A 56715-nucleotide genomic window follows, 5' to 3' on the forward strand; every position below is an offset into this window, starting at 1 on the left:
ACGACGTCGCCACCGCGCAGCAGCGTGCCGAGGCGTCGACCGGCATCCTGGGTGAGTTCGACCGTGGGCCAGCTGAGCTCACGCTCCACGGCTCGACTCCCCTCGACGCCCGGCACTCTTCGCCCTCTCGCGCGGCGCCTTGCCGCGCGACCGCACGAGCGCCTCCGCCTCCTGCTCGAGCCGCCGCACCCGGCGCGCCTTGGCGACGTCGGTGACGACCCGGCGCACCCGCGGCTGGGAGGCGGTGTCGATGTCCTCGGCCTCGGCCCGGGTCGCCCGCTCGATGAGCTGCAGCAGGTGCTGGTTCAGCAGCTCGGGGTGCTCGAGCATGATGACGTGGCCGGCGTCGTTGACGACGATGTGCTCGGCGCCGGGGATGGCCTCGACGATGAGGTCGCTGTGCGCCGGCGGCGTGAGGATGTCCTGCCGGCCGTTGAAGACGAGCACCATGGCGTGCCGAAACTGCGCCAGCACCGGCCGCTTGTCGTAGCCGTCGAACGTCTTGAGGAATCCGTTGATGACGTCGAGCGGGGTGCCGAGCAGGATGTCGGCGGTGTAGCGCACGACCGACCGCGGCACCGGCGAGGCGAAGGAGTTCTGCTCGACGAGGAACAGCTCGACGTCCCGGGCGGCCCGGCGGATGTCGGCGAAGATCTGCGGGCGGGTGCTGAGCGGCGTGAGCACGGCGGGGCCGAAGCGGTTGAGCAGCGTGCGGGCCACCGTGGCGATGCGGCCGCCGTTGGCGAGGGTGAGCCCGCCGGGGCTCGTGCCGACGAAGGCGACGCCGGTGACCCGGTCGCGCAGCAGCTCGGGGTACTGCTCCCCCAGCGCGATGACCGTCATTCCGCCCATCGAGTGCCCGACGAGCACGAGGTCACCGTCGGGGGCGTGGGCCTGCAGGACGGCATCGAGGTCCTGGCCGAGCCGGTCGATGACGTAGCTCGACACGTCGCCGCGGGCCGACCGACCGTGGCCGCGTTGGTCCCACGTGACGACCCGGTAGCCGGCGTCGGCGAGGGCCCGGCGCTGGTAGGTCCAGCAGCGCAGGCTGAGGCAGTAGCCGTGCGTGAGCACGACGGTCGGCAGCGCCTCGCGGCGCCCGTCGGCGGTCGTGCGCTCGGCGGCGGCCGCGGCCGCGGCCTCGGTGGGCAGGTCGATCTCGACGTGCAGGGCGACACCGTCGTCGGTGAGCACGACGTGCTCCTCGTCGGGCACGACGTCGACGAGGTCGGCCGTCTCGAGGGCGGCGACGGCCGCCCGGTGCTTGCCGGCGCGGTCCGCCGCGATGCCGGCGGCGGCCGCCGCGGCGACACCGACGGCTCCGGCCGCGACGGCGACGACGGGGTTGCGCACCCAGGAGGGGCTCACGGGGCGGGCACCTCTCCGGCCGGCGACCCGGCATCCGACCCGGCGTCCGAGCCCGCATGCGAACCGATGACCACCCGGGGGACGCGCGGACCGATGCGGGTGACGATCTCGTAGCTGATGGTGCCGGTGGCGTCGGCCCACTGCTGGGCGGTCGGCTCGCCGGGGGCGCCGCCGAAGAGGGTGACGACGTCGCCGGCCCGCGCGGTGCTGTCGGGCCCGAGGTCGACGACGAACTGGTCCATGCAGACGCGCCCGGCGACCGTCGTGCGGTGGTCGCCGACGAGGACCGGCCCGACGTTGGTGGCGTTGCGGGGCACCCCGTCGCCGTAGCCCGCGGGCACGAGCCCGACGACGGTGTCGCCGGGGGTGACGTAGGCGTGGCCGTAGCTGACGCCCTGACCGGCCGGCAGCCCCTTGACGAGGGCGAGGCGCGCCCGCAGCGTCATCACGGGGCGCAGGCCGAAGTCGTCGTCGACCTGCGGCACCGGCGAGAGGCCGTAGAGGGCCAGGCCCGGGCGCACGAGGTCGGCGTGCGCCGCGGGGTGCACGAGCGTGGCCGCGGAGTTGGCCAGGTGGCGCACCTCCGGGCGGCAGCCCTCGCGCTCGGCCTCGGCGGCGGCCTCGAAGAACCGCTCCTGCTGGGCGAGCACCGTCGGGTGGTCGGGGGCGTCGGCGAAGGCGAAGTGGGTCCAGACGCCGACGACGCGCACGACGCCCTCGGCCTCGAGGGGACGGGCGTGGCGCACGAGCGCCGTCCAGTCCTGCCCGTAGGCGCCGCCGCGGCCGAGACCGCTGTCGACCTTGAGGTGCACGCGGGCCGTACGGCCCTCCGCGCGGGCGGCGGCCGCGATCTCGTCGAGCGCCCACGGCGCCGACGCCGACAGGTCGACGTCGCGGCGCACCGCCCCGGCGAAGTCGCTGCCCGGCACCGACAGCCACGACAGCACCGGAGCCGTGAGGCCGGCGTCGCGCAGCGCGACCGCCTCGGCCAGCTGGGCCACGCCGAGCCACGCTGCCCCGGCGGCGACGGCGGTGCGCGCCACCGGCACGAGGCCGTGGCCGTAGGCGTCGGCCTTGACCACGGCCATGAGGTCGGCGCCCGGCGCCCGGTCACGCAGCACGCCGACGTTGTGGGCGAGGGCGTCGAGGTCGACCTCCGCCCACGCCGGCAGCACTGGCCCGACGGCGGTCGTGGGGCTCATCGGTCACCCGCGCGGGTGAGCAGGTCGCGCACGGTGGTCCGGATGCCGTGGGCCACCGCGAGCGCCCTCAGCGGGCCCCCGCCGCTGGCGCGGTCGGCGCTCACCCCGTGCACGAGCGCACCGAGCGAGGCGGCGTCGCGCGGGGTGAGGCCGGCTGCGAGCAGGGTGCCGACGACGCCGGCGAGCACGTCGCCCGCCCCGGCGGTGGCGAGCCACGGCGGGGCGTCGGCCTGGCTGCGCACGGCGGGGGCCGCAGTCGCGTCGGTCGCGTCGGTCGCGTCGGTCGCTTCGGTCTCGTCGTACGTCGGGGTGGGGTCGACGACGAGCGTCGTCGCGCCCTTGAGCAGCACCGTCGCCCCCGTCAGGTCGGCGGCTCGGCGGGCGTGGCGCAGCGGGTCGGCCCGGACGTCGTCGGCGCTCGGGCCGTCGGAGTCCTTGTCCCCCGCCAGGCGGGCGAGAAGCCGGGCCAGCTCGCCCGCGTGGGGGGTGAGCACGGTCGGGGCGGTGCGCGGCAGCGCCTCGGCCTCGAGCAGGTCGAGGCCGCCGGCGTCGAGCACGAGCGGGACGTCGGAGTCGACGGCAACGCGGGCGACCGCGAGCTGGCGCTGCGCGTCGTCACCCTCGGCGGTCGTGTCGAGGCCCGGACCGACGAGCCACGCCTGCACCCGCCCGTCACCCACGACGGCCTCGGGTACCGCGAGTCGCACGAGCCCGGTCGGCGTCGGGGTGCCGACGTAGCGGACCATGCCGACGCCGGCCTCGACGGCCGCGGTGGTGCAGAGCACCGCCGCGCCGGTGTACGACTCGCCGCCGGCGACGACGCCGAGCACGCCCCGGGAGTACTTGTCGTCGCTCGGCCCGGGTACCGGCCACAGCTCGGGCACGTCGTCCCACGTCAGTCGCTCGACCGCCGCCTCGTCGTCGGGGAACTCGACGCCGATGTCGACGACGGTGAGTCGCCCGGTGGCCGCCTCGCCGGCCGGCAGCAGGTGCGCCGGCTTCGGCGTGCCCATCGTCACCGTCTCGTCGGCCCACACCGAGTCGTCGTCGCCGTGCTCGCCGGCGGGGTCGAGACCGCTCGCGAGGTCGACGGCCAGCACCCAGGCGTCGTCGTCGACGGCGTCGAGCAGCGCGGACGCCGGAGCCCGCAGCCCCGGCCGGCCACCGATGCCGACGATGCCGTCGAGCACGAGGTCGGCCTCGGCGACGAGGCGCTCGGCGGCTGTCGGGTCGTCGGTCGCGACGGTCACGTCGACCCCCGCCGTCCGGGCCTCCTCGAGCGCGACGTCGTGCACGCCGTCGAGGCCGTCGGAGGCGAGCACGACTGCGGCACAGGCGAACCCGGCATCGCTGAGCAATGCGGCGGCGAGCAGCGCGTCTCCCCCGTTGTCGCCGCTGCCGACGAGGGCGACGACGCTCGTGCCGTCGCGCTCGTCGAGGCGGGCGGCCGCGACCTCGGCCAGTCCCTCGGCGGCGCGGCGCATGAGCTCGCCCTCGGGCAGGTCGCGGCGGGCGGCGTCCTCGGCCCGGCGGACGGACTCCACGGAGTGGGCGCGGATCATCGGCGGTGGCTCATCCTTCGGCGATGACGACGGCCGAGGCGACCCCGGCGTCGTGGGAGAGGGAGACGTGGAAGCTGTCGACCCCGAGGTCGTTGGCGCGGGCGAGCACCGTGCCGCCGATCTCGAGGGAGGGTCGGCCGGTGTCGTCGGTGACGACGCACGCGTCGGTCCAGTGCAGCCCGGCGGGTGCGCCGAGCGACTTGGCCAGGGCCTCCTTGGCGGCGAACCGCGCTGCGAGAGAGGCGATCCCGAGACCACGCTCGGTCTCGGTGAACAGCCGCTCCCGCAGGGCCGGCGTCCGTGCGAGCGTCTGGCCGAACCGTTCGATGTCGACGACGTCGATGCCGACGCCGACGATCATGCGAGCCCGCCCACCGGCATCCGGGCCCTCACGGCGCCACGGCTCGCACCGGGCGACGCCCGGCCACCGCGCGGGTCACTCGACCGTGACCGACTTGGCGAGGTTGCGCGGCTGGTCGACGTCGAGGCCCTTGGCCGTCGAGAGCCAGAGCGCGAACACCTGGAGCGGGACGACGGTGAGCAGCGGCGCGAGCAGCGGGGCGGTGGCGGGCACCCGGATGACCTCGTCGGCGAAGGGCTCGACGGCCTCGTCACCCTCCTCGGCGATGACGAGGGTGCGGGCACCGCGCGCGCGGATCTCCTGGATGTTGCTGACGACCTTGCCGTGCAGGCCGTGCTCGCTCGTCGGCGACGGCACGACGACGAACACCGGCTGGCCCGGCTCGATGAGGGCGATCGGCCCGTGCTTCAGCTCGCCGGCGGCGAAGCCCTCGGCGTGGATGTACGCCAGCTCCTTGAGCTTGAGGGCACCCTCGAGGGCGACGGGGTAGCCGACGTGGCGGCCGAGGAAGAGCACCGAGCGGCTGTCGGCCATGAAGCCGGCGATCTCCTTGACGCGGTCCATCTGGCCGAGCAGCGTCTCGATCTTCTCGGGCACCTGGCCGAGCTCCTTCATCACCGACTGGGCGTCGTCGGCGTAGGAGCCACCACGCAGCTGCGCGAGGTAGAGACCGAGCACGTAGCAGCACGTGATCTGGGCGAGGAACGCCTTCGTCGAGGCGACCGCGATCTCGGGGCCGGCGTGCGTGTAGAGCACGGCGTCGGACTCGCGCGGGATCGTCGAGCCGTGGGTGTTGCAGATGGAGATCGTCATGGCGCCGATGTCGCGGGCGTGCTTGACGGCCATGAGGGTGTCCATCGTCTCGCCCGACTGGCTGATCGACACGACGAGGGTCCGCTCGCTGACGATCGGGTCGCAGTAGCGGAACTCGTGGGCGAGGGCGACCTCGACGGGGATGCGGGTCCAGTGCTCGATCGCGTACTTGGCCACCATGCCGGCGTAGGCGGCGGTGCCGCACGCGACGACGATGATGCGGTCGACGGCCTTGAGCTGCTCCTCGGAGATGTTCATCTCGTCGAGCACGAGCCGGCCGGACTCGTCGGTGCGCCCGAGGAGGGTATCGGCGACGGCGTGCGGCTGGTCGTGGATCTCCTTCTCCATGAACGTCGCGTAGCCGCCCTTCTCGGCGGCGGCGGCATCCCACGTCACCTCGTAGGCCTTGCCCTCGGCGGGGGTGCCGTCGAAGTTCGTCACCGTGGCGCCGTCGGGCGTGATGGTGACGATCTGGTCCTGGTCGAGCTCGAGGGCGTTGCGGGTGTACCCGATGAAGGCGGCGACGTCGCTGCCCAGGTAGTTGGCGTCGTCACCGAGGCCGACGACGAGCGGGCTGTTGCGGCGGGCACCGACGACGACGCCGGGCTGGTCGGCGTGCACCGCGAGCAGGGTGAAGGCCCCCTCGAGGTCGGCGACGACGGCGCGCATGGCCTCGGTGAGGTCACCGTGGGTCGTGTACGCCTTGGCGACGAGGTGGGCGACGACCTCGGTGTCGGTCTCGCTCGTGAACTGCACGCCCTCGGCCAGCAGGGCGCGCTTGAGCGAGTGGAAGTTCTCGATGATCCCGTTGTGGATGAGGGCGAGCTTGCCGTCGTCGCCGCCACGGTGGGGGTGCGCGTTCTCGTCGGTGGGGCCGCCGTGGGTGGCCCAGCGGGTGTGGCCGATGCCCGTCGACGACGGCGGCAGCGCGTGGGCGTCGATGTCGGCCCGGAGGTTCACGAGCTTGCCCGACTTCTTGCGGGTCTCGACGTGGTCGCCGTCGATGAGTGCGACCCCGGCGGAGTCGTACCCGCGGTACTCGAGGCGGGCCAGGCCCTCCATGACGACGTCGAGCGCCGTCCCGTCCACGGTCCGACCGACGTACCCCACGATTCCGCACATGGCGCACAGCCTACGGGCTGGGCGCACGCCCCTCCGACACCTGCGACACGGGGTCCGACACAATGGCGGAGTGTCGAACACAGCAGCGCCGCCGGGGGTGACGGGCGCCACGTCGGTCCCCTCGCCGTACGTCGAGCTCGACCGGGCCGCCTGGTCCCGGCTGCGCCGCAACCAGCCGCTGGCGCTCGACGAGAACGACCTGGCCCGCCTCTCCGGGCTCGGTGACCGCATCGACCTGCGCGAGGTCGAGGAGGTCTACCTCCCCCTCTCGCGGCTGCTCAACTTCTACGTCGGGGCGACCCGGCAGCTGCACTCGGTGGCCACCGACTTCCTCGGCGAACGGCCGGCCATGACGCCGTTCGTCATCGGCGTGGCGGGGTCGGTCGCGGTCGGCAAGTCGACGACCGCCCGCATCCTGCGCGAGATGCTCGCCCGCTGGCCCGACACCCCCCGCGTCGAGCTCGTGACGACGGACGGCTTCCTGCTGCCCAACGCCGAGCTCGAGCGCCGCGGCCTCATGCGCCGCAAGGGCTTCCCGGAGTCGTACGACCGGCGGGCGCTGCTGCGCTTCGTCACGGAGGTGAAGTCGGGCAAGGCCGAGGTGAGCGCCCCGGTGTACTCGCACCTCACCTACGACATCGTGCCCGACGAGCGCATCGTCGTGCGCCAGCCCGACGTCCTCATCGTCGAGGGCCTCAACGTGCTCCAGGCGCCGCAGGTGCACCCCGTGCGCGGGGCCGGGCTGGCGGTGAGCGACTTCTTCGACTTCTCGGTCTACGTCGACGCCTGGGTCGACGACGTGCGCAACTGGTACGTCGACCGGTTCCTGCGGCTGCGCCAGACGGCGTTCGCCGACCCCGACAGCTACTTCCACCGGTACGCGGCGCTCAGTGACGAGGAGGCCGCCGAGACGGCGAACCGCATCTGGCGCGAGATCAACGGGCCCAACCTCGTCGAGAACATCCTGCCGACACGGTCGCGGGCGACGCTCGTGCTGTCGAAGGGCGAGAACCACGAGGTCCGCAGGGTCCGGCTCCGCAAGATCTGACGGCGCACGGTTCGCGCCACGGCCCGATCCCGGACACGCGTTTGCGGCAGGCTCCGTCCGGAACCCCGCCACGGCCCGATCTCGGACACCCGGGATGCCGGAACCGTGTCCGTAACCGCGCCACGGCCCGCTCTCGGACACCCGGGATGCCGGAACCGCGCCACGGCCCGTTTTCGGACACGCGTACGCCGGACCCGTGTCCCCACCCGCGCCACGGCCCGATTTCGGACACCCGGACGCTCCAACCTTGTCCATAACCGCGCCACGGCTGGAAAAGGAGCGGGGTTTCGGGGGGTTCGGCCTTCCCAACGCCCGCCACGGCTGGAAAACGAGCACGCCCTGCGGGTCCCACCGTCCGAACGCCCGCCACGGCTGGAAAAATGAGCACGCCCTGACGGGTCCGGCTGTCCTAAATCGCGCCACGGCTCGAAAAGGGGCGAATGCCGAGGACGATCAGCCCGGATGCCGGCCGGTGCCCGGGTCAGGGGCCGGTCAGTACCAGTGCGGGCTGCGGGCCTGCCACTGGCTCCACGCGTTGCACGGCGAGCCGTAGCTCATGTCGATGTACCAGAGTCCCCACTTGATCTGGGTGACCGGGTTGGTGCGGTAGTCGGCGCCGAACTGGGCCATCTTGCGGGCCGGGAGCGACTGCGGGATGCCGTAGGCGCCCGAGCTGCTGTTCTCGGCCGACCAGCGCCAGTCGCTCTCGCCGTTCCAGAGGTTGACGAGGCAGCCGAACTGGGCGTCGCTCGTCCATCCGTGCTCGGCCATGAGCTGGCGCGCGACCGCCTGCGGGTCGCTGCGGGCGTCGGCCACGGCCGCAGCCTGCTTCGCCTCCGTGGCGGCCTGGGCCTTGCGCGCCGCCTCGAGGGCTGCCTGCTGCCGGGCTTCCTGCGCCTTCTTGGCAGCCGCCGCCTTGTCCGCCGCGGCCTTCTTGGCCGCTGCGGCCGCGGCCTGCTTCGCCTTGGCGTCGGCCGCGGCCTTGTCCGCCGCGGCGTCGGCGGTGCTCGTCCCCAAGGGGGTACGGGCGTCGCTGCGCGAGACCGCCATGCCGAGCCGGTAGCTCGTGTCGACCACGGAGGTCGCGGCCGCGACGGGCGTGGTCGGGGTGTCGTCGCCGGCACGCGCGGCACCGGTGGCGGCGACGAGGCCGACGCCGATCGCGGCCAACGCGCCGACCGCGGTCAGCGGCACCATGACGCCTCGGCGAGGGAGGCGGTCGACGGCGCTGCGCCGACGGGCCGCCGGCGCGGCCGGCTGGGTCGACACCGGCATCCCCTCGTCGTCCGTCGAGGACGCGGAGGGCGCGGACAACGCCGACGGTGCGGACGTGGTCGCGGTGACCTGGTGCCGGGCAGAACGGTGCCGGCCTTCGTAGCGTGCCATGGAGAGTGCGGGCGCCTTTCTCGGTGGGCTCAGGCGGCAGCCGGCGGACGTCGTGGACGACGTCTCGTCGATGCCTGGCCCTCGGGGCCGCCCCTGTCATCGAGTCCGGTGATGCTGCCGCTGAAAGATAACGATTCGAACACCACGGTGACATCCGGCCCCGCGGAGAAGCAAATCGCGCCTCCCCGCGGGGCCGCGCCGGTCGCTGCGACCGGGCGCCGGCTCAGGCCTCCAGGCCCTCGAGCAGATCGGTGACGAGCGCGGCGATGGGGCTGCGCTCCGACCGGGTGAGGGTGACGTGCGCGAAGAGCGGGTGGCCCTTGAGCTTCTCGATGACCGCGGCCACCCCGTCGTGCCGACCGACGCGGAGGTTGTCGCGCTGGGCGACGTCGTGGGTGAGCACGACCTTGCTGTTCTGGCCGATGCGCGACAGCACGGTGAGCAGGACGTTGCGCTCGAGGCTCTGGGCCTCGTCGACGATGACGAAGGCGTCGTGCAGCGAGCGGCCACGGATGTGCGTGAGCGGCAGCACCTCGAGCAGGCCGCGGTCCATGACCTCCTCGACGACCTCGGTCGAGACGAGCGCGCTCAGGGTGTCGAAGACCGCCTGGCCCCAGGGGTTCATCTTCTCGGCCTCGGTGCCGGGCAGGTAGCCGAGCTCCTGCCCGCCGACCGCGAAGAGCGGGCGGAAGACGATGACCTTGCGCTGCACCCGCCGCTCCATGACCGACTCGAGCCCGGCGCACAGCGCGAGCGCCGACTTGCCCGTGCCGGCGCGGCCGCCGAGGCTGACGATGCCGACGTCGGGGTCGAGCAGCAGGTCGAGGGCGATGCGCTGCTCGGCGCTGCGGCCGTGCAGCCCGAAGGCGTCCCGGTCACCGCGCACGAGGCGGATCTGCTTGTCGGCCCCGACCCGACCCAGGCCACTGCCGCGGGGCGAGAGCAGCACGAGGCCCGTGTGGCAGGGCAGCTCGGCCGCCGCGGCGTGCTCGATGCGGCCGCGGTCGTAGAGCTGGTCGAGCTCGTCGGTGCTCACCTCGAGCTCGTGGATGCCGGTCCACCCGGTGTCGACGCCCTGCTCGGCGCGGTACTCCTCGGCCTCCAGGCCGCAGGCCGACGCCTTGACCCGCATCGGGAGGTCCTTCGAGACGATGGTCACGTCGTGCCCCTCGTCGGCGAGGTTGCGCGCCACGGCGAGGATGCGGGTGTCGTTGTCGCCGAGCCGGAACCCGGGCGGCAGCGCGGACGGGTCGGTGTGGTTGAGCTCGACCCGCAGGCTGCCGCCGACGGTGCCGACCTCGACCGGCCGGTCGAGGCGCCCGGCGCTGATGCGCAGGTCGTCGAGCAGTCGCAGCGCCTGACGCGCGAAGAACCCCAGCTCGGGGTGGTGCCGTTTGGCCTCGAGCTCGGTCACGACCACCACCGGCAGCACGACCTCGTGCTCGGCGAAACGGACCATGGCCTTGGGGTCGGACAGCAGCACCGACGTGTCGATGACGTACGTCTTGCGGCCGGGGACACCGGCCGGGGCGACGTCGCGCTCGGTCGTGGTCGTCGACGAGGTGGCAGAGGTCTTCGAAGCCATGTCCCACTCCTACGGCGCGCGACGAGCGCGCGCCTGGTCGCTTCCGAGGTGCCGGGCGGCCACCGGAGGGTGGCACGGAGCCCGACCCTCCGTCCGAAGCGATCGCTCCATCGGTGGGCCTCCTGGGAGTGCCGGACGGGTGTCCTGCACTGCTCCGACCGTACGTCCGACCACCGACACTCACGGCCGACACGACGACGTGTCATGAGAGTTCACGTCCCCGTAACGCGTCGGCGAAGGGCCATCGCGCCGGATGCCGGTCACTCCCGTCACACCCGCCCCGGCACCCTCGTACGTCCCGCCCGTCACGAGCCGTCACCGCCCGTCAACGGCGACGACGACGGCGTCGACCCGACGGCGGTCAGGCCCCGTGGCGGCGGTGCCGGCCGGCGTAGGCGCGCAGGGCCCGGAGGAAGTCGACGTGGCGGAAGTCGGGCCAGTACGCCTCGCAGAAATAGAACTCGGAGGTCGCGCTCTGCCAGAGCAGGAACCCGCCGAGCCGCTGCTCCCCCGACGTGCGGATGACGAGGTCGGGGTCGGGCTGGCCCTTGGTGTAGAGGTGCTCGGCGATGTCCTCGACCGTGAGCTCGGCGGCGATCTGCTCGAGCGGGAGGCCCGCGGCGCCACGCGCGAGCAGGAGGTCGCGCACGGCATCCGCGATCTCCCGGCGACCGCCGTAGGCCACGGCGCAGTTGACGACCATGCCCGTGACGTCCGCGGTGAGCTCGGCCGACTCCTTGAGCGAGGCGGCGGTCTCCGGCGGGAGCAGGGCGGTCGCGCCCGCGATGCGCACGTGCCAGCGCCCGGTGCGGGCGAGGTCGGCGACGGCGTTCTCGATGATGCCCAGCAGCGGGGTCAGCTCGGCCGACGCACGGCCCAGGTTGTCGGTCGAGAGCAGCCAGAGAGTGACGTACTCGACGCCCGCCTCCTCGCACCACTCGAGCAGGGAGACGATCTTGTCGGCGCCCGCCTGGTGGCCCGACGCCGTGCCCGCCCCGCGGGCGCGGGCCCACCGGCGGTTGCCGTCGAGCATGACGGCGACGTGCCTCGGCAGTGCCTCCTGCGGCAGCCCCTTGAGGACCCGGCGCTCGTACGCGCCGTAGACCACATCGCGCCACCCCACGGGGCCTCCTCGCCGTCGGTCGACGCCCGGTGCGGCCGGGCAGGACAGCTCAAACCGTACCCCCCGGGTGTGCCGCGACGGCCCCGGCCACCGTGTGGTCAGAGTGTCGTACGGTGCAGGAGGGGTGGGGGTGACGGGTGCGGCGCGCGACAGCCCCGCACGCCCTCGCCGACCCGCCCGCGTCCACGGCCGGCGAACCTACGGTTCCGTAACCTACGGTGTCGTAGGTTAGACTCGGCCCATGAGCGAACGCACCGACCGACCTGCACCGAGCGCCGGCTCCACCTCCGGCATCGTCGCCGCGGTCAAGCCCCGCCTACGGGGCTGGCTGCACCTCGTCATGTTCCCGCTCGCGCTGCTCGGTGGCCTCGTGCTTGTCGTCGTGTCCGACCCGGGCACCGTCCGCACGGCCTCGATCGTCTTCACGGTGAGCGCCGCCCTGCTGTTCGGCGTCTCGGCGGTCTACCACCGCGGCACGTGGGGCCCGCGGATGGCCGCCCTGCTCAAGCGCTTCGACCACTCGAACATCTACCTCATCATCGCGGGCACGTACACGCCGTTCGCGGTGACGCTGCTGCCCGGTGACCAGGCCCGCCTGCTGCTCACCGTCATCTGGGGCGGCGCCATCGCCGGCGTGCTCTTCCGCATCTTCTGGGTCGGGGCGCCGCGCTGGCTCTACACCGCGCTCTACATCGCCCTCGGCTGGGCCGCGATCTTCTACGTCGTGCCGTTCTGGCAGTCGGGCGGGCCGCTCATCGGCTCCCTCATCGGCCTCGGCGGGCTGCTCTACACCGCCGGCGGCATCGTCTACGGCATCAAGCGGCCCAACCCGTGGCCGCGCTGGTTCGGCTTCCACGAGGTGTTCCACGCCTTCACCCTCGGCGGCTTCATCACCCACTTCATCGCCGTCACCCTCGCCGTGATCGGCTACCAGGCCGCGACCTGAGCCGACGCGACCTGGCCGGATGCAGACGTCCGCGTGCCCTGTGGGCACGCGGACGTCGCGTTTGCGGGGTAGGCCGAGTCGGCAGAACGGCCGGATCAGGCGCGCGGGCCGGTCCCGTCGGCGGTCCCGTCGGCCTCGCCGTCAGCCGACCCCGGCGCCCGACCAGGGGTCGCGTCCTGGTCCACCCGCGAGTCGTCGCCGGTCTCGGATGCCGGCCGCCCGGCATCCGTCGTCGTCTGGCCGTCCGTGCGGGTGGGCAGGCTGCGGGTGGGCGTCGTGCCCGCCCGGTCGCGCTCACGGTAGGCCATGCGGCGCAGCCGGCCGTTCATGTTGCGCACGAGCAGCCACAGCGCGAGCGCCATGACGAAGAAGGCCACGAAGCCGCCGAAGCCGGGGCCGATCGGGAGGTTGCCGCCGTCGCCCATCAGTCGCCCTCCACCCGTGCCGCGGGTCGGCGGTCGGCCGGGACCGTGACGCCGTCGTCGCTGTCGGTGTCGTGGGTGGCGTCGCTGTCGGTGTCGTCGAGCTCGCGCGCCTCCTCGACCGCGTCGTCGACGGCCTCCTCGATGGCGTCCTCGCTCGGCTCGTCGGACAGCTCGCCGACCCGGCCGTCGTGCACGAGCTCGTGGTCGCGACGGACGGCGCGAGCGTCAGCGGCCTCGACGCTCTCGAGCCCGGCGAAGAGGTCGTCCTCGTCGTCGGGGACGGGGACGTACGACACCGCGAGCTCGAACTCCTCGACGCCCCACACCCGCTGCTGCAGCTCCATCGGCACCTTGAACCAGAACCCGTCGGGGTCGACCTGGGTGGCGTGCGCGCGGAGGGCGCGGTCGCGGGTCTCGAAGTACTCGCCGCACGGGACCGGCGTGACGCGTCCGCCCTGTCGGCGGGGCTGCCAGTTCGCGAGCCAGTCTGTGTAGGGGCTCTCGAGCCCCTCGTCGAGCATCGCCTGGTGCAGGGCGACGAGGCGGTCCTTCGTCCAGCCGCCGTTGTAGTAGATCTTCAGCGGCTGCCAGGGCTCGCCCGCGTGCGGGTAGCGCTCGGGGTCGCCGGCCGCCTCGAAGGCCGCCATCGAGACGGTGTGACACATGACGTGGTCGGGGTGGGGGTAGCCACCCTTCTCGTCGTAGGTCGTCATGACGTGCGGGCGGAACTCGCGGATCACGCGCACGAGGGCCTCGGTCGTGACCTCGAGGTCCTCGAGGGCGAAGCACCCCTCGGGCAGCGGCGGCAGCGGGTCACCCTCGGGCAGACCGGAGTCGACGAAGCCGAGCCACGTGTGCTCGCAGCCGAGCACCTGCTGGGCCGCCTTCATCTCGTCACGCCGCACCTGCGTCAGGTCGCGCAGGATGTGGGCGTCGTTCTTCAGCTTCTCGTTGAGGATGTCACCGCGCTCGCCGCCCGTGCACGACACGACACGCACCGTCGCGCCCGCCGCCACGTACTTCGCCGTCGTCGCGGCGCCCTTGCTCGACTCGTCGTCGGGGTGCGCGTGCACCGCCATCAGCCTCATGCCCTGAACCACGTCGTGCTGCTCGTCTCTGGTCGTCGGTCGCGGCGCCGTCGGCGCCGCTCGTCGTGCGGTCCGGTCGTACCCGCCCCGGCCCGGCTGGGCCGGCCACCCGGTCCGGGAGCCGGGCCGTCCGTGGGGGACACTGGACCCCTCCCATCCTCTCACCACCACCAGCCACCACCGTCACCGACGAAGGACCCGCCGTGCCCCTCCCCCGCCCCGCCCCCGGCACCGCCAAGTGGTGGGTCGTCGGCGCCGTCGGCATCGCCCTCGGGGTGGCCATGTCGATCTACTGGGGGCTCCATGCGACGGTGGGTCTGCCCACCTGGCAGACGGTCAGCTACAAGGTGGTCGACGACCGCAGCGTCCGGGTCGACTTCGAGGTGACCAACCCCGGCGGCACAGCGCTGACGTGCACGGTTCAGGCGCTGGCGCAGGACTTCTCGACCGTCGGCACCGTGCGCGTGGCCGTCCCGGCGTCAGGGAACGAGCGTTCGGAGCACCGGGTCACGCTGCGCACGACCTCGCGCGCGGTCACCGGCGAGGTCAGGACCTGCGAGTAGCCCGCTTGCTACACTGGTCGCTTCATCAGGGCCGCGACCGGGCGGTCACGCAGTCCGCCCTCGGGGCGGGTGACACCGGTCGGGCTCTTTCTGTGTAGGACCGACGTCGACACCCGGCGCCCCCGCGACCGTGCGTGGGCGCCGGATCGCAATAGGAGTGACCGTGACCGAGACCGCTGCTGGCTTCCTGACCCAGGAGGCCCACGACCGCCTCAAGGCAGAGCTCGACCAGCTGACCGGCGAGGGTCGCCTCGAGATCGCCCGCAAGATCGAGGAGGCCCGCGAGGAGGGCGACCTCAAGGAGAACGGCGGCTACCACGCCGCTCGCGAGGAGCAGGGCAAGATGGAGGCCCGCATCCGCCAGATCACCGAGCTGCTCCAGACCGCCACGGTGGGCGAGACGCCGGCCGACGACGGCATCGTCGAGCCCGGCATGCTCGTCACCGTCGAGATGTTCGGCGACGAGGAGACCTTCCTGCTCGGCAACCGCGAGATCGCCGACGGCTCCGACCTTCAGGTGTTCTCGGAGAAGTCCGCCATGGGCGCGGCCATCAACGGCAAGAGCGTCGGCGAGACCACGAGCTACGAGGCCCCCAACGGCAAGACGATCGACGTCAAGGTCCTCGCCGCCAAGCCGTACTCGGCCTGAGACCCGGCCGCCCGGGCTGACCGGGCCCCCGCGCACGACCCGACGGGCCGGCATCCTGCACCGCGCAGGATGCCGGCCCGCTCGCTATCGTCGAGAGGCCACTTCCCGACACCCCTCCAACCGTCGAGAGGCCACTTGTCGACAGCGTCAGCGGGCGCGGCGGCGCCGAGGCCGCTCGAACTGGGGCGGGGCGAAGAACTGTGGCTGGGCTGCCGTCAGGTCGAGCGCGGCGGGGTCGAGGCCGAGGTGGTGCGCCAGCTCGCCCAGCTTCTCCTGACGACCCTCGGGGGTGAACACGTGGTCGGACTCGAGCTCGACCACCGTCCAGCCGTCGTCGCGCAGACCCGCGAACCGGATCTCGTCGGCCGCCCGGTCCGCGTCGCTGGAGTGGGACTCGACCCCTTGAGCCTGGCGCGTCTCCATCGGTGACGCCGACCGGGTGCGCACGAACTGCAGCGCGAACGTGAGCGTGACCTTCCCCCGCGGCCGCACCCGCCGGGTCTCGAGCCCCCGGTGGCCCACGACGGCCCGACGCCGCGATGGCGGTACGGGTGCGGAAGACGGGGCCCAGATCGAGCGGGGGCGCGGGTGAGGACGACATGCGTCGACGGTGGGACGCGCCCGACGTCGGGGGAAGCCGCCGAGGTCTGGCTGGGGACGCGTACGAGAGGCGAACCGGGGGTGTGCACAGCGGCGACGAGCCCGGTCGGGAAGTGGCCACTCGACGGAGTCAGCCTCGTCGGGACGCGGCCACTCGACGGGGTCAGCCGTGGATGTCGAGGGCCTCGCGCAGGTCGGCGATGAGGTCGTCGACGTCCTCGATGCCGACCGAGAGGCGGATGAGGTCGTCGGGGACCTCGAGCTCGGTGCCGGCCACCGAGCTGTGGGTCATCCGCGCGGGGTGCTCGATGAGCGACTCGACGCCACCGAGCGACTCCCCCAAGGTCCAGACGCGCACGGCGGCGCACGCCTTGACCGCGGCGTCCTCGCCCCGCTTCATCCGGAAGCTGACCATGCCGCCGAAGCGCTTCATCTGACGTGCGGCGACGTCGTGGTTGGGGTGTTCGGGCAGGCCCGGGTAGAGCACCTGGCTGACGCCGTCGTGCCCGGTGAGGAAGTCGACGACCTTCTCGGCGTTGTCGCAGTGACGGTCCATGCGCACCGACAGCGTGCGGGCGCCGCGCAGCACGAGCCACGAGTCGAACGGGCCGGCCACGCCGCCGATCGAGTTCTGGTTGAAGGCGATCCGCTCCTCGGCGTCCTCGAACCCCGGCACCTCGACCCGCTTGGCGGTGACGACCGCGCCGCCGACGACGTCGCTGTGCCCGCCGAGGTACTTCGTCGTCGACTGCGTCACGATGTCGGCGCCGAGGGCGAGCGGGTTCTGCAGGTACGGGGTGGCGAAGGTGTTGTCGACGACGAGCACCGCCCCGGCCGCGTGCGCGACCTCGGCGAGCGCCTCGATGTCGGCGACGTTGAGCAGCGGGTTGGTCGGCGTCTCGACCCAGACGATCTTCGTGCTGCCCGGGCGGATGGCGGCGCGCACCGACTCGACGTCACCGACGCGGGCGATGGTGTGCTCGATGCCCTGCGGACGCGCGACCTTGTTGAAGTAGCGGTAGGTGCCGCCGTAGGCGTCGCTCGGCACGACGACGTGGTCGCCGGGCACGAGCAGCGAGCGCGCGATGGTGTCCTGGCCGGCGAGCCCGGAGGCGAAGGCGAAACCGCGACCGCCGCCCTCCAAGGCCGCCAGGCACTCCTCGAGCGCCGTGCGCGTCGGGTTCGCCGAGCGGCTGTACTCGTAGCCGCCCCGGAAGCCGCCGATGCCGTCCTGCTTGTACGTCGAGACCTGGTAGATCGGCGGCACGACCGCACCCGTCGTGGCGTCGGCCTCCTGTCCGGCGTGGATGGCGCGGGTCGAGAAGCCGAGTTCGTCAGACATGTGGCCAGCCTAACGACGCCCCGCCGCCCGCCACGAGCCCGCCTCACCCCCGCGGGCGGGCCCGACGACGTGGTGGACCACGGGCCGAGGCGAGGATGCCGGGTCGCCTGCTCGGTGTGCCCGTCAGGTGATGCCGTGGTCGCGGGCCCACAGCGCCGCGCTCGTGCGGTCGCCCACGCCGATGTGACGGAAGACGTTGCCGAGGTGCACCTTGACGGTTCGCTCCGTGATGCCGAGGGCGCGCCCGATCTGCTTGTTGGCCATGCCGGTCGCGACGAGGGCGAGTACCTGACGCTCGCGCGGGCTGAGGGCCGGCCCACCGTCGCCTCCCCCCGTCGACGGCAGCAGCACCCGGGCCACCCGTGGGTCGATGGGGGCGTGCCCGGCGGCGGCCGCCCGGACCGCGACGACGACGTCGCGCGGCTCGCTGTCCTTGAGCAGGTAGCCGACGGCGCCGGCCTCGAGCGCCGCGGCGACCCGGTTGCTCTCGGCGAAGGAGGTGAGCACGACGACGGCTGCCCGATGGCCCGTCGACCTCAGCGACCGGGTGGCCTCGATCCCGTCGACGACGGGCATCGAGAGGTCCATGAGCACGACGTCTGGAGCGGTCCGTGCGACCACGGCCTCGACCTCCGATCCGTCGGCGGCCTCGCCGACGACCTCCAGGTCGGCCTCGGCGTCGATCACCGCCCGCAGCCCCGCACGCACGAGGCGGTGGTCGTCGACGAGCACGACGCGCACCGGCGCGCTCACGACGCCGACCCCGGCAGTGCGAGCCGCCAGCGGGTGCCGTCGCCCGGCCGCGTCGCGAGCTGCAGCAGCGCCCCCGCGTCGCCCGCGAGGTCGGCCATGACGTGGGTACCGATGTGACCCGACCCGCTCCCGGGGGCGGCCGGGTCAAAGCCGCGGCCGTCGTCGGCGACGTCGAGCACGACGGGTCGACCGGGCGGCGCGTCGGGCTCGAGGTGCAGCGACACCACCACCGTCTCGGCGCCGGCGTGCTTGACGACGTTGCGCAGCGCCTCTCGCGTGACACGGTGCACGACCTGCTGCCGCTCGGGGCTGAGGGCCGTGGCGGCGTCGTGGTCGACGTCGAGCCGCACCCGGATGCCGTGGTGGCCGAGGGGGCGGGTGAGGTCGGCGAGCGAGGCGGCGAGGCCGGCGTCGGCGAGCCGGGCCGGGTAGAGCTCGACGAGGAGAGTACGGAGGCTGGCGACACTGGATCGCACTGTGCCTGCGGCAGATCCGACGTCGTCGGCCAGCTCGGTGCGACCGTCCGCACGCAGGGCGGCCGCGGCGCCGGACACGGCGAGCGAGCTGCCGACGAGGTCCTGCACCGGACCGTCGTGAAGGTCGGCGGCGATGCGGCGGCGCTCGGTCTCCGAGGCGTCGACGGCCCGCTGCAGCAGGGCCTCACGCTGTCGCTGGGCCGCCCCGAGACGGTCGAGCAGGCGCAGCACGACGGGGGCCATGAGCACGAGCAGCAGGAGCAGGCTCGTCGCCAGCACACCCGCGAGCCCACGCCACAGGCCGTCGGCCCGTTGCTGCACCGGCCCGTAGTCGCCGTAGACCTCGAAGAGCAGCTCGGAGCCGTTCGGGGTCCAGACGGGGCGGTACACCTCGAGCAGCTTGCCGCCGTAGCGTTCGAACTCGTTCTCCGAGCTCGAGAGGTCGCTCACCTCGGCGCGCGTCTGCGGGTCGGCCAGGGCGGCGAGCTGGTCGTCGCCGAGCTCGAAACGCTGCCCGACGAGACGGCTCTCGTCGGCGTAGACGACGGTGCCGTCGGGGGCCCACAGCTTGACGCGCACGATGCCGTTCGGCAGCACCGACTCGCGCACGACCCGGTCGAGGGCGGCGCGCGCGGCCGGGTCACCGGTCAGCAGCGAGTCGCGCACGGCGGGCTGCACGACGGCGGTGGCGAGCAGGTTCGTCGTGTTGGCCACGTCGTTGACGGCCTCCCGCTCGGCGAGCCGGCTGGCGGCGAAGGAGGAGCCGACGACGACGAGGACGAACACGCCGAGCGCGGCCAGGCCGAGCTGCAGCAGGGTTCGCCGGCGACCGGGCAACGCCTTGAGGGGCTCGGCCCCGTGACCGTCGGCGACCGTGACCCACGGGACGCCGCCGACCACGGGCACCGGGACCGTGTCGTCCTCGGTGCCCGTGGTCGGGGCTGGTCGTGGTGTCAGTGGTCGTCCCGTCCGGAGTGGCCGGACCCGGAGTGGCCGGACCCGGAGTGGCCGGACCCCGAGTGTCCGGACCCTGAGTCGTCGGACCCCGAGCGACCCGAGCCGGAGCGCCCCGACCGCGAGTCGTCGGAGCCCGAGTCGTCTGACCCGGAACGACCCGAGCCCGAGTGCCCGGAGCCCGAGTCGTCCGAGCCCGAGCGGTCGGTGCGTCGCCCACCGTGGTCGTCACCGGCATCCGTACTGGGGAGCGACGTCACCGAGGTCACCGAGGTCACCGACGGGGCGGGCGTCCGCGTCGCGACGGGGGTGGCGGTGGTTGCCGTGCCCACGACCTGCGCCGAGGCGGGCACCCGGGCCGGGACGCTCTGCGAGAACGAGGCGTTGCCGAGCAGGCCGAGGGCGGCCGGCACGAAGGCGGCTGCCGCGGCGACGGCGAGAGCGAGGCGTGTCATCGAGCCCATCCTTGTCCGGTGTCGGGTGTCGCGCAGGTCAGCCCGCGTAGGTGACCGAGCCGCGGCACGTCTCACCCGTGGAGACGTTCGTCGCGACCGCCCGGATCACGTCCTGGCCGGCCCGGTTCGCGATGACGCGCTCGACGTCGAACGAGCCGCTCGGCGCCGTCGTGACGCGCGTGCCGGTGAAGACGGTCGTGCCGTTGTCGCTGAGGGTCACCCGCCAGCTCTGCCCGACGCGGTTGCTGTCGACCTCGAGCTCGACCTCGACGCGGCGGTCCTCGTCCTTGGCCTTGAGCTTCCACGCCGCGCCGGACGAGCAGGTGCCGGAGGCGCGCACCTCGGTGTCGTGGCCGCCGGATGCCGACGCGGCCGGGGCGAGCGCCACCCCGCCGGCGACGACGAGGGCGGCGCCGAGGGCCGCCAGAGGGCGGGCGGCGCGTCGGGCCGCGCGGGTGCTGCGGGTGCTGCGGGTGCTGCGGGTGGTGGCGTTCATGGTGGTCCTCCTCGTCGTCCGGCGAGCGCCGGGTGGGCAGCGGATCCGCTGTGCCCTCAGGGTGCGGTGAACGCGTGGGCAGCCGCCATCGGGCGATGGTCCTAGTACCTCCCCGGACGAGCCCCCCGGTGTCCGGTTCGCCCGCTCCACCTGCCTACCCTCGAGCATGGACGCGCACCTGCAGGCCCCGCCGGAGAACCGACGACGCAGGCGCGTCACGCCGTCCGGGGAAGCGGCGCCGTCCCGTCGCGAGCGGCTGCGCCTGTGGCTGCACGTCGAGCCCGCACGCGCCGGACTCGTGCTCGCCTGGGCCGCGTTCACCGTCACCTTCGTCGTCGCGCGCGTCGTCACCGGCCTGATCAAGCTCGGCGACGGCGACACCGGCGACCTCGAGATCGGCGGGGTGCACCTGCACCACTACCTCTGGGGGCTGGTGCTGCTCGTGGTCGTCGCCGTCATGGGCCTCGTCGACCGCAGCGCCCGCACCCGGGGGTGGATGGGTCTGGTGCTCGGCGTCGGTCTCGCCCTCGTCGTCGACGAGATCGCCCTGCTCGTCACGCTCGAGGACGTCTACTGGGAGACCCCCGGCTGGGCCAGCGTGGGCGTCGCCGTCTCGATCATCGGCGTGGCCGGCACGACGCTCGCCCTCACCCGGGGCCGACGCGGCGGAGCCGAGAGCCCCTCAGCGACCTGACGCGGCCGCCCCCAGCAGCGAGCCGCGGCGGCGGGCGTCGAGGGGCGACGGACGACGGTCGAGGCGGGCGTCGAGCAGCCGTGCCGCGGCCTCGGCGCGGCCCGAGCTGACGAGGGCGAAGAGCAGCGTCTCCTCGACCACCTCCCGCTGGGCGGCCGACCCCCCGACCCGCACGAGCTGCGGCTGGAGGTCACCGAGCACGAGCGCCGCCGTGTCCCAGTCACCCTCGCCCGCCGCGAGGAGGCCGTCGCACACCGTCGCGACGACGGTGCGCACGGTCGGGTCGGAGGCCGAGGCGCAGTGCCGACGCAGGGCGGCGAGCCGCCCCAGGTCACCGGCGGCGGCCAGGGCGAGCGCGGAGTGGAGGGCGACGAACGGGGTCTCCGGCCGGTCGACGAGACCCGGCCCCGCGGCATCCAGCACGCTCTGGACGGGCGGGGGCGCGGACTCCCCGACGAAGGCCGACCCGCCCGTGGCGGCGTCCCAGTCGGAGGTCGTGATGCGCCAGCGCCACAGCAGCGACGCCGAGTCGACGAGGGCGCGCACCCCGGTGACCGTGGGCGGCGCCAGCTGGCTGTAGTAGCGCCGGCGCACCGCCTCCGTGTCGCCGGTGGCGAGCTCGTGCAGGGCAGCGTGCCACGAGAAGTGCGCCCGGTGCGACGCCTCCCGGCCGCTCTCGGCCACCCAGTGGTCGAGCCAGACACGACCCGCCTCGTGCCGACCGGTCTCGTACAGGACGTGGGTCTGGGCGTGCACGGCGTGACCCGACGACGGCTCGCAGAAGAGGGCGCTCTCGGCGAGCAGGCCGGCCTCCTCGAAACGGCCCTGGTCCTGCCGCGTGAAGGCGAGCAGCGAGATGTACCACCAGTGGTCGCCGTAGGCCGGGGCGAGTCCGTCGACGAGGTCCCACGCCTCCTGCTGGATGTCGGTGACCCCGGAGAAGGCGATGGTCGGCACCGCCGCGGACACCGCGAGGACGTCACGCGGATGCCGGGCGATGTGGTTCATCAGCGCCCGTGCGCCCTCGTGGCGGGTGTCGTCGACCCGGCGGCCGACGACGTCGACGAGGCTGCGTTCACGGTCGTCACCGCGGCGCAGCACCGCCCGCCGCGCGGCCTGCAGCGACGCGTCGACGTCGGTGTCGGCCCCCGCCTCGTGCCCGAGCATGGCGAGCGCCGCGTGGGCGAGGGCGAAGTCGGGGTCGAGGGCCGCCGCCTCGCGCAGCAGCTCCTCCCCGCCCGACTGCAGACGCATGACGCGCTCCAGCCCGGCGTTGTACCGGGTGGCGGCCTCGGCCGTCGTCGACAGTGGCAGGCCGAGGGGGTCGCGCGGCCGGGCCACAGGGTGCTGGCCGCTCACGAGCCGGCCGTCCTCGAGCCGGCGGGGCTGGGGCGCGACGGCGTCGAGCACCGCGACGGCGACGGCCACGGCCTGGCTGCGGATCTCGGGCACGGCCGTCGACTCCCACAGCTCGCCGCGGCGCAGCGCCCCGAGCGTCCACACCGGGGCGTCGGCGCGGCCGGTCGAGTCGAGCAGGCGAGCGTCGCGGGTTCGCAGGCCCATCCCGGCGGTGGCGGTGCGCGCCAGGGCCACCCCGCCCCGCGGGGTCAGCAGGTCGTCGAGCAGCGGGTCTGCGAGCCGGGTCACGTCGAGGGCCGGCCCCGTGCAGTTGACCACCCAGCCCGCCTCGACGGAGCTCCCGTCGTCGAGCGTGACCCGCAGGCCGCCGGTCGGCAGCGGCTCGGCGTCGGTCACCCGGCCCGTGCGCTGCTCGAGACGACCGGCGTCGGCGAGCCCGCGCAGCACGGCCGCCGAGCTCGGCGGCATCCGGTGGCGGTGACGGTTCCAGCGGCCGGCGTCATGGGCGAGGAACGCGGCGCGGTCGGCCTCCGACAGGCGCTGCCACAGCTCGCTGACGCGGAAGCGCAGGCCGTCCATCGCCGGGCGCCAGTCACCCGTGGAGCCCGACACCCGCCCGACGTACCTCTCGACGTGGCGGCGCAGCTCGTCGAGGGTGCCGCCCCAGTCGTCGACGTCGGGGATGGCGGCGAGCTGCTGTTCCTCGGCGTGCACCGCCGGCAGCTCACCCGTGCGCGAGACCGCGACGACGCGTCGGTCGTCGCGCGTGCCGCCCCGGGTCAACGAGAGCACGACGTCGACCATCGTCAGGCCGGCACCCACGACGAGCACGTCGGCGGGGCCGCGGCGGTCGCGGCGCACGACGTCGAGGGCGCCGGGCGCCCAGGGGTCGGGGACGAAGAAGGGCGAGGCGAGCAGCTCGTCGACGGCCCAGTCGTGTCCGGCGGCCGGCAGCCCGGTCGCGACGACGACGCCGTCGGCGGGCAGCTCGTGACCGTCGGCCAGCTGGACCGTCAGGGCGGCACCGGACCGCCGCAGCCCGGTGGCGCGGGTGCGCACGTGCCGCAGCGAGGCGGTCGCCCCGGCGAGCTCGAACGACTCGCGCACCACCTGTTCGAGGTAGCGACCGAACTGGCGCCGTGGCGCGAACGCCGTTGCCTCCGTGGGCGACCCGTGGTCCTGACGGGCACGCCAGGCGACGAAGTGGCCGGGGTCGGCGGGCAGGGCCGTCATGCCGGATGCCGGCACGTTGAGCAGGTGCTCGTCGTCGGTCGTGCCGAACGCGGTGCCGCGGGCCAGCGTGTCGGCGGGGTCGACGACGACGACGTCGACGGCGCTCCCCCGCTGGTGCGACGTGCGGGCGAGGTGCAGGGCGACGAGGCTGCCCGCCGCTCCCCCACCCACGACGACGACGGTCGGCCGGCCGGACCCGTGCAGCATAATTCATTCCCCCCGAGTATGGATTCGGGCACACCCTGCCACAGCCGGGCCCCGCACGGGACGCTACCGCGCGGTCGGGGTGGCGGGTCGCTGCCCCGACGCCCCGGGCGACCTCAGTCGAGCGGGTCGAGGATGCGGTGCAGGAACTGGCGGGCCCGGTCGGTCGAGGGGTCGGTCAACACCTGGGCCGGCGTCCCGCGCTCGACGACCACCCCGCCGTCCATGAAGAGCACCTGGTCGGCCACCTGCTGGGCGAAGCGGATCTCGTGGGTGACGACGACCATGGTCCACCCCTGGGCGGCGAGGTCCTTCATGACCGACAGCACCTCACCGACGAGCTCGGGGTCGAGGGCCGAGGTGGGCTCGTCGAAGAGCATGAGCTTGGGTCGCACCGCGAGCGCGCGGGCGATGCCGACACGCTGCTGCTGACCGCCCGACAGCTGGTAGGGGTAGGCGTCGGCCTTCTCGGCGAGGCCGACGAGGCGCAGCAGTTCGCGCGCCTCGGTCGCGGCCTGCGCCTGGTCGCGGCCGGAGGCGAGCACCGGCCCGGAGGTGACGTTCTGCAGCACCGTCAGGTGCGGGAACAGGTGGTGCGACTGGAACACCATCCCGCTCTGCGCCCGGAGCGCCGCCACCTGCTTCTTCGTCACGGGGGCCCGCCCGAAGTCGACCTCGACGTCACCGATGCGGACGACGCCGGCATCCGGCACGTCGAGGGCGTTGAGCGAGCGCAGCACCGTCGTCTTGCCCGACCCCGACGGGCCGACGACGACGGTGACGCTGCCGGGGGCGACCTCGAAGTCGATCGAGCGCAGCACGTGGTTGTCGCCGAACGACTTGGCGAGGCCTCTGACGGTGACGAGCGGGCCGCTCTGCGGCGCAACGGGATCGGGGCTGACGGGCGTGGTGCTCATGCGGCGACGTACCTGTTCTCTCGGCGTTCGAGGCGGGCCTGGCCGAACGACAGCACGAGGCACACCACCCAGTAGTAGACCGCGGCGACGCCGTAGAGGGCGAAGAACTGGTACGTGGGGGCGGCCGCCTCCTGCGCCACCCGGAGCAGCTCCGTCACCTGGATGGTCGAGGCGAGCGAGGTGTCCTTGACGAGGGAGATGAGGGTGTTGGACAGCGGGGGCACCGCGGTGCGTGCGGCCTGCGGCAGCACGACGCGGCGCAGCGTCGTCGCGTATCCCATGCCGACGGTCGAGGCCGCCTCCCACTGGCCCTTGGGCACCGACAGGATGGCGGAGCGGATGACCTCGGCCGCGTAGCCACCGACGTTGAGGGTGAAGGCGAGCACGGCCGCCGGGAAGGGGTCGAAGCTGAGCCCGAGCGAGGGCAGGCCGTAGTAGATGATGAACAGCTGCAGCAGCAGCGGCGTGCCGCGCACGACGGAGATGTAGAACCGCGCGACGGCCGCCACGGCGCTGACGGACGACAGGCGCATCAGCGCCACGACGAGGGCCAGGATCAGGCCCAGCACGAAGCTGACGAGCGTCAGCGGGATCGTCGAGGTCACCGTCGCCCGCAGCAGCGGGCCCAACGAGTCGACGATCAGGGTGACCGTCTGGTCGTTCACGACGTGGCGCTGGTCGCGGGCGTCCCGGCACCCGACGGGGCGACAGAGACGTCCTCCTTGAAGTACTTCTCGGAGATGCTCTTGAGGGTGCCGTCCTTCTTGAGGTCGGCGAGGGCGGTGTCGACGGCGCCGACGAGGTCACTGCCCTTGCGGGTGGCGATGACCTGCTGCGAGACGTCACCCGTGCTCGCGGCGATCTTGACGGAGGTGTCGCCGGTCGACTTCTGGTAGTCGAGGATGACGAGGTTGTCGTTGACGGTGGCGTCGACGCGCTTCTGCTTGAGCAGCGTGACGGCCTGAGTGAAGCCCTCGACCGACTCGACCTGCGCGCCGGCGTCCTTGGCGACCTGCGCCCAGTTGCTCGTCAGGCTCTGCGCGGACTTCTTGCCGCTGAGGCCGGCGAGCGAGGTGATCGAGCTGTCGTCGGCGCGGGTGGCGACGACGCCCTCGGAGTACGTGTACGTCGTGCTCAGGCCGTAGAGGCCCTCGCGCTGGGGGTTCTTCGTCACCTGGTTGACGACGACGTCGAAGCGCTTGGCCGACAGCCCGGCGAAGATCGCGTCGAACGGGGTCTCGACGTACTCGACCTTGACGCCGAGCTTGTCCGCCACCGCCTTGGCGACGTCGACGTCGTAGCCGGTGAGCGCGTTGCTGCTCGGGTCGTGGAAGGAGAAGGGCGAGTACGTGCCCTCGGTGCCGACCTTGAGGGTGCCGGCCGACTTCACCGCGGCGAGCTCGGAGTCGCCCGAGCCACCCGAACCGCCCGAGCCACCCCCGCAGGCCGCGAGCACGGCGGTGAGGGCGGTGGCGGCGACGGCGGTGAGGACGGTCCTCGAGCGCATGGGGGGTGTCCTTCTTCTCGGGTGGGCGACGACTCGTCGCGGTCGGTTTCGGGGTGGGCCCGCCGTGGTGGCGGCAGACCCGGTCGTCGAGGCGATGCATAAGCACCGGTTGGCATCGGCATAACGATGGCACGCACGACCGAGGGGGTCCAACCGGCCCGACCCCTGGGACATTCCCCGTCCGGGCCCGGCCTCGTCAGGTGGCCCGCTGCCACTCGCGGCTGTGACCGTCGACGACGTAGCCGAGCCGTCGGTTGACGTCGAGCATGGGCCCGTTCGAGGCGGCGTTCCACGTGCGGATCCGGGTGACGTCGGGCAGTGCCTCCGCGACGCGCCGGGCGTTCGCCGCCTTGAGCCGCAGGCCGAGGCCGTGGCCCCGGTGCTCGCGAAGCACGAGCGTGTCCTGCTGGTAGCCGAGGTCGGGGCTCGAGGCGCTGACCGTGACGGTGGTGAAACCGACGAGACGGCCGGAGGCGACGTGCCGGGCGACGGACTCGACGACGCGGCGGCCGGAAGCGCGGGTCGCCTGCTGTGCCCGGCGCAGGCGCTCGACGTCCCAGACCTCCTCCTCGAGGTCGAGGTCGTCGGCCGGGGCATCGGTGCTCATGCGCTGCTGGAGCACCACCCGGTCGGCGTACCAGGCCTCCGGCATCGTGTCGACGAAGAACTCGACGACGTACCCGTCGCCCCCGGACGGCAGGGGGTCGGTCAAGGGGTCGGTCAAGGGACCGAGCAGGCGGCCGAGCAGGGCCGGGTCGACGGGCAACCGCTGCTCGCTGCGCAGCACCTCCTGACCCACCTCGAACCCGTGTCGTCGGGCGAAGGGCTCCGCGGTGTCGGTGCTCCCGGCCGCCCACTCCGTCTCGACCCGCAGGACGCCGCGGCCCTCGGCCGCGGCCACGCGCTCGGCCTCCGCCAGCAGCGTCGACCCGACGCCGCGGCCCCGCGACGACGGGTCGACGGAGAGCCAGAGCAGCGCCGTGTCACGGTTGTCGTGGACCGGCAGCATGAGCTCGAGCGCACCGACGAGGCGGCCGTCGACGAGGGCGGCCCGGTCGATGCGGCGCTTGTCGCCCGACCGGTGCAGCTCGCGGACCTCCTCGAGGGTCCAGGCGCTGCTGCCCTCGCCGAACAGCTCGACCTGAACCGAGGCGTGCACCCCGATCCAGTCCTGGGCGGCGGCGTCCTGCTCCGGGTCGTGGTCGGCGAGGAGGTCGATCGGGACGACCTGGACGTCGGCGGGCTCGGTCATGCGGTCAGTCTGGACCGCAGGCGTCCCGTCGCGCCACGCCGTATCCCGGGGCACCGGACCGGCACCGGACCGGCACCGGACCGGCACCCCACGACCACCGCTCGGCGGGGTTACCGTCGCGGCGTGGAACCCCTCACGCACCTCGTCTACCTCGTCGGCCCGCCGGCGGTGGGCAAGCTCACCGTCGCGCGCGAGGTCGAACGGCGCACCGGCGCGGTCGTCGTCGACAACCACCTGGTCAACGACCCGGTCTTCGTGCCTGCGGGGGTGGGCCGCGGTCGAGGCATCGAGGGCACCGACGCGCTGCGGCTGCGCGTGCTCGACATCGTCATGGAGGCGGCCGAGCTCGCCCCGCCGGAGGTCAGCCACGTCTTCACGCACTGGCTGCCCGACACCCCGCAGAACGCCGCCCTCGTCGAGCGGCTGCGCTACCTCGCGGGGCGGCGGGGGGCTCACTTCCTGCCCGTCTGGCTCGAGGCCGACCGGGAGGTGCTCCTGCGCAGGGTCGTCGGAGCCGACCGCGCCGCCCGGGCCAAGCTGCGCGACGCCGAGGTGCTGCGCCCGCTGCTCGAGGTCCCCACGCTGCCACCACCACCGGATGCCGTCGTGGTCGACACCACCGACCTCCTGCCCGCGGACGTGGCGGGCAGGATCGTCGGCCGGCTGCCGACGGACGCCACCCCCGAGGGCGTCCGTCGGTAGCGGGTTCAGCGCTCCTGGCGGGCCATCCACTGCCAGATCGAGGTATTGCCCATGCGGGGGTCGTTGCGCGCCACGTAGATCCACGACCAGTGGCCGCTGTAGCGGTAGCCGTTCCACGTCACGTTCTCGTACAGGGTCTTCTTCGCCCCGGGGATGAGCTGTGAGGCGAGCACGGTGTTGGGCTCCGGGGCGACCGTCGTGTCGTCCAGCGACGTGACGAGCCACGTCGGCGTCGTGATGCCGCGCAGCTCGCGGTCGGTGACGAGGCGCACGCCCGACGGCCCGAAGGGCTGCACGACACCGCAGATCGGCACCGACGCCGCGAACAGACCCTTGTAGAGGGCGGTCAGCTTGAGCGTCATGAACCCGCCGTTGCTGCAGCCGGCGACGTAGATGCGGTCGCGGTCGACCCGGTGCTGGCGGGCCACCTCGTCGACGATCTCCTTGATGAGCGGCGCGTACCGGTCGCCGTCCTCGATCCAGAACGAGAACGCCTGCGGCGCGACGACGTACGCGTCGCCGAAGATGCGCTGCGCCTCCTCGGTCGCGAAGCCGAGGGCACCTCGGTTGGCCCGCAGGGTCGTCTCGTTGTCATAGTAGTCGTCGACGAGCGAGCCGCCCTCGCCGCCGCCGTGCAGCCACACGATGAGCGGCTTCTTCGCCTTCGACGTCGTGGCCGGCGAGTAGAGGCGGTACTTCATGTCCGACTTCGACACGTGGTACGAGAAGGCGTCCACCTCGCGGTCGCGCAGCCGACCCTGGCGGAACGACGCGAAGGTGAGCGGGGAGCCGTCGCCCTGGCGCAGCGGCGCCTGCTGCGTGATCGTGTACTCGAGGTCGAGCTGGACGTTGCGGCCCCGGTTGGCGAAGTAGCCGAGCGTGCCACCACCGGCGAGGCCCTCCGCGGTGCGCAGGTCGAGGACGATGTCGCCGCGCGAGTCGAAGCGGGCCGCGACGACCTCGCGGTCGACGTCGTAGAGGCCGAACATCCGCTCGCCCTCCCCGAGCGGGATCGGGCTGGTGGAGGTGGCGTGCACCGCGAAGGTCTCGGTCGTCAGGCTGGCCGGGTCGATCGCCGCGAGCCCCGAGGTGTCGAGGGTCACCGAGGTCACCTGCTCGCCGCCGTCGAGCACGGTCGCGTCGAGGACGAAGCGCAGCGGTCGCGACGCGGCCGTGGCCGTGGCCGTCGCCGCGTGCGCCGACAGACCGGGCAGGACGGCCGGGATCGCGAGACCGGCGGCGGCCGCGCCGAAGAGGACGGACCGGCGCGGGAGATGGGCCGGGACGGGGTGGGACATCGAAGCTCCTGTGGTTCGACGGAATCAGGTCAGGCGCAGTCAAACGGGGCGAACCCCTTACGTCAATAGCCCTTCCATAAGGGGACGGACAGGGGGTGCCGGTGGGCCCGGCGCCGCTACCATCGCGCCATGACCGCCTCCGCGGGCCCCGCCGTCGCCCGCGACATCAACACGGCCGCCGTGCTCGAGGTGCTGCAGTCCGACGGCCCGCTCAGCCAGGCCGAGCTCGTCCGCCGCACGGGGCTGGCCCGGCCCACGGTGGCCGCCATCGCCCGCACCCTGCTGCACCACGGCGTCGCCGAGGCCGCCGGGCCCGACCCCAGGTCGACGACGGGCCGCCCCGGCATCCTCATCGCGTTCCGCCCCGCGTGCGCCGTCGCGGCCGTCGTGCGCCTGCTCCCCCACGGCATCGACGCCCGGCTCGTCGACGCCGGCGGCCGGACCCACGGCACCGTGACGGTGGCCAACCCGGAGGTCGCCGCGACGACCCTGCCGCTCGTCGCCGCGCTGCTGCGCGACCTCGCCGACGAGCAGCACCTCGACCGGCCGACGAGCGTCAGCCTGCTGCTCGCCGGCCGGCTCGACCCCGTGACGCAGTGCGTCGTCGGCAGCGCCCTCGACCCCGGTCCGGTCCCCCTCGACGACGTGGAGGCCGCCCTCTCGGCGCCCGTCACGGTGCTCAACCCCACGGCATCCGCCGCCCTCGGGGTGGCCCGCACGGGACTGCACCGCGACGCCCTCGTCGTCTTCGTCGACCACGGCGTCGGGGTCGGGGTCGTCAGCGGTGGGCGGGTGCTGCAGGGCGCGACGGGGGCGGTCGGTGAGGTGGGGCACAGCCGGGTCACCGACAGCGACCGTCGCTGCGAGTGCGGGCGCATCGGCTGCCTCGAGACGGTGACGGCCGGCTGGTACATCCGCTCCCGCGCCGCCGAGCTGCTCGGCGCCGACGCGGCGAGGGTGGCGACGGCGGGGGCCACGGTGGCGCAGCTGCACGACCTGCACCACCCCGGTGTCGACGCCCTCCTCGACGAGGCGGCCGAGCGGCTCGGGCTCGCCACGAGCTGGCTGGTCAACACCCTCAACCCGGCGTCGGTGCTGCTCGGCGGGACCCCCTTCGTCGCCGGCGCGCACCGGTTCCGCGACGTCTTCGCGGGAGCGGTGCGCGCGCACTCCCTGCCCAGCCACACCGAGGGCCTGCTCATCGACCTCGCCGACCCGACGGCCGACCTCGACGGGGCCACCGCGGCCGCGCTCGACCGGCTCACCGTGCTGGGCGGGGTACCCGTCCGGCGGCCCACCGGGGCCGCCGCCCGGGTGCCGCAGGCATAGAGCGAGCCCCCGCGGCGTTGCAGGGCACGAAAGCCACGCTCGACGAAGGATGTGACATTCGCATGGTGTTCGGATTCGGTCGCAAGACGCAGCTGCCGACGCGCGAGGAGGCCCTGTCGGGGCGGCCGACGCGCCCCTTCTCCGTCTCCCCCACGCACGTCGTGCTCGGCACCCCCATCGAGGGTCCGTGGCCCGACGGGTCGCAGGTGCTCTACGTCGCGATGGGCTGCTTCTGGGGCGTGGAGCGCATCTTCTGGCGGCAGGAGGGGGTCGTCTCGACCGCGGCCGGCTACATGGGCGGGTACACTCCCAACCCCACCTACGAGGAGACGTGCACCGGCCTCACCGGTCACGCCGAGGCCGTGCGGGTCGTCTACGACCCCGAGCGCACGTCGCCCGAGCTGCTGCTCAAGGCGTTCTGGGAGAACCACGACCCGACGACGGCCAACCGTCAGGGCAACGACGTCGGCACCGCCTACCGGTCCGCGATCTACTGGACCACCGACGAGCAGCGGGCCGCCGCCGAGTCGACCCGGGAGGCCTTCCAGAAGGTGCTCGACGACAACGGCTACGGGCAGATCTCGACCGAGGTCCGCTCGGCCGATGACGCGGGGCCGTTCTACCTCGCCGAGGACTACCACCAGGGCTACCTGCACAAGAACCCCGGCGGCTACTGCAACCACGGCCCCAACGGCATGACCTGCCCGGTCGGGATCGTGCGCCAGGACCAGCTGCCCGCGCAGCAGGAGATCGCACCGCCCAAGGCGTGAGCAGCGTGTGAGCGGCGCCTGAGGTGAGCGGGGCCGTGGTCGGCATCTGACAGGATGCCGGCCATGGCCTCGGACTTCCGCTTCAGCCGGTCGACGACGATCGACGCCCCGCCCCAGCGGGTGCACGCCCTGCTCGACGACTTCCACGAGTGGCGGCGCTGGTCGCCGTGGGAGAGCCTCGACGGGCAGATGGAGCGCACCTACGACGGTCCCCGCTCCGGGGTCGGGGCCGTGTACGCGTGGCGCGGTGACCGCAAGGCCGGCGAGGGCCGCATGGAGGTGCTCGAGAGCAAGCCCGACCGCGTCGTCGTCGACCTGCACTTCAAGGCCCCGATGACGGCCCGCAACCGGGTCGAGTTCACGCTCACCCCGGCCTCCACGGGCGGTACCGACGTCGAGTGGGTCATGACCGGGCCGCAGAACCTCGTCATGCGGCTGATGAACCGGCTGTGGTCGATGGACCGCATGCTCGGCCCCGACTTCGAGCGGGGCCTCTCCCGGCTCAAGACCGCCGCCGAGTCGTGAGCGACCCCGCCTCCGGCCCGGCTACGCCGCCCGCCATCCGGCCCGCGCGCCGCGAGGACGTCCCGGCGGTCGTCGCGCTGCTCGCCGACGACCCGCTCGGTCGAACGCGTGAGGACCTCGGCAACCTCGACCCGTACTCCCAGGCGTTCGACCGCATCGAGGCCGACCCGGCCCACGTGCTCGTCGTCGCCGAGCTCGACGGCGTCGTCGTCGGCACGCTCCAGCTGAGCGTCGTGCCCGGCCTGTCACGCCGCGGCGCCAGCCGGGCGGTCATCGAGGGGGTCCGCGTCGCCGCGGGGCACCGGGGCCACGGCCTCGGCGAGCGCCTCGTGCGCTGGGCGATCGAGGAGTCGGGCCGCCGGGGCGCGTCGCTCGTGCAGCTGACCAGCGACGCCTCCCGCACCGACGCGAGGCGCTTCTACGAGCGCCTCGGCTTCACGGCCTCCCACGTCGGGTTCAAGCTCGACCTGTCCTGATCAGAAGATGCGCACCCGCTCGTCGGGCTCGAGCCACAGGCCGTCGCCAGTCGCGACGTCGAAGGCCTCGTGGAACTCCGACAGGTTGCGCACCGCGTTGCCGCGCACGTCCTGCGGCGAGTGGGGGTCGACGGCGAGCAGCCGCACGGCCTCCTCCGGCCGCGCCTTGCCCTTCCACACCTGCGCCCAGCCGAGGAAGAAGCGCTGCGCGCCGGTGAAGCCGTCGAGCTCGGGCGCGCCGTCCCGCTCGGTCGCGATGCGGTACGCGGCGTAGCCGATCTGCAGCCCGCCGAGGTCACCGATGTTCTCGCCCACGGTGAGCGAGCCGTTGACGTGGTGCGAGGGCTCGAGTCCCGCCGGCACGTAGGTGTCGAACTGGGCTATGAGGCGCTGGGCGAGGGCGTCGAAGCGCTCGCGGTCGTCGTCGGTCCACCAGTCGCGCAGCGCCCCGGTGCCGTCGTAGCGCGAGCCCTGGTCGTCGAAGCCGTGGCCGAGCTCGTGGCCGATGACGGCGCCGATGCCGCCGTAGTTGACGGCGTCGTCGGCGTCGGGGTCGAAGAACGGGGGCTGCAGGATCGCGGCCGGGAAGACGATCTCGTTCATCGGCGGCATGTAGTAGGCGTTGACCGTCTGCGGCAGCATGAACCACTCGGTGCGGTCGATGGGCCCGCCGATCTTGGCGAGGTTGCGGTCGACCTCGAACGACGTCGCGCGGCAGACGTTCCCGACCAGGTCATCGGCGCCGACCTCGATGCCCGAGTAGTCGCGCCAGACGTCCGGGTAGCCGATCTTGGGCGTGAAGCGCTCGAGCTTGTCGATGGCCTCGGCCTTCGTGGCGTCACCCATCCACTCGAGCGAGGCGAACGAGCGCCGGAACGCCTCGACGAGGTTCGCGACGAGCTGCTGCATCCGTTCCTTCGAGGATGCCGGGAACCACCGTTCGGCGTAGAGGCGACCGACCGCCTCCCCCAGGTGGTCCTCGACGACCGCGACGCCGCGCTTCCACCGCTCCTTGTTCTCGGGCTGCCCCGAGAGCGTGCGCCCGTAGAAGTCGAAGTCGGCGTCGACGAGGGTCGAGGGCAGCAGCCCCGCGAACTCGTTGACGACGCCCCACGTGAGCCAGGCGCGCCAGTCGTCGACGTCGACCTCGGCGAGCGCCCGGCCGAGCGCGGTGACGTAGTCGGGCTGGTTCACGACGACACGGTCGAACGAACCGTCGGGTGCACCGAGCGCGGAAACCCATGTCTGCCAGGGGAGCTCGGGTACGAGCTGCTCCAGCTCGTCGAAGGTGTGCGCGTTGTAGGTGCGCACTGCGTCGCGGTTGCTCACCTTGTCCCAGTGGGCCGACGCCAGCCGGGTCTCGAGCGCCATGACGCGCTCGGCCTTGTCCTGCGAGCCGGGGATGCCGGCGAGGTCGAGCATGCGGGCCACGTGGCGCACGTAGGCGTCCCGGATGTCGGCGTACTGCTCCTCGCGGTAGTACGACTCGTCGGGCAGCCCGAGGCCCGACTGCGTGAGGTAGACGACGTACTCGTCGGGCGAGCGCTTGTCGGGCATGACGTAGTGGGCGACGGCGCCGGCGACCCCGACGCGCTGCAGGCGACCCATGACGCCGACGAGCGACTCCGCGTCGTCGACCGTGGCCACCTCGCCGAGCAGCGGGGCGAGGGGGCTCAGGCCCAGCTCCTCGATGCGGGCGGTGTCCATGAAGCTGGCATAGAGGTCACCCACCTGGCGACCGGGCGTGGCCGTCGTCGCGGGCCCACCGGCATCCGCCGCGAGGGCGGCCTGCGCCGACTCCTCGATGAGCTCACGCACCCGCTGCGTCGACTGCTCGCGCAGGATGTCGAAGCTGCCGTACCGCGACCGGTCGCCGGGGATCTCCGTGCGGTCGAGCCATCCGCCGTTGACGAACCGGAAGAGGTCGTCCTGCGGGCGGGTGTCGCGGTCGATGGTGTCGAGGCTGATGCCTGACTTCGGGGGCACGGGCTCTCCTGCTCGGTCGGCGGGCCGACACGCGTCGGCGTCCGGTCGAGCCTAGCCCGCGTCGTGCGGACCGGGTCAGCGGCGCCGACGCGAGACGACGAGCCCCACGAGCCCGACGACGAGCAGCAGCAGGCCCACTCCCCCGATGGCGACCGGACCCGCGGTCCGCGGTTCGAGGTCGACGTCGGCGAGGTTGCCGACGAGCGCCCAGGCCGCCACGACGAGGGCGAGCAGGCCCAGCAGCACCGTCCCGGCCCGCGGCCCCCGGGAGACGGTGACGAGCGGGGTCGGCGCGGGCGCGCGTCCCCAGCGGTGGTCGGGCGTGTGGCCGTCGTCCGGGCGGACGGTGTCGTCGGGCACCGGAGCGGTCGGCTCGACGCGGTAGGGGGCGGCGGCCTGCGGCAGGGGCGTGGTGGCGCCGCCGAGGGCCTGGGTGGGGGCGCCGGGGCGGGTGGGCTGGTGGTCGTTCATGGGGTGTCTCGCTCTCTTGCGTACGGGGTGGTCGGGGCCGGATGCCGGTGACGGCTCACGACGCGGGGCAGCTCGGGCTGATCACCCGCAGCTGACCCACGCCGAGGTCCGCCTTGACGACGAGCTCGGGATCGCCCTGACCCAGGGTGTAGTCGCGCGACCAGCGCGCCTGCCAGTCGCTGTCGCTCTTGGCGTCGCCGTCGGAGTCCGAGGCCTTCGTGACACACGTGGCCTCGCCGAGGCGCCCCGCGCCCTCGACGCGAACGGTCACACCGGCCGGGACCAGCACGTCGAGCTGGCCCACCCCGAGGCTGGCGGTGACGACGTCGGGTCGCGTGGTCGTGGCGGCGACGCGCGCGCCGGTCAGGTCGAGCGTGAGGTCGCCGACCCCCAGCTCGTAGTGGTCGTCGCCGGTGAGGGTGGTGACGACGTGGGTGTCGTCGCCGACCGCCCACGGCCGGTCGAGCCCGGTGGGGGCGACACCGCCGAGCGCGACGAAGGCGATGGACACGAGGGTCACCGGCACGAGCAGCCCACCGCGGCGACCGAGCAGGCCGCCCACGACGAAGGCGAGCCCGAGCACGGCCAGACCGGCCGCCACGGCGACGACCGCGTGGTCGCCGCTCCAGTCGAGCAGCTCGGCGAGGCTCCACGCTCCGGCGCCGGCCGCGAGGGCGACGCCGAGGGTGACAAGGGTGCCGGCGAAGCCGAAGGTGAGCACCCGCCGCTGCGGCGCCGAGGCCGGCCGCTCGGGAGCCGGGCGCGTGGCGTACGGCAGGCCGTTGGCCGTGCCGAGCCCGTCGCCGGCCCCCGTGTGGGTGGCCCCGGCGTTCGCGGCGGCGTTGCCCTGCGAGAGGCCGGGGGCGGCCGCGACCGGCGCGCCCGGGGTGGGAGCGGGGGCCTGGCCCCGGCCCCGCAGCGACCGCACGACGTCGCGGCCGGTGTCGGTGCGCAGGAGGAACCAGGCTCCGACCGCGACGAGGGCCACGAAGCCGACCGCCCGCAGGCCGCGGACGTCGCCCCCGCCGTACCAGGGGGCGCCGCTGAAGACGGAGATGCACGTGACGACGAGGAGGGTGATCGACCCGCCGTCGCCGTACTTCAGGGCCCGCTCGACGCTGAGGTCGCCGTTCTCCTTCGGCATGAGCAGCCACAGCACGAGGTAGAGGGCGATGCCCATGCCGAAGAACACCGCGAGCAGCACGAACGCGGCCCGGACGACGAGGGCGTCGACCCCGAGCCACCGGGCCAGGCCCACGCAGACGCCGGCGAACCAGGTGTCGTCGTCGGCGCGCATGATGCCGGGCCGACGCAGGGTGTCGTAGAAACCGTCGAGGCCGGTGCGGCCCCTGCCGTCGTCACCGCGGTCGCCGTGGCCGCCGTGGCCGCCGTGGCCGCCGGGCTGGTCGGTCGGGGCCTGCTGCGGCCCGGGGGCGTGCTGCTGGTTCGTCATGGCTCCACCGTGCCGGGCCGGCCGTCGCCGGACCATGAGGGTCGACCCTGAGCGCACCCTGACACGACCCCCGAACCCGGTCGCGGTGGTCGCGACACGGCGGTGCCGTGGGTCAGGATGGTCGCGTGCCCCCGACCACCGCCCCGTCCGGCCCTCCGGCCGTCGTGACCCCGGCGCAGCTGCGCCGCACGCCGCGCCCGCCGCTGCTGCGGGCCCGCGACGGTCGCGTCCTCGGCGGCGTCGCCCTCGGCCTGGCCCTGCACCTCGGCGTGCCCGTCCGGCTCGTGCGCGTCGTGCTCGTGCTGACCTCGCTGCCCGTGGGGGCCGGGGTCGCCGTCTACGTCTTCCTCTGGGCCACGATGCGTCAGGCGCCGCGGGACACCACCGCCGGTGGGCCCGCCGGTGTGGGACCCGTCGCCCCGGCGCCGTCGACGGCACCCCTTCCCTCCGACCCCGCGGTGGCGGTCCCCTCCACGGCCGGGCCCCAGGTCGCGGGCCCGCCCCCTGTCGGCGGCACGGGCGTGACGACCGCCCCGGGCTCCGCCGACCCGGCCACGCCCCCGACGGGGGCCGGTGACGTCGCCGGCCCACCGGCATCCGACGGTCGGTTCGACGTGCGGGCGGTGCGCACGTGGCTGCGCAGCGGCAACGAGGCCGTCGTGCTGGCGCTGCTCGGTGTGGCCGGCATCGTCATCGCCGGGGTGCTGTGGCTCGGGAGCGCCGGCCTCGACATCCGGCCCGAGGTCGTGCTGCCCCTCGTCGCCATCCTCATCGGCACGATCTTCTTCTGGAGCCAGCTCGACGAGACCGACGCCGCGGGCGCCCGACGGCCCGTGCGCTGGATCTGGCTCGTCGTCGGGCTGGCCCTGACGACACTGGGCCTCGTGCTGCTGCTCGTCGGCGGCACCGACCTCGGCGAGCTGTGGCAGGTGACGGGCGCGGTCATCGCGGCCCTCGTCGGCGTCGCCGTGCTCGCCGCCCCGTGGATGCTGCGGCTGTGGAGCCGGCTGCGCGAGGAGCAGGCGGCCCGCATCCGCGCCACCGAGCGGGCCGACATCGCCGCCCACCTGCACGACTCGGTGCTGCAGACCCTCGCCCTCATCCAGCGCCAGTCGGGCGACTCCGCCACCGTCGCGCGGCTGGCCCGCGCGCAGGAGCGCCAGCTGCGCTCGTACCTCTACGACCAGGACGCGCACCCCGACTCGCTCGGCACCGCCCTGACCGCCGCGATGGCCGAGATCGAGGACCTCCACGGCGTGCAGGTCGAGCTCGTCGTCACCGGTGACCGGCCCATGGACGCGCACCTCGACACCCTCGTCAAGGCGGTCCGCGAGGCGGCGTGGAACGCCGTGCGCCACGCCAGCCCGCCGATCACCGCCTACGTCGAGGTCGGCCCCACCCAGGTCGAGGCCTTCGTGCGCGACCACGGCGCCGGCTTCGACCTCGACTCCGTGCCCGACGACCGCGCCGGCGTGCGCGAGTCGATCATCGGGCGCATGGAGCGCCACGGCGGCAGCGCCCGCATCCGCCGCCGGGCCGACGGCACGGAGATCGAGCTGCTCCTGCCCGTCTCGGCACCGGCCACCGAGGGCGGACCCGCCGCCGCGCCCCCCACCACCACGTCCCACGCCACCACGCCCACTCCCTCCCCCACCCCCCAGGAGCAGATCCCATGACCGACCCGCGGGTGATCCGCGTCGTGCTCGTCGACGACCACCACATGTTCCGCACCGGGGTGCGGGCCGAGCTGAGCGGGCTCGCCGACCGGGCCCCGTTCCGGCTCGAGATCGTCGGCGAGGCCGGGGCGGTCGAGTCGGCCACCGCGGTCATCACGGAGCAGCAGCCCGACGTCGTGCTGCTCGACGTGCACCTGCCCGGCGGTGACGGCCACGGCGGCGCCGACGTCATCCGCGCCTGCGCCGGTGTCCACGCCCGCCCGGCTGCAGCGACCGCGACCACTTCGGCCGTCCACACGAACGGCCCTGCTGTTGCGACGAACTCGGGCGGGAAGTCGCCGGAGGGCCCGGCGGTCCGATTCCTAGCCCTGTCCGTGTCCGACGCCGCGGAGGACGTCATCGCCGTCATCCGCGCCGGCGCGCGCGGCTACGTCACCAAGACGATCAACGCGGAGGAGCTGCTCACCGCCATCGGACGCGTCGCCGAGGGCGATGCCGTCTTCAGCCCGCGCCTGGCCGGGTTCGTGCTCGACGCCTTCGGGGCCACCGCCGGCGAGGTGGCCGAGATCGACGAGGAGCTCGACCGCCTCTCGGCGCGCGAGCGCGAGGTGATGCGCCTCATCGCCCGCGGCTACCAGTACAAGGAGGTCGCGAAGGAGCTCTTCATCTCGGTGAAGACGGTCGAGACCCACGTGAGCTCGGTGCTGCGCAAGCTGCAGCTCAGCTCACGCCACGAGCTCACGGCGTGGGCGATGGGCCGACGCCTGCTCTGAGGGCACGGCCGGCATCCGGTCAGTCGACGGAGGCGACGAACCGTCGCAGGGCGGCCACGACGACCTCGGGGGCGTCGGTGTGCACCCAGTGCCCGGCGCCCTTGACGGTGAACTGGCGGGTGCGCGGGAAGTACCGCCGCATGCCCTCGCCGTCCTCGCGCGTGATGTACGGCGACTCCCCGCCGGCCACCCACAGCACGGGACCCGAGTAGGGGGGCAGTCCGTCGACGCTCTCGGGCCACCCCGCGATGAGCGAACCCGCCTGCAGCGCAGCGTCGCCCGCGACGAGGTCGAGGTTGGCCTGCCAGCGCCACGCGCCGCCGTCACGGCGCAGGTTCTGCAGCAGGAACGCCTTCACACCGGGGTCGGGCTCGCTGAACCGGGCCTCCGCGTCGGCGCGAGAGGTCAGCTCGCCGAGGGGCAGCGACTGCATCTCGCGGATGTAGCCGGCGAAGCGGTCGAGCGAGCCGTAGCCCTTCGGGGCGATGTCGACGACGACGAGGCGGTCGACGAGGTCCGGATGCCGCAGGGCCAGCACCATGGCCACCTTGCCGCCGAGCGAGTGGCCGACCACCGCCCACCGCTCCCCCGGCGCCGCCGCGGTGAGGGTGAGGGCGACGGCGTCGGCGTAGGCCTCGAGCGAGAACCCGGCCGACCAGGGCGAGCGGCCGTGGTCGGGCAGGTCGACGAGCAGGCAGCGCGCGTCGGCCCCGCCCGGGCCGGAGACCGCCTTGGCGATCTGGTTCCAGTTGCGCCCCTGCCCGAAGAGGCCGTGCAGGAACGCGATCCGCGGGCCGGTGCTGCCGACCGCGATGGTGTGGAGCAGGTCGGTCGACTCCGGTGCGGCGCTCGGGACGGACATGCCCGCGAGCCTACGCGGGCGGCATGGGGCGGCATGGGGCGGCACGGGGCGGCGTGGGGTCGCACCTCACGCCCCCTCGTCGGGGCGGTGAGCCCGTCGTCACACGGGTGTCACGCACGAACGGTTGGGGTGCAACACGGGGTTCCTAGCGTGTGCGACACGCAGGGCCGACCGGGCCGGCGCACCCACCGAGGAGGACCCGTGAGCACGACCGCGGACAGCACCACCGAGAGCACGACCGGCAGCGCCGCCGGGCCCGTCAGCACCCTGGCCCCCGAGCACACCGGCCGCCTCCGGCAGCTGACCGCCCCCCGACGGAGGGTCATCCGCGACTGGGACCCGGAGGACACCGCCGCGTGGGCGGCGGGCAACGACCGGATCGCCCGCCGCAACCTCGTGTGGTCGGTCGCGACCGAGCACGTGGGCTTCTCCATCTGGTCGATCTGGTCGGTGATGGTCCTGTTCATGCCGCAGGCCGTCTACGGCTTCACGCCCGCCGACAAGTTCGTCCTCGTCGCCGTGCCCACCCTCGTCGGCGCGGTGCTGCGCGTGCCCTACACGATGGCGACGGCCTGGTTCGGCGGCCGCAACTGGGCGATCGTCAGCGCCGTCGCGCTGCTCGTGCCGACGGTGCTGACCTGGTGGCTCATGGTCAACCCCGGCCAGTCCCTCACGACGTTCCTGCTCGTCGCCGGTCTCGCCGGCCTGGGCGGCGGCAACTTCGCCTCGTCGATGACGAACATCAACGCGTTCTACCCGCAGCGCATGAAGGGCTGGGCGCTGGGCCTCAACGCCGGCGGCGGCAACATCGGCGTCCCGGTCGTGCAGCTCGTGGGCCTGCTCGTCATCGCCACCCTCGGCAACCGGCGCCCCGAGGTCGTCTGTGCCGTCTACCTCGTCCTGCTCGCCGTCGCCGGCGTCGGAGCCGCGCTCTTCATGGACAACCTCGACCACCAGACGGCCAACCCGCGGGCGATGGGTGACGTCCTGCGCCACGCCGACTCGTGGGTGGTCTCACTGCTCTACATCGGCACGTTCGGCAGCTTCATCGGCTTCGGCTTCGCCTTCGGCCAGGTGCTCAACCAGACGTTCCTCGCCGGTGTGACGAACGGGGCGACCCCCACCGCCGCCCAGGCCGCGGCCGCCAGCCTGCAGGCCGCCCAGATCGCCTTCGTCGGGCCGCTGCTCGGCTCGGTCAGCCGGGTCTTCGGCGGCCGCCTCGCCGACCGCCGCGGAGGTGGTGTCGTCACCTTCTGGACCTTCGTCGGCATGGCCGTCGCCGGGGTCCTCGTCACTGCCTCGGCCCACGCCGACGACACGACCCCGGGCGCTGCCACCGCCCTGCAGCTCACCGGCATCATCGGCGGCTTCGTCGCCCTCTTCGTGCTGTCGGGCATCGGCAACGGGTCGGTCTACAAGATGATCCCGGCCCTCTTCGAGCGCAAGTCGCAGGCCGTCCCCGGGCCCGCCGTCGAGCGGGCCGCGTGGTCACGCTCGATGTCCGGAGCCCTCATCGGCATCGCGGGAGCCGTCGGCGCCCTCGGCGGCGTGCTCATCAACCTCGGGCTCCGGGCCAGCTACCAGGGCGAGAGCCACTCCGCCACGGCGGCCTTCGTCGTCTTCACGCTGTTCTACGTCGGCGCCGCCGCCCTGACGAAGGTCCGCTACCGGTGACCGTCAGCGCCCTGCGCGGCCCGGCCCTCGCGCCCGACGCCACCGACGCGCCCGACTCGATCGAGGCCGCCGCCACCACGACGGGGACCCCCACCCACTGCGCCTACTGCGGGCTGCAGTGCGCCATGACCCTCACGGGGTCGACCGCCGCCGACCTCACCGTGAGCCCCCGCCGGTTCCCGACCAACCGGGGCGGCCTGTGTCAGAAGGGGTGGACCAGCGCCGAGCTGCTGCGCACCCCCGGCCGCCTGACGACACCGCTCGTCCGCCGCGACGGGCAGCTCGTGCCGACCACGTGGGACGACGCCCTCACCGTCGTCGCGGACGGGATGCGTGAGGCCCAGCAAAACCGGGGCCGCGACGCGGTGGCCCTCTTCGGCGGGGGCGGCCTGACGAACGAGAAGGCCTACCAGCTGGGGCGGTTCGCGCGGGTGGCCCTGCGCACCTCCCAGATCGACTACAACGGCCGGTGGTGCATGAGCTCGGCCGCGGCGGCCGGCATCCGCTGCTTCGGCCTCGACCGGGGGCTGCCCTTCCCCGTCACCGACATCGGCTCGGCCCACGCCGTGCTGCTGCTCGGCGCCAACCCGGCCGAGACGATGCCGCCGTTCCTCACGCACCTGGTGCGGGCGGCCGACCACGGCGGTCTCATGGTCGCCGACCCGAGGCTGACGCCCACCGCCGCCAAGGCCCTCGACGGCGGCGGGCTCCACCTGGCCCTGCGCCCCGGCACCGACGCCGCCCTCGCCCTCGGCCTCGTCCACCTCGCGGTGACCGAGGGGCACGCCGACCGCACCTACGTCGAGCAGCGGACGACCGGCTTCGACGAGCTGTGGGCGGTCGCGGCCCAGTGGCTGCCCGAGCGCGTGGAGCGGGTGACCGGCGTGGCCGTGACGACCCTGCGGGAGGTCGTGCGGACGCTGGCCCGGGCCCGCGACACCGAGCGCGGGGCCTACGTGCTCAGCGCCCGTGGCGGCGAGCAGCACGCCTCCGGCACCGACACCGTGACCGCCTTCATCGCCCTCGCGCTCGTGCTCGGGCTGCCCGGCAACCCCGGCAGCGGGTTCGGCACCGTCACCGGCCAGGGCAACGGCCAGGGGGGCCGCGAGCACGGCCAGAAGGCCGACCAGCTGCCCGGGTACCGCCGCATCGACGACCCCGCCGCCCGCGCCCACGTCGCGCGGGTGTGGGGTGTCGACCCCGATGACCTGCCCGGCCCGGGGCGCAGCGCCTTCGAGCTGCTCGACGCCCTCGGCACCGAGTCCGGCCCGTCGGTGCTCATGGTGCACGGCAGCAACCCCGTCGTCTCCGCCCCCGAGGCCGGTCGGGTCACCGAGCGGCTCCGTGCCCTCGACCTCCTCGTCGTCTGCGACTTCGTGCTGAGCGAGACCGCGGCCATCGCCGACGTCGTGCTGCCGGTGCTCCAGTGGGCCGAGGAGGAGGGCACCCTGACCAACCTCGAGGGCCGGGTGCTGCGGCGCCGGGCCGCCCTCGCCCCGCCCGACGGCTGCCGCGGCGAGCTCGAGATCTGGGCCGGGCTCGCGTCGCGGCTCGGCTGCCCGGTGCTCTTCGCGACCGACCCTCGCGAGGTCTTCGACGAGCTGCGCCGGGCGTCGGCCGGCGGGCCCGCCGACTACTCCGCCGTCACGTGGGAGCGCCTCGACGCCGGCGAGAGCCTGCACTGGCCGTGCACGACCGAGCGTCCCCAGGGCACCCCCCGCCTCTTCCTCGACCGCTTCGCGACCCCTGACGGCCGCGCTCGCTTCGTCGCCGTCGACCACCAGGGCCCCGCCGAGCCGGTCGACGCCGACCACCCGCTAGTCGCCACCACCGGCCGGGTGCTGCAGCACTACCAGTCCGGGGCCCAGACCCGCCTCGTCGCAGAGCTGACCGACGCGGCGGGCGTGATGTTCGTGCAGGTGCACCCCGACACCGCGGCCGCGGCCGGTCTCGCCGACGGCGACCGCGCCGACGTCGTCAGCCGGCGTGGGCGCACGACGGCGCAGGTGCGGCTCGACGACGACATGCGGCCCGACGTCGTCTTCCTGCCCTTCCACTGGGCGGGCGACGGAGCCGCCAACGCCCTGACCAACGCGGCCCTCGACCCGACGAGCCGGATGCCGGAGTTCAAGGCCTGCGCCGTGCGCTTGGAGGCCCGCCCGTGACGACCACGACACGACGCGTCCTCGTCGTCGGCAACGGCATGGCCGGTGCCCGCCTCGCCGAGGAGCTGCGCCGGCGCGACCCCGACGCCGAGCGTCTCACCGTCACGGTCGTCGGCGAGGAGCAGCACGCCGCCTACAACCGCGTCCTGCTCTCGACCGTCGTCGCCGGCGGCATCACCACCCGCGACACCCGCCTCAAGCCGGAGGGCTGGTGGGAGTCGCGCCGCGTGGACGTCGTGCGCGGCAGCGTCGTCACGGCCGTCGACGTCACCGCCCGCACCGCCACCCTCACGACCGCCGGAGGCGAGCGCGTCGAGCCCTGGGACGAGCTCGTGCTCGCCACCGGGAGCGTGCCCTTCGTGCCCCCGATCGAGGGGGTGGATGCCGGCCGGCTCGCGAGCGGGCGACAGCCCGGCGTCGTCGCCTTCCGCACCGTCGACGACTGCGACCGCATCACGACTGCGACCGAGTCCGCGTCCCACGCCGTCGTGCTCGGGGGTGGCCTGCTCGGGCTCGAGGCCGCCCGCGGCCTGCTCGCCCGCGGCGTCGAGGTCACGGTCGTGCACCCGCAGACCCACCCGATGGACCGCCAGCTCGACGCCGACGGGGGCGCGGTGCTCACCCGTGTGCTCTCAGGTCTGGGGGCCCGACTGGTGCTCGGCCGTCGCGTGGTGGCCCACCGGCCGGCCTCCGACGACCGACCGCCCACGGTCGCGCTCGACGACGGCAGCGAGCTGCGGGCCGACCTGCTCGTCGTCGCCGCCGGCGTACGCCCCCGGACCGAGCTCGCCCGCGCCGCAGGCCTCGTCGTCAGGCGCGGCGTCGTCGTCGACGACCACCTCGCCACCTCGGCGGCCCACGTGCACGCCCTCGGCGAATGCGCTGAGCACCGGGGCGAGGTCGCCGGGCTCGTGCAGCCGGGGTGGGACCAGGCGCGGGTGCTCGCCGACCGGCTGAGCGGCGCCGACGCCGGGGCGCGCTACGAGGGCACCCCCACGCTGACCCGCCTGAAGGCGCACGACATCGACCTCGCCAGCATGGGCCGGGTCGACGTGGACGTGCACGACGCGGGCCACGAGGTGCTCGCCTTCACCGATCCGGTGCGCGGCCGGTACGCCAAGCTCGTGCTGCGGCACGACCGCCTCGTCGGCGCCATCCTGCTCGGGGTCGGCGACGCGGCCGGGCCGCTCACCCAGCTCTACGACACGGCGGCGGTCGTGCCCCGCGACCGGCTCGCCCTCATGCTCGGCCGGGCCGTGACCCGCGGCAGCGCTCCGGAGCAGGTCAACCTCGCCGAGATGCCGGGCGGTGCCGTCGTCTGCCGGTGCAACACCGTCACCAAGGCGGCCGTCGTGGCCGCCCACCGGGACGGGGCCGACACCGTGGCCGCCGTCGCGGAGCGCACGCGCGCGACGACCGGGTGCGGATCGTGCAGGGGCGCGGTCGAGGGCCTGTGCGCCTGGCTGCGTTCAGCCGAACCCGACCGTGGCACATGCGAACCCGTGCAGCAGCCGGAGCGACCTGCCGCACACCACCTCGACCAGCGACCCACCGACGACACCACCGCCCCGACCGAAGGAGCAGCGTGATGACCAGCACCACCCCCCTGGACGCCGACCGGACCGAGTCCACCGCGACCTCCGAGACCACCGGGACCACCGGGACCGCACGGCGGACGGTCGTCGTCGTCGGCCACGGCATGGTCGGCCACCGCTTCGTCGAGGCCCTGCGGTCGAGGGACCGCGAGGGGACCTGGCGGGTCGTCGTGCTCTCGGAGGAGGCCGACGCCGCCTACGACCGCGTCGGCCTCTCCTCCTACGTGGGTGGGTGGGACCGCTCCGCGCTCGCCCTCGCCGGCAGCAGCTACCCCGGTGACGACCACGTCGAGCTGCGCCTCGGCACCCGGGCCGAGGTCGTCGACCGGGTCGCGCGCACCGTGACGACGACCGACGGGTCGACCGTCGGCTACGACGCCCTCGTGGTCGCGACCGGCTCTTACCCCTTCGTGCCGCCCGTGCCGGGGCACGACTCCCCCGGCTGCTTCGTCTACCGCACCCTCGACGACCTCGACGGCATCCGCGGCGCCGCCGACGCGGCCCGGGCCCGGGCCGCCGCCGAGGGCCGCGAGGCGAACGGCCTCGTCGTGGGCGGCGGGCTGCTCGGCCTCGAGGCCGCCAACGCCCTGCGCCTGCTCGGCCTCACCCCGCACGTCGTGGAGTTCGCCCCCCGCCTCATGCCGCTGCAGGTCGACGCGGGCGGCGGGGCCGTGCTCGAGCGGCTCATGGGCGGTCTCGGCGTGCAGGTGCACACGGGCGCCGGCACGGCCTCCATCGCCCGTCAGGCCGACGAGCGCCTCGCGGTCGAGCTCACCGACGGCACCAGCCTGCTCACCGACCTCGTCGTCTTCTCGGCCGGCGTGCGCCCCGCCGACGCCGTCGGGCGGGCCGCCGGGCTCGAGTGCGGCGAGCGGGGCGGCATCGTCACCGACGCGGCCTGCCGGACGAGCGACGAGGCCGTGTTCGCCATCGGTGAGGTGGCGGCGGTCGAGGGCCGGTGCTACGGCCTCGTCGCCCCCGGCTACACGATGGCGGAGGTCGTCGCCGACCGGCTGCTCGGTGGTGGGGCGACCTTCCCCGGCGCCGACCTGTCGACCAAGCTCAAGCTGCTCGGCGTCGACGTCGCGTCCTTCGGCGACGCGATGGCCACCACCCCGGGGGCCCTCGAGATCGTCCACACCGACGCCGTGCGGGGGACCTACGCCAAGGTCGTCGTCAGCGACGACGCGCGGACCCTGCTCGGCGGCATCCTCGTCGGCGATGCGTCGGCGTACACCACCCTCAAGGCCTACGTCGGGCGCGAGGTGCCGGGTGACCCCGGGGCGCTCGTCTCACCGGCCGGGGCCGAGCTGGGCACCGACGGCCTGCCCGACGACGCCGTCGTGTGCTCGTGCAACAACGTCACCAAGGGCTCGATCTGCTCGGCCATCGCCGACGGGGCAGGCGACCTCGCGGCGCTCAAGGGGTGCACGAACGCCGGGACCACCTGCGGTGGCTGCCTGCCCACGGTGAAGAAGCTGCTCGTCGACTCCGGCGTCGAGCTCAGCACGGCCCTGTGCGAGCACTTCGTTCAGAGCCGGGCCCAGCTGTTCGAGATCGTGCGGGCGACCGGCATCCGCACGTTCTCCGGGCTGCTCGCGCGGTACGGCACGGGCGCCGGCTGCGAGGTGTGCAAGCCGACCGTCGCCTCCATCCTCGCCTCGACGGGCAGCGACCACGTGCTCGACGGCGAGCAGGCGGCGCTGCAGGACAGCAACGACCACTTCCTCGCCAACATCCAGCGCAACGGCACCTACTCGGTCGTGCCTCGGATGCCGGGTGGCGAGGTCACCGCGGACCAGCTCATCGTCATCGGCGAGGTCGCCCGCGACTTCGACCTCTACGTCAAGGTCACCGGGGGCCAGCGCATCGACCTCTTCGGCGCCCGTGTCGAGCAGCTGCCGGCGATCTGGCAGCGGCTCGTCGACGTCGGCATGGAGTCGGGCCAGGCCTACGGCAAGTCGCTGCGCACGGTGAAGTCGTGCGTCGGCTCGACGTGGTGCCGCTTCGGCGTGCAGGACTCCGTCGGCATGGCGGTCGACCTCGAGCACCGCTACCGCGGGCTGCGCTCACCGCACAAGATCAAGTTCGGCGTCTCCGGGTGCGCCCGCGAGTGCGCCGAGGCCCGGGGCAAGGACGTCGGCGTCATCGCCACCGACAAGGGGTGGAACCTCTACGTCTGCGGCAACGGCGGGCAGACCCCGAAGCACGCCGTGCTGCTCGCGAGCGACCTCGACGACGAGACGCTGGTGCGCTACATCGACCGGTTCCTCGCCTTCTACGTGCGCACCGCCGACCGCCTGCAGCGCACCGCCCCCTGGCTCGAGTCGCTCGAGGGCGGCCTCGAGCACCTGCGGGCCGTCGTCTGCGACGACGCGCTCGGCATCGCGGACGACCTCGAGGCCGTCATGGCACGCCACGTCGAGGGCTACCGCGACGAGTGGAAGGCGGTGCTCGACGACCCGGTGAAGCTGCAGCGGTTTGTCAGCTTCGTCAACGCCCCCGACGAGCCCAACCCCACGGTCGCCTTCGACGACGCCGGACCGCGCAAGGTACCCGTGCTGCTCGGCCTGCCCATCGTCGGCCGACGCTGAGACCCCCTGCCGCAGAGAGGATTCGAGATGACCACCATCACCGACACCACCCCCGCCACGGAGATCACGGAGACCACGGATGCCGCGGGCAGGGACCCGCACATTACGACGACCGGGCGGCGCAGCGTGGTCGTGCGACCCGGCATCCTGCCCCCGGCCGGGCCGAAGGTGTGGGTCGACGCGTGCCACGTCGACCGCCTCGTCCCCGGCCGGGGCGTCGCGGTGCTGCTGCCGGGGGCGCGCCAGGCGGCGCTGTTCCTGCAGCCCACCGGCATGATCTATGCGCTCGACAACCTCGACCCGTTCTCGGGTGCGGCGGTGCTCTCGCGCGGCCTCACCGGTGACCACGGTGGTGAGCCGACCGTCGCCTCGCCGCTGCTCAAGCAGTTGTTCTCGCTGCGCACCGGTCGGTGTCTCGACGACGACGCGGTCGCGGTGGCCACGTACAGCGTCCGCGTCGTCGACGGGGTCGTGCGCGTCGGGCTGACGGCCTGACCCCGACCCCGGCTCAGAGGGCGGCGCGGACCGCGTCCTCAAGGCTGGCCGTCGGGCGACCCACGAGGCGGCTGAGGTCGTGGGTCCCCGTGAGCAGGCGGCCGTCACGGATGCCGCGGTCGCTGTCGGCGAGCACCGCGGCGTAGCCCTCGGGCAGACCGGCGCCGACGAGGAAGGCCGCGTACTCGTCGGTGGGGAGGTCGCGGTAGGTGACCTCGCGGCCGGACACGCGCGCCACCGTGGCGGCGTACTCCGCGAGGGTGAACGGCTCGTCGGCGCCGAGCTCGTACACCGCACCCTCGTGCCCCGGGCCGGCGAGCACGACCGCCGCGGCGGCGGCGTAGTCGTCGCGGGTGGTGGCGCTGACCCGGCCCTCGCCGGCCGCTCCCACGACGGCACCGTGCTCCAGCGTCGTGGCCAGCTGGCCGGTGTAGTTCTCGGTGTACCAGGAGTTGCGCAGCAGCGCATGGGGCAGGCCCGACTCGGCGAGCAGCTGCTCGGTCTGACGGTGCTCGTCGGCCATGAGGAGGTCGGTGTCGCCGGCCCGGGTGATGCTCGTGTAGGCGACGAAGCCGACGCCGGCACGACGAGCGGCGTCGATCACGTTGCGGTGCTGAGGGATCCGGCTGCCCACCTCGCTGCCGGAGACGAACAGGAGCCGGTCGACACCGGTGAAGGCGGCGTCGAGCGAGGCCACGTCGTCGTAGTCGGCGTGGCGCACCTCGACCCCGCGGTCGGCGAGGTCGGACAGTGCCTCCGGGCGCCGGGCTCCGGCGACGACCTCGGAGGCCGGCACCCCGGAGGCGAGGAGGTGGTCGACGACGAGACGGCCGAGGTGACCGGTGGCGGCGGTGACGAACAGGGTCATGGGGGTTCCTTCCGACGGGTCCGGCGGATGCCGGTCGCTCGCGTCAACGATGCCCGCGCGGCTTGCCTTCCCAGTCGACGGTACCCACTTTCGAGTAAGGTACTGGCGTGAAAGTGAGTGCCCCCGTCCCCACGACACCCACGACCGCCGGGACCCGCGGCCCGCTGGCGGCCTGGTTCCCCGACGGCGTCTTCGCCTCCGACTGCCCCAGCCGCGTCGTGCTCGACCACGTCATGAGCAAGTGGGGCACGCTCGTGCTGCTGGCCCTCGCCGACGGCGACGCCCTCCGGTGGACCGAGCTGCGCCGGCGGGCGCAGGGGGTGAGCGAGAAGATGCTCGCGCAGACGCTGCGCACCCTCGAGGCCGACGGCCTCGTGCACCGCGACGCCAAGCCGGTCGTGCCGCCGCACGTCGAGTACTCGCTGACGCCCCTGGGCCGGGGCCTGACGGGCCACCTCGTGCCGCTCATGGCCTGGGTGGCCGAGCACGCCCCCGACATCGTCGACCGCGAGGCCGCGGCGCCGGCTCGGACGACACGTCAGACGTCCGCTCAGACGTTGAGTCGGTAGCCGCGCCGCACGACCGTCTGCACGAGGCGGCGGTCGGGCAGCGCCGCCCGCAGGCGGCTCATGGCCATGTCGAGGGCGTGCTCGTTCTCGGCGTCGGGCAGCTCGTCGAGCAGTCGCTCGCGGGTGAGCACCGCGCCGGGCTGCGAGATGAGGGCGGCGAGCATGGCCCGGGCGCCGCGCGGCAGCGCGACGGTCTCGCCCGCGAAGGTGACGTGCGCGCCCTGGACGACGAGCGGGCCCAGCGCGGTCGCCACCTCGGCCACGCCGTGCGTGGTCAGGTGCTCGACGACCGTGCGCACGAGCGCCCCCATCCGGTACCGCTGCGGCACGACGGGCGTGACGCCGAGGTCGACGAGCGGCGCCGCCGTGACAGGCCCGACGGCCGCTGCGGGGACACCACAGCGCAGCGCCTCGACGAGCACGCCGTCCATGCCGAGCTGGGCCGCCGCCGAGACGAGCCCGTCGACCGCGGGGGCGGAGGTGAAGGTGACGACGTCGAGCTCGCGCGCCGCCACGGCCGCGACGAGCCGACCCAGCCGGCTCTCGTCGGTCGGGCGCACCCAGCGGTAGGGCGCCACGGTGAACACGGTCGCCCCGGCCGCCCGCAGCCGCTCGAGCTGCTCGACGTCCTCGTGTCCGTGCAGCTGCACGGCGACGGTGCGGCCGGCGACACCGCGTTCGAGGGCGAGGCCCACCGTCGAGCTCGTCCGCTCGTCGGCGGCGATGCCGGCGTCGTCGTGGCCCGAGGCGCGCACCGCGCCGCGTGCCTTGGGGCCGCGCACGAGGATCGCGGCCCGGTCGAGGACGGCGGCGAGCTCGTCACCCAGCCCCGCGGCATCCGCCCCCTCGACCCAGCGGCGCCAGCCGTAGGCCGTGGTCACCACGACGACGTCGGGCGGGTGGGCGATGATGGCGCGGGTGTCGGCGACGAGGTGCTCGTCCTGCTCGATGGGGGCGATGCGCACCGCGGGCGCGTGCAGCACCTCGGCCCCCCGCCGCTCGAAGGCGTCGATGAGGTCGGCCGACCGGCGGTCGGACGTCACCCCGATGCGGAACCCGCGCAGGACGGGGCCGGTCGGCGCCGCCCTGGCCGTCTCGAGCTCGTCGGTCTCGGCACGCCCGCTCCAGGCCGTCGGCGGGTGCGCGGCCCGACCCGTCGGGTCGCTCACGCGACGACCTCCAGCCACGAGGTGAGGTCGGCGAGGGCGTCGGCGTCGCCTGCCCTCCCGCCGTCCTCCGCATCCGCGACGACGGCGCCGTCGACCCGTCGGTCCCACACCTGCGACCGGCGCACCACCTCGCCGACGACGATGACGGCGGGCGAGGTCACGCCGTGTCGCCGCGCGAGGTCGGGCAGGGTGGCGACGGTGCCGACGACGCTGCGCTGGGCGGGGGTGAGACCCCGTTCGACGACGGCCGCGGGCGTCGTCGCGGGCAGGCCCGCCGCCACGAGCGCGCCGGTGAGCGGGACGAGGTTGTGCACGCCCATGAGCAGGACGATCGTGCCGCCGAGGGCGACGAGCCCACCGGCCTGCTCGTTGGTGAGCGGCACGTGCCCCGACACGACGGTGACGACGTGGCTGACCCCCCGGTGGGTGACGGGGATGCCGGCCGCACCGGGCACCCCGACGGCCGAGGTCACGCCGGGGACGACCGTGACGGGGACGCCGGCCTCGACGGCCGCCGCGACCTCCTCGCCGCCCCGGCCGAAGACGTAGGGGTCGCCGCCTTTGAGGCGGACGACCGTGAGGCCCTCGAGGGCCGCCGCGACCATGAGGCTCTCGATCCGCTCCTGCGGCACGGCGTGGTGCCCCGGCCGCTTGCCGACATCGACGATGCGCGCACCCGGCGCGAGGCGGGTGAGGTCGCCGACCTCGGCCAGCCGGTCGGCGAGCACGACGTCGGCGTCGGCCAGCGCGTCGACGGCGTCGAGGGTGAGCAGGCCCGGACCGCCGGGCCCGGCGCCCACGAGCACGACCCGACCACGCCGCGACACCGGCGCCGGCTCGGTCACGACGAGGCAGCGGCCCTCGAGCACCTCCCGCACGGCCGGACGGTCCGCCGAGCCGACGAGCACGGCGACGTGCGCCGTCTCGGCCCGGGTGGTCAGGGTGGTCAGGGTGGCGAGGTCGTCGGCGGCAGGGTCGGCGGGGTCGGTGCCGTAGACCGCCGTGGTCACGACGGCGCCGGCGCGTGACCACCGACGCACGCTGGCGTCCACCTCTCCGCTCGCCCCGACGACGAGCACCGGCACCCCACCCACGTCGGTCTGCAGCAGCATGCGGGTCGACCTCCTGGCCGGTGGAACCGTGGGGCAGGGCGCGCCCCCGCGTCTGTCGACACGGTACGAAACGCGTGTTTCTCCCACGTTTCCGGGGCGTCGGGTCACGGTAACGGTGGCCGCACGCGGACGGCGCGGTGCCGTGCGATGGTGTGCGGTGGCCGCCGGCGTGCACGGACGTCGTGCGGCATCCGGGTCGGCATCCGGGTCGGCATCCGGGTCGGCATCCGGGCGTCGTGGTCGCCGCGACGACGGCGCCTGTCAGAGTGTTGCCGTGAACCCGGTCCTCGTCGCCTCCGCCCACGGCACCGGCTCGCCGGCCGGCCGCCGTGCCGTCGGCGCCCTCGTGGCCGCCGTGGCCCGCGCCCGCCCCGAGCTCGAGGTGCGCGCCGCCTTCGTCGACGTGCAGCCCCCCGAGCCGTCGCACGTGCTCGCGGGCCTCGACGGGCGGCCGGCCCGCCTCGTGCCGCTGCTGCTGTCGGCCGGGTACCACGTGTACGTCGACCTCACCGAGGCCGCCGCCGGCTCGCCCGGCACGACGCTGTGCGGCGCGCTCGGGCCTGACCCGCGGCTGGCCGCCCTGCTGCGCGACCGGCTCGTCGAGGCGGGTCTGCGCGACGACGACGTCGTCGTCATGGCCGCGGCGGGGTCGTCGCAGCGCTCGGCCGTCGCCGACTGCGAGCGGGTGGCCGCCGACCTCTCGAGTTTGCTGGGTCGCCCGGTCACCCCGGCGTACCTCTCGGCGGCGGAGCCGACGGTGGCGGATGCCGTCGCGGCGGTGCGGGTGCCCGGCCGCCGTGTCGCCGTGGCCACGTACCTGCTCGCCCCCGGCTTCTTCGCCGACCGCGCCGCGCGTGCCGGCGGTGACCTCACCTCCCGTCCGCTGCTGCCACCCCACGGCGAGCCCCCGCCGGCGCTCGTCGACATCGTCGTCGAGCGCTACGGCTCCGGGTGACCCCCGGGTCGCCCGACCGGTACCGCACCCTCACCGCACCAGTGCGGGTGGAGACCGAGGTGCGCCGGTCGCGCTTCGCGTGCGACCTGCGGCCGGTGTCGTCGGAGGCGGCGGCCCGCGGCGTGCTGGACGAGGTCCGAGCCGAGAGCCGGGACGCCGGGCATCACTGCAGCGCCTGGGTGCTCGGCCCCGACGCGTCGACCGTCCGCAGTCACGACGACGGCGAGCCGTCGGGTACGGCCGGCGCGCCGATGCTCGACGTCCTCAGGGGACGCGCCCTCATCGACGTCGTCGCCGTGGTGTCGCGGTGGTTCGGGGGCACGCTGCTCGGCACCGGCGGACTGATCCGCGCCTACGGCGACGCGGTGGCCGCTGCGGTCGACGCCGCAGCCCTCGTCACCATGCGACGCCGCGACGGCCTCGTCGTCGACGTGCCCGCCGCCGACGGCGCCAGGGTCGAGAACGCGCTGCGGGGCCGCAGCGACACGACGGTCGACGAGTCCCGTTGGCACGCAACGGGTCTCGTGCTCCATCTCGCCGTCGAGCCCGCGTCGACCGGAGCCGTCGAGGGGGTCGTCGCCAGCCTCACCTCGGGTCTCGGCAGGGTCTCCCCCGGCCACCCGCAGTGGGTGGCGACCCGCGACCCGGGCTGACCGGCATCCGCGACGTGGAGTGGCCGTGACGGCAGCGGGCGGCGACCTGACGTGCGTTCGGCACCGCCGGCACCGCAGGGGTGCCAGGAGCGCGGCCTGACGTGCGTCCGGCACCTGGGGGCCGTCAGAGCAAGGCGAGCCGCACGAGGTTGCGCATGGCCATCGTCACGGTCATCGGCCCCACCCGGGGGATGAAGGCGGCCGCCCGCTCGAGCACCGAGTCGTCGAAGTTCTTGAACTGCGAGAAGTTCACGCAGATCGCACCCGGCTTGATCTCGTCGGCGGTGACGAGCGGGAACGACCGCGACGGCACCCCGGTGACGACGACGTCGGCGCGGGCGAGCGCCTGGGTCCGGACCTCGTCACTGTCGCGCACCGAGTGGGCGTGCCGCCCGATCGCCGGGTCGAAGACGACGGTCCCGTCCGCGTCGAGCGAGACGACCTCGGCGCCGTCGTTCGCGAGCATCGCCGCGAGCGGCCGTCCCACGACGTCGCTGCGGTTGATGACGCAGGCGGTGACCCCCTCGAGGGGCGCGCCCTCGCCCGAGCGGCGCAGTCCCGCGTCGTCGAGCAGCTTGAGGATGGCCAGCGGGGTGCACGGCAGGATGGCGCGGCGGCCGCCGTCGAGCCGCCGTCGGTTCTCGTAGAGCATGCGGCTCCAGAACGAGTGCATCCCCTCGACGTCCTTGCGGGGATCGACGAGCTCGCGTAGCCACGGGTCCTCGTGCTCGTCGGCGAGGGGGTAGTAGTTGAAGATGCCGTGCACGGCCGGGTCGGCGTTGGCCTCGCGGACCGCGTCGGCCGCGGCGGCCGGCTCGACGTCGCGGAGCACGAAGTCGATGCCGACGTCGGCCGCCCCGCGCGCCGCCCACTGGGCGTAGGTGCGAGCCGGTCCCTCGGCCCGGCTGAGCAGGCCGACGATGCGGGGGGTGGCACCGGTCCGCGCGGTGAGGGTGGCGACGTCCGCGCGCACCTCCTCCCGGAACCGGGCCGCCACCTCGGCGGGGTCGACGACACGTGCCGGCACGCGGGCTCTCCTCGGTCTCGGGGGTTCGACGTGCTGCGGCGGCATCGGCCGGTCCGCAGCGACACAGAGCCTAGCGACGACGCGGTCGGAGCCGTCGACGGGCGGGCACCGGTCGGGTCGGCGACCACGACGGCGGCCGGCCGGTGCGTGAGACCATGCCGCGCATGGCCTTCCACATCGCGGGCGACCCCGCCGCCGACCAGGTCCTCGACGAGCATCCGTTCGCGGTCGTCGTCGGGATGATGCTCGACCAGCAGTACGGGATGGAGCACGCCTTCCGCGGCGGGCACAAGGTGCTCACGCGCTTCGGCACCCTCGACCCGGCGGCCATCGCCGACGCGGACCCCGACGAGTTCACCGCCATGGCCTCGACTCCCCCGGCCATCCACCGCTTCCCCGGCTCGATGGCGAAGCGGCTGCAGGAGCTCGCCGCCCTCGTCGTCGAGCGTTACGACGGCGACGTCACCCGGCTCTGGACCGAGGCGACGTCGGGCCGGGACCTGCTCAAGCGCGTGCAGGAGCTGCCCGGGTTCGGGAGGCAGAAGGCCCAGATCTTCGTCGCGCTGCTCGCCAAGCAGCTGGGGGTGCGGCCCGAGGGGTGGGAGGCGGCGGCCGGCGACTACGCCCTTGACGGGTACCGCTCGGTGGCCGACGTCGTCGACGGCGACACCCTGCTCAAGGTGCGCGAGTTCAAGCAGGCGAAGAAGGCCGAGGCGAAGGCCAGGGGCTGACACCCGAGCCGCCGCGAACACACCGAGCAACGTGGAAGTCCCCGAGTTGCAACTCGGGGACTTCCACGTTTCTCGGTGTGTTTCGGGGCCGAGGGGGTCAGTCGGTGAGGAACCCGAGCAGGTCCGCGCGGGTGAGCACCCCGACCGGCTTGCCGTCCTCGACGACGAGCACGGCGTCGCTGTCCTCGAGCTCCTTCCGGGCGGCGGCGACCGGCGACCCGGTGCCGACGAGCGGCAGTCCGCCCGACATGTGCCGGCTCACCGGGTCGGCGAGGTGCGCCTTGCCGGTGAAGAGCAGCTCGAGCAGCTCGCGCTCGCTGACCGACCCGGCCACCTCGCCCGACATGACGGGCGGCTCGGCCTTGACGACCGGCATCTGCGAGACGCCGTACTCGCGCAGGATCTGCACGGCGTCGCGGATGGTCTCGTTCGGGTGGGTGTGCACGAGCGCCGGCAGGTCGCCGGACTTGCTGCGCAGCACGTCGCCGACCGACGTCGTCGTGTGGTCGTCGAGGAAGCCGTACGAGTGCATCCACTCGTCGTTGAAGATCTTGCTGAGGTAGCCCTTGCCGGAGTCGGGCAGCAGCACGACGACGACGGCGTCCTCGGGGAGGTCCTTCGCGGCACGGAGGGCAGCGACGACGGCCATGCCGCACGAGCCGCCGACGAGCAGGCCCTCCTCGCGGGCGAGCCGACGGGTCATGGCGAAGCTGTCGGCGTCGCTGACGGCGATGACCTCGTCGACGACCGACGGGTCGTAGGCGCCGGGCCAGAAGTCCTCACCGACACCCTCGACGAGGTAGGGCCGGCCGGTGCCGCCGGAGTACACCGAGCCCTCGGGGTCGGCGGCGACGATGCGCACCTCGCCGCCCGAGACCTCCTTGAGGTAGCGGCCGCAGCCGCTGATGGTGCCGCCGGTGCCGGCGCCCGTGACGAAGTGCGTGACCCGGCCGTCGGTGTCGTTCCAGATCTCCGGACCGGTCGAGAGGTAGTGGCTGTTCGGGCCCTCGGGGTTGAAGTACTGGTTCGGCTTCCACGCCCCGTCGATCTCCTCGACGAGGCGGTCGCTCACCGAGTAGTAGGAGTCGGGGTGCTCGGGCTCGACGGCGGTCGGGCACACGACGACGCGGGCGCCGTAGGCGCGCAGCACGTCGCGCTTGTCCTGGCTGACCTTGTCGGGGCACACGAAGACGCACTGGTACCCGCGGCGCTGGGCGACGAGGGCGAGCCCGACGCCGGTGTTGCCGCTCGTCGGCTCCACGATCGTCCCGCCGGGCTTGAGCGAGCCGTCGCGCTCGGCCGCC

At 74.0% G+C, this 56715-nt stretch carries 53 protein-coding genes (2 of these 53 cut by a window edge); 21 read left to right on the top strand and 32 right to left on the bottom strand.

Features of this window, described 5'->3' with window-relative positions; translation table 11 throughout:
* The 6 genes from tsaE to glmS all read right to left on the bottom strand — a co-directional run.
* Nucleotides 1-89 carry the start of a tRNA (adenosine(37)-N6)-threonylcarbamoyltransferase complex ATPase subunit type 1 TsaE gene (gene tsaE, locus DFJ68_RS09085; protein ID WP_121032547.1) on the bottom strand. The gene continues 406 nt to the left of window position 1, outside the view, so the window shows 89 of its 495 coding nt (coding positions 1-89); the start codon lies at nt 87-89; its stop codon lies beyond the left edge, outside the window.
* On the bottom strand, nt 79-1368 hold the full coding sequence (locus DFJ68_RS09090; protein ID WP_121032549.1) for an alpha/beta fold hydrolase: 1290 nt from the start codon (nt 1366-1368) through the stop codon (nt 79-81). The genes tsaE and DFJ68_RS09090 overlap by 11 nt, the downstream gene beginning before the upstream one ends.
* On the bottom strand, nt 1365-2570 hold the full coding sequence (gene alr / locus DFJ68_RS09095) for an alanine racemase (protein ID WP_121032551.1): 1206 nt from the start codon (nt 2568-2570) through the stop codon (nt 1365-1367). The genes DFJ68_RS09090 and alr overlap by 4 nt, the downstream gene beginning before the upstream one ends.
* Nucleotides 2567-4132, bottom strand: a complete 1566-nt coding sequence (locus DFJ68_RS09100; RefSeq protein WP_121032553.1) for a bifunctional ADP-dependent NAD(P)H-hydrate dehydratase/NAD(P)H-hydrate epimerase — start codon at nt 4130-4132, stop codon at nt 2567-2569. The genes alr and DFJ68_RS09100 overlap by 4 nt, the downstream gene beginning before the upstream one ends.
* Nucleotides 4133-4142: 10 nt before the next feature.
* The gene (locus tag DFJ68_RS09105; RefSeq protein WP_121032555.1) at nt 4143-4493 is read right to left on the bottom strand and encodes a holo-ACP synthase; all 351 of its coding nucleotides are present in this window, start codon (nt 4491-4493) and stop codon (nt 4143-4145) included.
* Between the two features lie 75 nt (nt 4494-4568).
* The gene (gene glmS / locus DFJ68_RS09110; RefSeq protein WP_121032557.1) at nt 4569-6428 is read right to left on the bottom strand and encodes a glutamine--fructose-6-phosphate transaminase (isomerizing); all 1860 of its coding nucleotides are present in this window, start codon (nt 6426-6428) and stop codon (nt 4569-4571) included.
* A gap of 70 nt (nt 6429-6498) precedes the next feature.
* On the opposite strand from glmS, the gene coaA reads away from it, so the two are divergent.
* Nucleotides 6499-7476, top strand: coding sequence for a type I pantothenate kinase (gene coaA / locus DFJ68_RS09115; RefSeq protein ID WP_245963557.1), 978 nt, complete (start codon nt 6499-6501; stop codon nt 7474-7476).
* 492 nt (nt 7477-7968) lie between these two features.
* On the opposite strand, the gene DFJ68_RS18485 is transcribed toward coaA, so the two are convergent.
* From DFJ68_RS18485 to DFJ68_RS09130, 3 genes are all read right to left on the bottom strand, one after another.
* Nucleotides 7969-8745 carry an aggregation-promoting factor C-terminal-like domain-containing protein gene (locus DFJ68_RS18485; RefSeq protein WP_147431538.1) on the bottom strand — a complete coding sequence of 259 codons (777 nt, stop codon included), beginning with the start codon at nt 8743-8745 and terminating at the stop codon, nt 7969-7971.
* 340 nt (nt 8746-9085) lie between these two features.
* A complete protein-coding gene (locus DFJ68_RS09125; protein WP_121032563.1) occupies nt 9086-10447 on the bottom strand; it encodes a PhoH family protein in 1362 nt (453 codons plus the stop codon).
* A gap of 361 nt (nt 10448-10808) precedes the next feature.
* Nucleotides 10809-11570, bottom strand: coding sequence for an isoprenyl transferase (locus DFJ68_RS09130; protein ID WP_121032565.1), 762 nt, complete (start codon nt 11568-11570; stop codon nt 10809-10811).
* Between the two features lie 241 nt (nt 11571-11811).
* On the opposite strand from DFJ68_RS09130, the gene trhA reads away from it, so the two are divergent.
* Nucleotides 11812-12516: a PAQR family membrane homeostasis protein TrhA gene (trhA, locus tag DFJ68_RS09135; protein ID WP_121032567.1), complete on the top strand. Its 705-nt coding sequence runs from the start codon at nt 11812-11814 to the stop codon at nt 12514-12516.
* A gap of 95 nt (nt 12517-12611) precedes the next feature.
* On the opposite strand, the gene DFJ68_RS09140 is transcribed toward trhA, so the two are convergent.
* Both DFJ68_RS09140 and mca read right to left on the bottom strand, forming a co-directional pair.
* Entirely contained in the window at nt 12612-12941 is a 330-nt protein-coding gene (locus DFJ68_RS09140) for a hypothetical protein (protein ID WP_121032569.1), read from the bottom strand.
* Nucleotides 12941-14029, bottom strand: a complete 1089-nt coding sequence (mca, locus tag DFJ68_RS09145; protein ID WP_338067416.1) for a mycothiol conjugate amidase Mca — start codon at nt 14027-14029, stop codon at nt 12941-12943. The genes DFJ68_RS09140 and mca overlap by 1 nt, the downstream gene beginning before the upstream one ends.
* 203 nt (nt 14030-14232) lie before the next feature.
* On the opposite strand from mca, the gene DFJ68_RS09150 reads away from it, so the two are divergent.
* Both DFJ68_RS09150 and greA read left to right on the top strand, forming a co-directional pair.
* Entirely contained in the window at nt 14233-14592 is a 360-nt protein-coding gene (locus DFJ68_RS09150; protein WP_121032573.1) for a DUF4307 domain-containing protein, read from the top strand.
* A 163-nt stretch (nt 14593-14755) separates the two neighbouring features.
* A complete protein-coding gene (gene greA, locus DFJ68_RS09155; protein ID WP_121035243.1) occupies nt 14756-15241 on the top strand; it encodes a transcription elongation factor GreA in 486 nt (161 codons plus the stop codon).
* A 147-nt stretch (nt 15242-15388) separates the two neighbouring features.
* Here greA and DFJ68_RS09160 read toward each other — a convergent pair whose 3' ends face one another.
* The 6 genes from DFJ68_RS09160 to DFJ68_RS09185 all read right to left on the bottom strand — a co-directional run bounded on the left by DFJ68_RS09160 (nt 15389) and on the right by DFJ68_RS09185 (nt 20317).
* On the bottom strand, nt 15389-15733 hold the full coding sequence (locus DFJ68_RS09160; RefSeq protein ID WP_147431539.1) for a hypothetical protein: 345 nt from the start codon (nt 15731-15733) through the stop codon (nt 15389-15391).
* A gap of 271 nt (nt 15734-16004) precedes the next feature.
* Nucleotides 16005-17183: a cystathionine gamma-synthase gene (locus DFJ68_RS09165; protein WP_121032577.1), complete on the bottom strand. Its 1179-nt coding sequence runs from the start codon at nt 17181-17183 to the stop codon at nt 16005-16007.
* Nucleotides 17184-17306: 123 nt separating this feature from the next.
* Complete coding sequence (locus DFJ68_RS09170) at nt 17307-17936, bottom strand: response regulator (protein WP_121032579.1); 630 nt, start codon at nt 17934-17936, stop codon at nt 17307-17309.
* The gene (locus DFJ68_RS09175) at nt 17933-19318 is read right to left on the bottom strand and encodes a sensor histidine kinase (protein ID WP_147431540.1); all 1386 of its coding nucleotides are present in this window, start codon (nt 19316-19318) and stop codon (nt 17933-17935) included. Before DFJ68_RS09175 ends, DFJ68_RS09170 begins: the two co-directional genes overlap by 4 nt.
* Before the next feature lie 47 nt (nt 19319-19365).
* Nucleotides 19366-19821: a hypothetical protein gene (locus DFJ68_RS18490; protein ID WP_211333309.1), complete on the bottom strand. Its 456-nt coding sequence runs from the start codon at nt 19819-19821 to the stop codon at nt 19366-19368.
* 37 nt (nt 19822-19858) lie between these two features.
* Nucleotides 19859-20317: a hypothetical protein gene (locus DFJ68_RS09185; RefSeq protein WP_121032583.1), complete on the bottom strand. Its 459-nt coding sequence runs from the start codon at nt 20315-20317 to the stop codon at nt 19859-19861.
* Nucleotides 20318-20483: 166 nt separating this feature from the next.
* Between DFJ68_RS09185 and DFJ68_RS09190 the strand changes: the two genes are divergently transcribed.
* Nucleotides 20484-21011, top strand: a complete 528-nt coding sequence (locus DFJ68_RS09190; RefSeq protein WP_211333311.1) for a hypothetical protein — start codon at nt 20484-20486, stop codon at nt 21009-21011.
* Here DFJ68_RS09190 and DFJ68_RS09195 read toward each other — a convergent pair.
* From DFJ68_RS09195 to DFJ68_RS09215, 5 genes are all read right to left on the bottom strand, one after another.
* Entirely contained in the window at nt 21000-23810 is a 2811-nt protein-coding gene (locus tag DFJ68_RS09195; protein WP_121032585.1) for an FAD/NAD(P)-binding protein, read from the bottom strand. The two genes, DFJ68_RS09190 and DFJ68_RS09195, sit on opposite strands and share 12 nt — an antisense overlap.
* Nucleotides 23811-23923: 113 nt before the next feature.
* Entirely contained in the window at nt 23924-24724 is an 801-nt protein-coding gene (locus DFJ68_RS09200; protein WP_121032587.1) for an amino acid ABC transporter ATP-binding protein, read from the bottom strand.
* Nucleotides 24721-25389, bottom strand: coding sequence for an amino acid ABC transporter permease (locus tag DFJ68_RS09205; RefSeq protein WP_121032589.1), 669 nt, complete (start codon nt 25387-25389; stop codon nt 24721-24723). Before DFJ68_RS09205 ends, DFJ68_RS09200 begins: the two co-directional genes overlap by 4 nt.
* Entirely contained in the window at nt 25386-26231 is an 846-nt protein-coding gene (locus tag DFJ68_RS09210) for an amino acid ABC transporter substrate-binding protein (RefSeq protein ID WP_121032591.1), read from the bottom strand. The genes DFJ68_RS09205 and DFJ68_RS09210 overlap by 4 nt, the downstream gene beginning before the upstream one ends.
* A 196-nt stretch (nt 26232-26427) precedes the next feature.
* Nucleotides 26428-27483: a GNAT family N-acetyltransferase gene (locus DFJ68_RS09215; protein WP_121032593.1), complete on the bottom strand. Its 1056-nt coding sequence runs from the start codon at nt 27481-27483 to the stop codon at nt 26428-26430.
* Nucleotides 27484-27606: 123 nt separating this feature from the next.
* Between DFJ68_RS09215 and DFJ68_RS09220 the strand changes: the two genes are divergently transcribed.
* Nucleotides 27607-28185: a P-loop nucleotide/nucleoside kinase family protein gene (locus tag DFJ68_RS09220; protein ID WP_121032595.1), complete on the top strand. Its 579-nt coding sequence runs from the start codon at nt 27607-27609 to the stop codon at nt 28183-28185.
* 5 nt (nt 28186-28190) lie between these two features.
* On the opposite strand, the gene DFJ68_RS09225 is transcribed toward DFJ68_RS09220, so the two are convergent.
* The gene (locus tag DFJ68_RS09225; RefSeq protein WP_121032597.1) at nt 28191-29483 is read right to left on the bottom strand and encodes a prolyl oligopeptidase family serine peptidase; all 1293 of its coding nucleotides are present in this window, start codon (nt 29481-29483) and stop codon (nt 28191-28193) included.
* A 129-nt stretch (nt 29484-29612) separates the two neighbouring features.
* Between DFJ68_RS09225 and DFJ68_RS09230 the strand changes: the two genes are divergently transcribed.
* The 4 genes from DFJ68_RS09230 (at nt 29613) to DFJ68_RS09245 (ending at nt 32583) form a co-directional block, all read left to right on the top strand.
* On the top strand, nt 29613-30812 hold the full coding sequence (locus tag DFJ68_RS09230; RefSeq protein WP_121032599.1) for an ROK family transcriptional regulator: 1200 nt from the start codon (nt 29613-29615) through the stop codon (nt 30810-30812).
* 62 nt (nt 30813-30874) lie between these two features.
* Complete coding sequence (msrA, locus tag DFJ68_RS09235) at nt 30875-31582, top strand: peptide-methionine (S)-S-oxide reductase MsrA (protein ID WP_121032601.1); 708 nt, start codon at nt 30875-30877, stop codon at nt 31580-31582.
* Between the two features lie 63 nt (nt 31583-31645).
* Nucleotides 31646-32107, top strand: a complete 462-nt coding sequence (locus DFJ68_RS09240) for an SRPBCC family protein (RefSeq protein WP_121032603.1) — start codon at nt 31646-31648, stop codon at nt 32105-32107.
* A complete protein-coding gene (locus DFJ68_RS09245; RefSeq protein ID WP_211333313.1) occupies nt 32104-32583 on the top strand; it encodes a GNAT family N-acetyltransferase in 480 nt (159 codons plus the stop codon). Before DFJ68_RS09240 ends, DFJ68_RS09245 begins: the two co-directional genes overlap by 4 nt.
* On the opposite strand, the gene DFJ68_RS09250 is transcribed toward DFJ68_RS09245, so the two are convergent.
* From DFJ68_RS09250 to DFJ68_RS09260, 3 genes are all read right to left on the bottom strand, one after another.
* Complete coding sequence (locus DFJ68_RS09250; RefSeq protein ID WP_121032605.1) at nt 32584-34569, bottom strand: M13 family metallopeptidase; 1986 nt, start codon at nt 34567-34569, stop codon at nt 32584-32586. It abuts the gene before it with no gap.
* A 75-nt stretch (nt 34570-34644) separates the two neighbouring features.
* Nucleotides 34645-35040, bottom strand: coding sequence for a hypothetical protein (locus tag DFJ68_RS09255; RefSeq protein ID WP_121032607.1), 396 nt, complete (start codon nt 35038-35040; stop codon nt 34645-34647).
* Between the two features lie 55 nt (nt 35041-35095).
* Complete coding sequence (locus DFJ68_RS09260) at nt 35096-36493, bottom strand: PspC domain-containing protein (RefSeq protein WP_170165728.1); 1398 nt, start codon at nt 36491-36493, stop codon at nt 35096-35098.
* A 125-nt stretch (nt 36494-36618) separates the two neighbouring features.
* On the opposite strand from DFJ68_RS09260, the gene DFJ68_RS09265 reads away from it, so the two are divergent.
* Together DFJ68_RS09265 and DFJ68_RS09270 are read left to right on the top strand one after the other, a co-directional pair.
* On the top strand, nt 36619-38169 hold the full coding sequence (locus DFJ68_RS09265) for an ATP-binding protein (protein WP_121032611.1): 1551 nt from the start codon (nt 36619-36621) through the stop codon (nt 38167-38169).
* Nucleotides 38166-38942 carry a LuxR C-terminal-related transcriptional regulator gene (locus DFJ68_RS09270; RefSeq protein WP_121032613.1) on the top strand — a complete coding sequence of 259 codons (777 nt, stop codon included), beginning with the start codon at nt 38166-38168 and terminating at the stop codon, nt 38940-38942. Before DFJ68_RS09265 ends, DFJ68_RS09270 begins: the two co-directional genes overlap by 4 nt.
* A gap of 19 nt (nt 38943-38961) precedes the next feature.
* Here the strand turns inward: DFJ68_RS09270 and DFJ68_RS09275 are convergent, their stop codons facing one another.
* The gene (locus DFJ68_RS09275) at nt 38962-39804 is read right to left on the bottom strand and encodes an alpha/beta fold hydrolase (RefSeq protein ID WP_121032615.1); all 843 of its coding nucleotides are present in this window, start codon (nt 39802-39804) and stop codon (nt 38962-38964) included.
* 201 nt (nt 39805-40005) lie between these two features.
* Between DFJ68_RS09275 and DFJ68_RS09280 the strand changes: the two genes are divergently transcribed.
* The 5 genes from DFJ68_RS09280 to nirD are packed head-to-tail and all read left to right on the top strand — an operon-like array spanning nt 40006 to nt 48327.
* Nucleotides 40006-41478, top strand: coding sequence for a nitrate/nitrite transporter (locus DFJ68_RS09280; RefSeq protein WP_211333314.1), 1473 nt, complete (start codon nt 40006-40008; stop codon nt 41476-41478).
* Nucleotides 41479-41537: 59 nt separating this feature from the next.
* The gene (locus DFJ68_RS09285) at nt 41538-43643 is read left to right on the top strand and encodes a molybdopterin oxidoreductase family protein (RefSeq protein WP_121035247.1); all 2106 of its coding nucleotides are present in this window, start codon (nt 41538-41540) and stop codon (nt 43641-43643) included.
* Complete coding sequence (locus DFJ68_RS09290) at nt 43640-45232, top strand: FAD-dependent oxidoreductase (protein ID WP_245963558.1); 1593 nt, start codon at nt 43640-43642, stop codon at nt 45230-45232. Before DFJ68_RS09285 ends, DFJ68_RS09290 begins: the two co-directional genes overlap by 4 nt.
* The gene (nirB, locus tag DFJ68_RS09295; RefSeq protein WP_121032617.1) at nt 45232-47832 is read left to right on the top strand and encodes a nitrite reductase large subunit NirB; all 2601 of its coding nucleotides are present in this window, start codon (nt 45232-45234) and stop codon (nt 47830-47832) included. Before DFJ68_RS09290 ends, nirB begins: the two co-directional genes overlap by 1 nt.
* A 27-nt stretch (nt 47833-47859) precedes the next feature.
* Nucleotides 47860-48327 (top strand): nitrite reductase small subunit NirD, encoded by a 468-nt coding sequence (nirD, locus tag DFJ68_RS09300; RefSeq protein WP_121032619.1) that lies wholly within the window; start codon nt 47860-47862, stop codon nt 48325-48327.
* 13 nt (nt 48328-48340) lie between these two features.
* Here nirD and DFJ68_RS09305 read toward each other — a convergent pair whose 3' ends face one another.
* On the bottom strand, nt 48341-49195 hold the full coding sequence (locus DFJ68_RS09305; RefSeq protein ID WP_121032621.1) for an SDR family oxidoreductase: 855 nt from the start codon (nt 49193-49195) through the stop codon (nt 48341-48343).
* 107 nt (nt 49196-49302) lie between these two features.
* Between DFJ68_RS09305 and DFJ68_RS09310 the strand changes: the two genes are divergently transcribed.
* On the top strand, nt 49303-49764 hold the full coding sequence (locus DFJ68_RS09310; RefSeq protein WP_420823656.1) for a winged helix-turn-helix transcriptional regulator: 462 nt from the start codon (nt 49303-49305) through the stop codon (nt 49762-49764).
* Here the strand turns inward: DFJ68_RS09310 and DFJ68_RS09315 are convergent.
* Together DFJ68_RS09315 and cobA are read right to left on the bottom strand one after the other, a co-directional pair.
* A complete protein-coding gene (locus tag DFJ68_RS09315) occupies nt 49746-50933 on the bottom strand; it encodes a uroporphyrinogen-III synthase (protein WP_245963559.1) in 1188 nt (395 codons plus the stop codon). The two genes, DFJ68_RS09310 and DFJ68_RS09315, sit on opposite strands and share 19 nt — an antisense overlap.
* Complete coding sequence (cobA, locus tag DFJ68_RS09320) at nt 50930-52045, bottom strand: uroporphyrinogen-III C-methyltransferase (protein ID WP_121032625.1); 1116 nt, start codon at nt 52043-52045, stop codon at nt 50930-50932. The genes DFJ68_RS09315 and cobA overlap by 4 nt, the downstream gene beginning before the upstream one ends.
* Nucleotides 52046-52202: 157 nt before the next feature.
* Between cobA and DFJ68_RS09325 the strand changes: the two genes are divergently transcribed.
* Nucleotides 52203-53000 carry a sirohydrochlorin chelatase gene (locus DFJ68_RS09325; RefSeq protein WP_245963560.1) on the top strand — a complete coding sequence of 266 codons (798 nt, stop codon included), beginning with the start codon at nt 52203-52205 and terminating at the stop codon, nt 52998-53000.
* A complete protein-coding gene (locus DFJ68_RS09330; protein ID WP_121032629.1) occupies nt 52997-53653 on the top strand; it encodes an IMPACT family protein in 657 nt (218 codons plus the stop codon). The genes DFJ68_RS09325 and DFJ68_RS09330 overlap by 4 nt, the downstream gene beginning before the upstream one ends.
* Nucleotides 53654-53777: 124 nt before the next feature.
* Here DFJ68_RS09330 and DFJ68_RS09335 read toward each other — a convergent pair whose 3' ends face one another.
* Nucleotides 53778-54680: a bifunctional methylenetetrahydrofolate dehydrogenase/methenyltetrahydrofolate cyclohydrolase gene (locus DFJ68_RS09335; RefSeq protein ID WP_211333316.1), complete on the bottom strand. Its 903-nt coding sequence runs from the start codon at nt 54678-54680 to the stop codon at nt 53778-53780.
* A gap of 164 nt (nt 54681-54844) precedes the next feature.
* On the opposite strand from DFJ68_RS09335, the gene DFJ68_RS09340 reads away from it, so the two are divergent.
* Nucleotides 54845-55411 (top strand): HhH-GPD-type base excision DNA repair protein, encoded by a 567-nt coding sequence (locus DFJ68_RS09340; protein ID WP_211333317.1) that lies wholly within the window; start codon nt 54845-54847, stop codon nt 55409-55411.
* A 97-nt stretch (nt 55412-55508) separates the two neighbouring features.
* Here the strand turns inward: DFJ68_RS09340 and DFJ68_RS09345 are convergent, their stop codons facing one another.
* Nucleotides 55509-56715, bottom strand: partial view of a cystathionine beta-synthase gene (locus DFJ68_RS09345; RefSeq protein ID WP_121032633.1) — the 3' portion only. Its footprint extends 164 nt past the window's final position; 1207 of the gene's 1371 nt are visible here — the last part of the coding sequence; its start codon lies off the right edge, out of view; the stop codon is at nt 55509-55511.

The organism is Terracoccus luteus (assembly GCF_003635045.1).
Classification (GTDB): Bacteria; Actinomycetota; Actinomycetes; order Actinomycetales; family Dermatophilaceae; genus Terracoccus; species Terracoccus luteus.

Excerpts from the sequence above, each read along its gene's own strand:
- alr (WP_121032551.1), bottom strand. The coding sequence starts at position 2,570 with ATGAGCCCCACGACCGCCGTCGGGCCAGTGCTGCCGGCGTGGGCGGAG.
- DFJ68_RS09100 (WP_121032553.1), bottom strand. The coding sequence starts at position 4,132 with ATGATCCGCGCCCACTCCGTGGAGTCCGTCCGCCGGGCCGAGGACGCC.
- DFJ68_RS09105 (WP_121032555.1), bottom strand. The coding sequence starts at position 4,493 with ATGATCGTCGGCGTCGGCATCGACGTCGTCGACATCGAACGGTTCGGC.
- glmS (WP_121032557.1), bottom strand. The coding sequence starts at position 6,428 with ATGTGCGGAATCGTGGGGTACGTCGGTCGGACCGTGGACGGGACGGCG.
- DFJ68_RS09125 (WP_121032563.1), bottom strand. The coding sequence starts at position 10,447 with ATGGCTTCGAAGACCTCTGCCACCTCGTCGACGACCACGACCGAGCGC.
- trhA (WP_121032567.1), top strand. The coding sequence starts at position 11,812 with ATGAGCGAACGCACCGACCGACCTGCACCGAGCGCCGGCTCCACCTCC.
- DFJ68_RS09140 (WP_121032569.1), bottom strand. The coding sequence starts at position 12,941 with ATGGGCGACGGCGGCAACCTCCCGATCGGCCCCGGCTTCGGCGGCTTC.
- mca (WP_338067416.1), bottom strand. The coding sequence starts at position 14,029 with ATGAGGCTGATGGCGGTGCACGCGCACCCCGACGACGAGTCGAGCAAG.
- DFJ68_RS09165 (WP_121032577.1), bottom strand. The coding sequence starts at position 17,183 with ATGTCTGACGAACTCGGCTTCTCGACCCGCGCCATCCACGCCGGACAG.
- DFJ68_RS18490 (WP_211333309.1), bottom strand. The coding sequence starts at position 19,821 with ATGACACGCCTCGCTCTCGCCGTCGCCGCGGCAGCCGCCTTCGTGCCG.
- DFJ68_RS09185 (WP_121032583.1), bottom strand. The coding sequence starts at position 20,317 with ATGAACGCCACCACCCGCAGCACCCGCAGCACCCGCAGCACCCGCGCG.
- DFJ68_RS09190 (WP_211333311.1), top strand. The coding sequence starts at position 20,484 with ATGGACGCGCACCTGCAGGCCCCGCCGGAGAACCGACGACGCAGGCGC.
- DFJ68_RS09195 (WP_121032585.1), bottom strand. The coding sequence starts at position 23,810 with ATGCTGCACGGGTCCGGCCGGCCGACCGTCGTCGTCGTGGGTGGGGGA.
- DFJ68_RS09200 (WP_121032587.1), bottom strand. The coding sequence starts at position 24,724 with ATGAGCACCACGCCCGTCAGCCCCGATCCCGTTGCGCCGCAGAGCGGC.
- DFJ68_RS09210 (WP_121032591.1), bottom strand. The coding sequence starts at position 26,231 with ATGCGCTCGAGGACCGTCCTCACCGCCGTCGCCGCCACCGCCCTCACC.
- DFJ68_RS09215 (WP_121032593.1), bottom strand. The coding sequence starts at position 27,483 with ATGACCGAGCCCGCCGACGTCCAGGTCGTCCCGATCGACCTCCTCGCC.
- DFJ68_RS09225 (WP_121032597.1), bottom strand. The coding sequence starts at position 29,483 with ATGTCCCACCCCGTCCCGGCCCATCTCCCGCGCCGGTCCGTCCTCTTC.
- DFJ68_RS09230 (WP_121032599.1), top strand. The coding sequence starts at position 29,613 with ATGACCGCCTCCGCGGGCCCCGCCGTCGCCCGCGACATCAACACGGCC.
- msrA (WP_121032601.1), top strand. The coding sequence starts at position 30,875 with ATGGTGTTCGGATTCGGTCGCAAGACGCAGCTGCCGACGCGCGAGGAG.
- DFJ68_RS09240 (WP_121032603.1), top strand. The coding sequence starts at position 31,646 with ATGGCCTCGGACTTCCGCTTCAGCCGGTCGACGACGATCGACGCCCCG.
- DFJ68_RS09255 (WP_121032607.1), bottom strand. The coding sequence starts at position 35,040 with ATGAACGACCACCAGCCCACCCGCCCCGGCGCCCCCACCCAGGCCCTC.
- DFJ68_RS09260 (WP_170165728.1), bottom strand. The coding sequence starts at position 36,493 with ATGACGAACCAGCAGCACGCCCCCGGGCCGCAGCAGGCCCCGACCGAC.
- DFJ68_RS09270 (WP_121032613.1), top strand. The coding sequence starts at position 38,166 with ATGACCGACCCGCGGGTGATCCGCGTCGTGCTCGTCGACGACCACCAC.
- DFJ68_RS09275 (WP_121032615.1), bottom strand. The coding sequence starts at position 39,804 with ATGTCCGTCCCGAGCGCCGCACCGGAGTCGACCGACCTGCTCCACACC.
- nirB (WP_121032617.1), top strand. The coding sequence starts at position 45,232 with ATGACCAGCACCACCCCCCTGGACGCCGACCGGACCGAGTCCACCGCG.
- nirD (WP_121032619.1), top strand. The coding sequence starts at position 47,860 with ATGACCACCATCACCGACACCACCCCCGCCACGGAGATCACGGAGACC.
- DFJ68_RS09305 (WP_121032621.1), bottom strand. The coding sequence starts at position 49,195 with ATGACCCTGTTCGTCACCGCCGCCACCGGTCACCTCGGCCGTCTCGTC.
- cobA (WP_121032625.1), bottom strand. The coding sequence starts at position 52,045 with ATGCTGCTGCAGACCGACGTGGGTGGGGTGCCGGTGCTCGTCGTCGGG.
- DFJ68_RS09340 (WP_211333317.1), top strand. The coding sequence starts at position 54,845 with ATGGCCTTCCACATCGCGGGCGACCCCGCCGCCGACCAGGTCCTCGAC.